We start from the raw sequence: 56,278 nt of genomic DNA, 5'->3' as shown, positions 1-56,278 counted from the left end.
TCAAGAACCTGATCAAGGCGCTCGGCAAGGGCGTGCTCAAGGTGATGTCCAAGATGGGCATCTCCACCGTCGCCTCCTACCGCGGCGCCCAGGTCTTCGAGGCCATCGGCCTCTCCCAGGGCCTGGTCGACGCCTACTTCGCCGGCACCACCAGCAAGCTCGGCGGCATCGGGCTGGAGGAGGTCGCCAAGGAGACCGCCGCCCGGCACGCCAAGGCGTACCCGGCCTCCGGCATCCCGGCCGCGCACCGCGCGCTGGACATCGGCGGCGAGTACCAGTGGCGCCGCGAGGGCGAGCCCCACCTGTTCGACCCGGACACCGTCTTCCGGCTCCAGCACTCCACCCGCAACCGCCGCTACGACATCTTCAAGCAGTACACGGACCGGGTGAACGAGCAGTCCGAGCGGCTGATGACGCTGCGCGGCCTGTTCCAGCTGGACGGCCTCGACCGGGAGCCGATCCCGGTGGAGGAGGTCGAGCCGGTCTCCGAGATCGTCAAGCGCTTCTCCACCGGCGCGATGTCGTACGGCTCCATCTCGCTGGAGGCCCACGAGACCCTCGCCATCGCGATGAACCGCCTCGGCGGCAAGTCCAACACCGGCGAGGGCGGCGAGGACCCGGACCGCCTGTACGACCCCGAGCGCCGCTCGGCGATCAAGCAGGTCGCCTCCGGCCGCTTCGGCGTCACCTCCGAGTACCTGGTCAACGCCGACGACATCCAGATCAAGATGGCCCAGGGCGCCAAGCCCGGCGAGGGCGGCCAGCTGCCCGGCCACAAGGTCTACCCGTGGGTCGCCAGGACCCGGCACTCCACCCCGGGCGTCGGCCTGATCTCGCCGCCGCCGCACCACGACATCTACTCGATCGAGGACCTGGCCCAGCTGATCCACGACCTCAAGAACGCCAACCCGGCGGCCCGCATCCACGTGAAGCTGGTCTCCGAGGTCGGCGTGGGAACGGTCGCGGCCGGCGTCTCCAAGGCGCACGCCGACGTGGTGCTGGTCTCCGGCCACGACGGCGGCACCGGCGCCTCGCCGCTCACCTCGCTCAAGCACGCCGGCGGCCCCTGGGAGCTCGGCCTCGCCGAGACCCAGCAGACGCTGCTGCTGAACGGGCTGCGCGACCGCATCGTCGTCCAGACCGACGGCCAGTTGAAGACCGGCCGCGACGTGGTCATCGCCGCGCTGCTCGGCGCCGAGGAGTTCGGCTTCGCCACCGCCCCGCTGGTCGTCTCCGGCTGCATCATGATGCGCGTCTGCCACCTGGACACCTGCCCGGTCGGCGTCGCCACCCAGAACCCGGTGCTGCGCGAGCGCTTCTCCGGCAAGCCCGAATTCGTGGTCAACTTCTTCGAGTTCATCGCCGAGGAGGTCCGGGAGATCCTGGCCTCGCTGGGCTTCCGCTCGATCGAGGAGGCCGTCGGCCGCGCCGAGCACATCAACGCCCAGGCCGCCGTGGACCACTGGAAGGCCGCCGGGCTCGACCTGGCCCCGCTCTTCCACGTGCCCGAGCTGCCCGAGGGCGCCGCCCGGCACCGCACCACCGAGCAGGACCACGCGCTGGACAAGGCCCTGGACAACCAGCTGATCACGCTGGCCGAGGACGCCCTGGAGCGCGGCGAGTCGGTGCGGATCCAGCTGCCGGTCCGCAACGTCAATCGCACCGTCGGCACCATGCTCGGCCACCAGGTGACCAAGCGGTACCGCGGCGAGGGCCTGCCGGAGGGGACCATCGACGTCACCCTCACCGGCTCCGCCGGACAGTCCTTCGGCGCCTTCGTGCCGAAGGGGATCACCCTGCGGCTGGAGGGCGACGCCAACGACTACGTGGGCAAGGGGCTCTCGGGCGGCGTGGTCGTCGTCCGCCCGGCCCGCGAGGCCGCGGCCATCGGCAACGACGCCCAGAACCACGTCATCGCCGGGAACACCATCGGCTACGGCGCCACCTCCGGCCGGATCCACCTGCGCGGCAAGGCCGGTGAGCGCTTCGCCGTCCGCAACTCCGGCGCCACCCTCGTCGTCGAGGGCGTCGGCGACCACGGCCTGGAGTACATGACCGGCGGCCGGGTCGTCATCCTCGGCGAGACCGGACGCAACCTCGCGGCCGGCATGTCCGGCGGTGTCGCGTACGTCCTGGACCTGCGCCCCGCCAACGTCAACGACGGCATGGTGGGCATCGAGGCCCCGACCGCCGCCGACCGCGAATGGCTGCGCGAGACCGTGCAGCAGCACTACGAGGAGACCGGCTCCACCGTCGCCGCCGAGCTCCTGGCCGACTGGGGCAGCGGGGTCTCCCGCTTCTCCACGATCATGCCGACCGACTACAAGGCAGTGCTCGCCGCCAAGGACGCCGCCGAGCGCGACGGTCTCTCCGAGACCGAGACCACTCGCAAGATGATGGAGGCGGCACATGGCTGACCCCAAGGGCTTCCTGACCACGCCCAAGCAGCTGGCGGAGCGCCGCCCGGTCGACGTGCGGATCAAGGACTGGAACGAGGTCTACGTCGAGCGCAGCCTCCTGCCGATCATCACGAAGCAGGCCGGCCGCTGCATGGACTGCGGCATCCCGTTCTGCCACAACGGCTGCCCGCTCGGGAACCTCATCCCCGAGTGGAACGACCTCGCCTACCGCGAGGACTTCACCGGCGCCATCGAGCGGCTGCACGCCACCAACAACTTCCCGGAGTTCACCGGGCGGCTGTGCCCGGCGCCCTGCGAGTCGGCGTGCGTGCTCGGCATCAACCAGGACGCGGTGACCATCAAGAACGTCGAGGTCACCATCATCGACAAGGCCTGGGACCGCGGCGGGGTCACCCCGCAGGTCCCGGAGCGCCTCTCCGGCAAGACCGTCGCCGTCGTCGGCTCCGGCCCGGCCGGCCTGGCCGCCGCCCAGCAGCTCACCCGGGCCGGGCACACCGTGGTGGTGTACGAGCGCGCCGACCGGATCGGCGGACTGCTGCGCTACGGCATCCCCGAGTTCAAGATGGAGAAGCGCCACATCAACCGCCGCATCGAGCAGATGCGGGCCGAGGGCACCCGCTTCCGCACCGGCGTGCACGTCGGCGAGGACATCACCGGGCAGGACCTGCGGTCGCGCTTCGACGCCGTGGTGATCGCCGCCGGCGCCACCACCGCCCGCGACCTGCCGGTGCCCGGACGCGAGCTCAAGGGCGTCCACCAGGCGATGGAGTACCTGCCGCTGGCCAACAAGGTCCAGGAGGGCGACCTCGTCGACTCCCCGATCAGCGCCAAGGGCAAGCACGTGGTCGTCATCGGCGGCGGCGACACCGGCGCCGACTGCGTCGGCACCGCCCACCGCCAGGGCGCCCTCTCCGTCACCCAGCTGGAGATCATGCCGCGCCCCGGCGAGGAGCGGCCCGGCCACCAGCCCTGGCCCACCATGCCGATGACCTACAAGGTCACCTCCGCGCACGAGGAGGGCGGCGAGCGGATCTACTCCGTCAACACCACCCGCTTCACCGGCGACGAGGACGGCAACGTCCAGGAACTGCACCTGGTCGAGGTCGAGTTCAAGGACGGCCGGTTCGAGCCCGTGCCCGGCACCGAGCGGGCCCTGCCGGCCCAGCTGGTCACCCTGGCCATGGGCTTCACCGGGACGGACGTGAAGAACGGCCTGGTCGAGCAGCTCGGCGTCGACCTCGACACACGCGGTAACATTGGCCGCGACGGCCGGTTCGCCACCAATGTCGATGGCGTGTACGTCTGCGGAGACGCCGGCCGTGGCCAGTCACTGATCGTCTGGGCCATCGCGGAAGGCCGTTCGGCCGCCGCCGCGGTGGACAAGCACCTGGGCGGCAAGACCCCGCTTCCCGCCCCGATCCGGCCCACCGACCGCCCCCTGGTGGTCTGACGGCCGACGGTCCGACCGGCCCACCCCGAACCCCCGGCGCCGCATCGCCGGGAGCTCAACCCGCTGCCCCCGCCAGCGTCGCCGGGCCAACGCGGTCTCCTGGCGCCTGCCCTCTTCCCCGACCAGTTGGAGGGCGGGCGCCGTCGCGTTCCCGAAGGTGCTCCCTTCGCGTTCCCGGAGGCGTTCCTCTTCGCGTCCCCGAACGCGTTCCCGAAGGCGTTCCCGAAGGCGTTCCCGAACGCGTTCCCGGGGGGTCGCCGGGGCTTCCCGGCGGGTTCCGCAGCGCGTTCCCAGGCTCCTCTCACCCGAGCCCCGCCGGGGCTCTCACCCACCCCTTACCAGGGCTCCCACCTGCACTCCCACCCGCACCCGCGTGCGTACACCGACGGTCGCCTCACAGCTTTCTCCCAGGCTTCGCACCGCGACCGGAATGCGACCCGGCACGGGCTGTTGTTCGTCAGTGCCAGGTGGCAGACTGCGGCCGACGGCCGGGGGGCTGCACGAGTGCGGAGGTTGACTTCGATGGGCACGACTCAGGCAGGCGGAGGCGCCACCGTACGGCGCCTGCTGCTCGGCAGCCAGCTGCGCAAGCTCCGCGAGACCAGAGGCGTCAGCCGCGAGGAGGCCGGGTACTCGATCCGCGCCTCCGAGTCCAAGATCAGCCGGATGGAACTCGGCCGGGTCGGCTTCAAGGAACGCGACGTCGCCGACCTGCTCACCCTCTACGGCGTCGACGCCGAACAGGAACGGGCCAACGTCCTCGGCCTCGTCCGGGAGGCCAACGCCACCTCCTGGTGGCACGACTACGGCGACGTGCTGCCCGCCTGGTTCCAGAACTACCTCGGCCTGGAAGAGGCCGCCGCCGAGATCCGCAGCTACGAGGTCCAGTTCGTGCACGGGCTGCTGCAGACCGCCGACTACGCCCGCGCCGTCGTCCACGCCGGCTGCCACGGCCTCCGCGACGACGAGGTCGAACGCCGGGTCGAGGTGCGGCGCAAGCGCCAGGACCTGCTCACCGCCGACCACCCGCCGCACCTGTACGCCGTCCTCGACGAGGCCGCGCTGCGCCGCCCCTGGGGCGGGCCCGAGCTGATGCGCGGCCAGCTCGACACCCTCCTCCAGCTCTCCGAACTGCCCAACGTGCGCCTCCAGGTGCGCCCGCTCGGCGGCGCCGCGCTGAGTGCCGAGAGCGGTGCTTTCAGCGTGCTGGGCTTCGCCGAGGCCGAACTCGCCGACGTCGTCTACCTGGAGCAGTTCACCACCGCCCTCTACGTGGACAAGCCCGCCGAGGTCGCCTCGTACCGGCAGGCCATGGACGGACTGGTCGCCGAGAGCCTCGGACCCGAACGGACCCGCGATCTTCTGCTCTCCGTACGCCAAGAGCTTTGACACATCAGTACGATGAGCTCCCATCAGGTCGGGCACGAGAGGGATCAGATGTCGTACTTCTCCGAGTTGGCGCTGCAGTACATCGACGGCGAATGGTGCAGCGGCAGCGGCTCCTGGGACATCGTCGACGTCGACCCCTACACCGGGGACAAGCTGGCCACCATCACCGTGGCCACCGTCGCCGAGGTCGACCGGGCCTACCGCGCCGCCGAGCGCGCCCAGCGCACCTGGGCCGCCACCAACCCCTACCAGCGCCGCCTGGTCTTCGAGCGGGCGCTGCGGCTGCTGGAGGAGCGCGAGGGCGAGATCGTCCGGGCCGTGATGGCCGAACTCGGCGGCACCGCGCTCAAGGCCGGCTTCGAACTCTCCCTGGTCAAGGACGTGCTGCGGGAGTGCCTGCACCTGTCGGTGGCCACCGAGGGCCGGCTGCTGCCCTCGCCCGCCCCCGGCAAGGAGAACCGCCTCTACCGGCTGCCGGTCGGCGTGGTCGGCGTGATCAGCCCGTTCAACTTCCCGCTGTTCCTCGGCCTCAAGGCGATCGGCCCGGCGCTCGCCCTCGGCAACGGCGTGGTGCTCAAGCCGCACCAGGAGACCCCGATCGTCGGCGGCAGCCTGATCGCCAAGCTCTTCGAGGACGCGGGCCTGCCGCCCGGCCTGCTCAACGTCGTCATCACCGACATCGCGGAGATCGGCGACAGCTTCCTGGAGCACCCGGTGCCCAAGGTGATCTCCTTCACCGGCTCCGACCAGATCGGCCGGCACGTCGCCACCGTCGCCGCCGCGCACTTCAAGCGGACGGTGCTGGAACTCGGCGGCAACAGCGCGCTGATCGTCCTGGACGACGCCGACGTCGACTACGCCGTGGACGCCGCCGTGTTCAGCCGCTTCGTCCACCAGGGCCAGGTCTGCATGGCCGCCAACCGGGTGCTGGTGGACCGGCGGGTGCTCGCCGAGTTCACCGAGAAGTTCGTCGCCAAGATCGCCTCGCTGACCGTCGGCGACCCCCGGGACCCGGCCACCCACATCGGCCCGCTGATCAACGCCGTCCAGGCCGACGCCATCAACGCCCAGGTCGACCAGGCCGTCGCCGGCGGCGCCACCGCGCTGCTCCGCGGGGCCACGGCCGGCAGCCTGATGGCGCCCACCGTGCTCACCGGCCTGGCCGAGGACGCGCCCATCCTGCAGCGCGAACTCTTCGGCCCGGTCGTCCTGCTGGTGCCCTTCGACGGCGAGGAGGAGGCCGTCCGGCTGGCCAACCACACGCCCTTCGGGCTCAGCGGCGCGGTGCACACCGCGGACGTCGAGCGCGGGGTGCGGGTCGCCCAGCGGATCGAGACCGGCATGATCCACGTCAACGGCGGGACCATCGCGGACGAGCCCGGGGTGCCCTTCGGCGGGGAGAAGAACTCCGGCCTCGGGCGGCTCAACGGGGAGTACACGGTGGACGCCTTCACCACGGTGAAGTGGATCTCGGTGCAGCACGGGCGGGCGCAGTTCCCGTTCTAGGCGCTCCCGTTCCGTGCGTTCCCGTTCCGTGCGTTCCCGTTCCGGGAGGTGCGGGCGCTCACGCGGCCCTGGCCTCCCGGCGGTAGCCGCCGGGGGCCAGCCCGAACTCCCGCTTGAACGCCTTCGCGAAGGCGTACTCCGAGCCGTACCCGGTCCTCGCGGCCACCGCCGTCAGCGGCGCCTCCGACTCGCGCAGCAGCCGGGCGGCGGTGGTCATCCGCCAGCGGGTCAGGTACGCCATCGGGGGCTCGCCCACCAGCGAGGTGAAGCGGCGGGCGAAGGCGGCCCGGGACAGGCCCGCCCGCTCCGCCAGGGATTCCACCGTCCACGGGGTCGACGGAGCCTCGTGGATGGCCGCCAGGGCGGGCGCCACCGCGGCGTCCCGCAGCGCGGCCGCCCAGCCCGCGGAGTCCGCGGCGGGGCGGTCCTCGAACCAGGCCCGCAGGATGTACAGCAGCAGCGAGTCGATCAGCGCCGGGACGATGCCGGCCGAGCCGATCCGCGGGTTCTCCAGCTCGGCGCCCAACAGCTGGACGGCGGCCGCCAGTTCGGGGTGCCGACCGTGCCGGGTCGGCAGCTGGATCAGGGCCGGCAGCTGGCGGACCATCGGGTGCGGCCGGGCCTGGTCCAGGTGGTAGTTGCCGCACAGCAGGCTGGTGCGGGCGCCGTCCCCGCCGATCGTCACGGTGCCGATCGGCGAGCCGTCCTCCACCCGGCAGGCCCGGGCGTCCACCGGCGGGGTGTCCGGGCTGTCCGCCAGGACGTGGCCCCGGGCGTCCCGCAGGAACACGACGTCCCCCGGGCTGAGCGGCACCGGGGCGCCCCCGATCTCCGGATCCACCGGGACCAGCCAGCAGGTGCCGTACAGCACCACGTGGAAGCCCGCCCCCACCACCGGGGGCAGCCGCAGCGCCCACGGCGCCCGGCCCTCGGTGCGCACGGACGCGGGGTGCGCCGTGCGCATCGACGCCAGTGCCTCGCTCAGGATGTCCACGACCCGCCCCCGGTGTTGTTCGTCGCCACGCCTCAGTCGACGGTCAGGACGACCTTGCCCCGGACGCTACCGGAGCCGACCAGCTCGTGCGCCCGGGCCGCCTCGTCGAGCGGGAACGACGCGGCGACGTGCGGGCGGATCCGGCCCTCGTCCACCAGCGCGGCGAGCGCCTCCAGGGAGGCGTAGTCGGGCTCGACGGAGACGCCCGCGAAGGTCCGCCCGGCGGCCTCGATCTCGGCGGCCAGCCCCTGGTTCCAGTGCTCCATGATGCTGACCAGCGTGCCGCCCGGCTTGAGCACCGCCAGGGCGCGGGTCCCCTCGGAGGAGGAGTCGAGGACGACGTCGACGTCGGAGACGGCCTCGGTGTAGTCGGTGGTCCGGTAGTCGATCACCTCGTCGGCGCCGAGCTCCCGCAGGAAGGCGTGCTTGGGCTCGCTCGCCAGCGCGATCACGTACGCGCCCCGGGCCTTGGCGATCTGCACGGCGAGGTGGCCGACGCCGCCGGCCGCGCGGTGCACCAGCACCCGGTCGCCCTCGCCGACCCCCGCCCGGTCGACCAGGCCCTGCCAGGCGGTCAGCGCGGCCAGCGGCAGCGCGGCGGCCTCGGCGTGGTCCAGGGAGGCGGGCTTGCGGGCCAGTTGGCGGGACGGCGCGGCCACGTACTCGGCGTACGCGCCGGCGGCCCGGGGGAAGAACGGCATCCCGTACACCTCCTCGCCGACCCGGTAGCGGGCGCCGGGGGCGGCCTCCTCGACCACCCCGGAGACGTCCCAGCCCACCGTGAACGACGGCTCGCCGAGCAGCGGGAGCGCCCCGGAGCGCACCGCCAGGTCCACCGGGTTCACCCCGGCCGCCTTCACCCGCACCAGCACCTCGCCGCTGCGCAGCGTCGGACGCTCCACCTCGGCCACCCGCAGGACCTCCGGGCCGCCGAACTCCTTCTGCACGATCGCACGCATCGCCACTCACCCTCGTCCGGTCCACCACCGGCCCCCCGTGGGGCCGTTCTCGATGTGTTCAACGGTAGGGAGACCGGACGAGCGGATGAATATCCCCAAGTCTTCGCTGGATGTCCGATCGTCTCGCCGGAGGAGCGGATCAGACGGGGTAGCGGACCAGGGCGTCGATCGCCGGGCGGAGTAGTCGAACGGTACGGGCCCCCGCGCCGCCGGTGGCGGTGCGGGGGCCCGATGAGGAGCGGGTGCGACGGGAAGCCGTGACTAGAACACCGGCTGGCCGGCGCGGACGAGGCGCCAGGAGTTGGTGAAGAAGTCGGCGGGGTCGATGACGCCCTTGGCCTTGACCCAGGCGATCATGGTGTTGCGGATCTCGTCGGAGTTCGTCCAGACCACCTTGGCGGTGGCGACGTGCGGGAAGTTGCCGCCGCCGTTGGCGCGGTAGTTGTTGACCGCGAACACGAACTGGGCGGTGGGGTCGATCGGCTTGCCCTGGTAGGACAGGTTGACGATCCGGCTGCCCTTGGGCTGGGCGATGTCGATGTCGTAGCTCAGGCCGTAGACCGAGTCGTAGTTGTAGTCCGGGGTGGTCTCGGCGCCGGTCATGGCGTTCTTGTCGACCGGGGCGCCCGGGGCGAGCTGGTAGTAGTACTTGGCCGAGAACTCCAGGTAGTCCTTGAGCTGGGCGCCCGTCAGGACGCGGGCCTCCAGGGTGTTCTCGTAGATGTACAGGCCGGCCGCGTCGCGCAGCTTGACCTGGCCGGCCGGGATCAGCGCGGTGCGGTTGAACGGGGCGGCCTGGGCCAGGACCGGGAGGTTGGCGTACTGCCCGCCCGCCAGCGCGGCCTTGACGGCGTCGGCCTGGACCTTGCCGATCAGGTCGATGATCGGGGTGGCCTTGAACCGGGCCTCGGCGATCGACAGTTCGATCTTGCTGGTGCCGATGTTCTGGTTGACGTACGCGACGGTCTTCCTGTGCTGCTCGAGGATCGCGTTGCTGATCTCCGGGTTCTCCGGCACGGTGTTGGAGTTCAGCACCCGGGAGGAGACCGAGGCGACCTTCCAGTGGCCGTCGACGAACTCGACCTCGAAGTCGAAGCAGCTCAGGCGCTGGCCCCAGCACAGCGGCTCGGAGAGCACGACCGTCTTGCCGGTCTTCTTGTTGACGAGGAGACGCTGGGCGACCTCCTTGTGGGTGTGGCCCACCAGCACCGCGTCGATGTCCGGGACGGTCTGGGCCATCTCGCCGGAGGCGTCCTCGGGCCAGGGCAGCTGGTCGCCGTAGGTGGTCGGCTCGTCGATGCCGGAGTGGGCGGAGACCACGATGACGTCCGCGCCCGCGGCCTTCATCCGGGGCACGTACTTGGCGGCGGTCTCGACGATGCCCGGGAAGACCATCTGCCCGGCCACGTTGGCCTTGTCCCAGATCGCGATGCCGGGGTTGGTGAGGCCGAGGATGCCGACCTTGATCGGGGTGTCCTCGTCCAGCCACACCTCCTTGATCACGTACGGCTTGAAGGCCGGCTTCTCGTTCTTCGCGTGCAGGGCGTTGGCGCCGAGCAGCGGGAACTCCAGCTGGTCCTCGAAGGCCTTCACGGTGGGGATGCCGTAGTTGAACTCGTGGTTGCCGAGCGCGGCGGCGTCGTAGCCCATGAGGTTCATGGCGACGGCCATCGGGTGGTCCGGCACGTTGTCGCCGTCGGTGGCGATCGGCTCGACCCGGGCGTAGTAGTAGGACAGCTGGGTGCCCTGGATGATGTCACCGGAGTCGATGAGCAGGCAGCGGTCCCAGCCCTTCTCCTCGCGGACCTGGTTGGCCAGGGTGGAGATCTTGGCGAGGCCGACCGCGTTGTGGGCCTGGTCGACGTACTCGGCGTCGGTGAAGTAGTCCCAGTTGAGGACCCGGCCGTGCAGGTCGGTGGTGCCCATGACGGTGAAGGCCTGGCGGCGGGGCTGCTTCTTCTTGCCCTTGGCGGCCGCCGTGTCCGGCTCGGCGGCCGCGGCGGCGGGGGCGGCGGCGACGACGGCTCCGCCGGTCAGGGCGGCGCCGGCGGCGGTGGCGGCGGACCGGGTGACGAAGTCACGGCGGTTCAGCGACATGGACGACTCTCCCGAGTGGGGAACGACGGCGGATGGGCCGTCAAGTGGTGTGCGGATGAGGTGCGTGGCGCGTCCGCGAGAGCGGTGACGCGCGTAGAAGGACGCGCGTAGAAGTGTGCCGTGCGAGCCGGGCCGCTGGATAGCCCTCCGACGTTTCCAACAGGTGAGATCTTGGCGACTCGTTCGTGACCGGGATGGGCGGAGAAAGGGGTGGTACCGGGGCGGGACGGTCGAATTCCGGCCACCCCGTTCCCTGCCGACGGCCACCCCTTTCCCCGCCTCCGGGGTTCGCTGCTCCGCCTCCGGGCCGGCCCGTCGGAGGGTCAGCCCAGTTCGGCGGAGAGCTGCTTCACCTCCCGGCCCAGCTCCGCCGCCGGGTCCGGCGCGTCCGGCTCCGCCCACGGCAGCCAGGCCCGGGCCCGCAGGTAGCCGTCCACCGCGACCGGCAGCCGGTGCCGGACGATCGGGTCGACCACCGCACCGGGCCCCGCCTCGCGCAGCGCCACCAGCAGGGTGTCCACCCCGGCCGAGGCCGGCAGCGGGACGCTCGCCAGGTAGCCGGTCAGCACCTCCAGCTCGGTGTGCACCGGAACGGGCCGCGGCGGGGTGGGCGGCTCAGGCGGTTCCGGCGGTTCGGGCCGCGCCGTCCGGCCGGGCGCCAGCAGCGCGCCCACCCCGTACAGCCCCGCCACCACCCCCGGCCACCACGACCCGCCCAGGCCCGCGAAGTGCAGCCCCAGCCCGACCGCCCCGCCCCCGCAGCCGGCCAGGTTCCTGGTCGACTCCAGGTAGCCCAGCAGCAGCCGGCCCATCCCGGCGCGGTTACTGGTAGCCACGGATCTCCTCGAACACCCCGTCCAGCGAACCCCCGCCGTCGAACAGCTTGCCCCCGCTCACGTCCGCGATCCCCTGCAACTGGCTCACCGCCGCCTCCCCGAACTTGATCGGGAACACCGGGATCGACTTCTCCGCCGACGGCAGCCCGTCGTGGAAGCGCTTGAAGTCCCCGTCCGTCGCGCCCTCGTTGCTCTCCCCGTCCGTCATCAGCACGATCGAGGTGAACCGGTCGTCCCCCGCCGCCTTCTGCTGCGTCTCGATCACCCGGTACGCCTGCTCCAGCGAGTCGTACAGCGCCGTACCGCCCTCGGCCCGCAGCGACTGGACGTCGGCGTTGATCGACGCCAGCTCGGACTCCGGACCGGGCCGGCTCCCCGAAGCCGGGACGACATGGGTCTTCGACCACTTCACCGAGGACGCGAAGGAGATCAGCGTCACCTCCTCGCGGTCCCGGAAGCGGCGCAGCCCCCGGGTGTCGTCCGTGCCGGTCAGCCGGCCCAGCGCCGCCTTGAGCGAGGCCAGCCGCTGGCCGTCCATCGAACCCGAGGTGTCCAGCACGTACACCGTCCGGGACGGGCGGCGCAGTTCGTTCTGGTACGAGGCCAGCAGGCCGTCCGCCACCTCCCGGGTGCCCGGGAACGGCAGCTCGCGGCGGCGGTCGGTGGGCAGCCCAGCCGCCGGGGCCACCCCCGCCGTCACCGGGCGGCGCAGCGTCAGCTCCGAGATGCGCTTCTGCACGTCCTCCTTCAACAGGTAGCCGACCAGCCGCTGGAAGGACTCCCGCTCGCCCTGCCCCGCCGAGGACAGCAGCGACAGCGGGTAGTCCGCCGACACCACGCCGTCCACCGGGCGCACCACCGTCAGCCGCTGGTCCGCCGGCAGGGTCCGGTTCAGCGACAGCAGCACCGACTCGTAGTTCACCAGGGCGCCGACCCGGCCCGGCTCGGCCTTGGCGTAGGCCTGCGCCAGCCAGCCCGAGGAACCCGAGGTCAGCTTCTGGCCGGTGAAGAACTGCTTCAACTGCGGCGTCGCCTTCTGCACGTCCGGCGCGGTCAGCGCCGCGCCCGCCCCGGAGAACGCCGAGGCCACCGCGACCAGCGCGGAGAAGCCGGAGTTGGAGCGCGACGGGTCGGACATCCCGTACGACAGCTTCCCGGCCGCGGCCGCGTCGCCGATCTGCGCCCAGGTGACCTTCGAACCGTCCCCCCAGCCCAGGTCGGCGAGGACCGAGGACCGCACCCCCACGGCCACCGGGGAGACCATCACGGGGGTCTCCGACAGCACCTTGGACCGGCCGGCCGGATCCAGCCGCAGGTACTGGTTCGACGGGAACCAGACCGCGTCGTACTTGCCGTCCGCCCGACCGGCGGAGATGGTGTCCGCGCCGTCCAGCGTGCCGCCGAACGCGAGTTGGACCGTCACCCCGGTCGCCTTCCGGGCGTCGTCCAGGACCGGTTGCAGGTCCTGGAGTTCACTGCCGGCCAGGACCCGCAGCACCCCGGGGCGCGCGGTCCCGGCCAGCGTGCCGGACGGGTCCGGGGGCGGCGTCGGCCCCGGGGCCGGCGAGGAGGTGCAGGCGGCCAGCGCGGCGAGCACCGCCGCCAGCACGGCGGCCAGCCGGGCGGGCCGCTTCGTCCGGAGGTTCACTTCGGGCTCCCCTTCGCCGCCTTGGTCAGCTTGGTCAGGTTGTCCAACGACGGGACGGTCGCCTGCTTCACCTTCGCCGCGTTCAGGTCCTGGGCGAGGACCGGCTGCTTGACGCCCTTCACCCGGTCGGCGAACGCGTCGTGGCCGGCCTGCGGACGGAAGCCGAACCTGATCTCCAGGGCGATCAGCGCCGGGTCGTTCTGCAGCAGCCCGGCCAGCTTCCGGCCGTTCTCGGTGCGGGCGATGATCGTGTGGTCCGAGTACGCCGTGGTGTCCGGGTACATCACCACCATGTCCCCGGTCGGCTGGCCCTGCACCGCCATCGCGGCGACCTGCGACTCGTAGCCGAAGATCAGCGGATTGCCGACCCCCGCCAGGAAGTCCCGGAACGGCTCGTCACTGCTGCTCTTCTGGCCGCCCTGCAACGCCGTCGCCTGGTACAGCACCGGCCGGGCCACCTCCACGCCCTGGTCGTCGGAGACCACCAGGTTGCCGTTCAGGACGTACGACAGCAGCGCGACGTAGAGCGCGCCCGAGGACGAGCTCTCCGGATCGGTGGTGGTGACGAAGATCGGGCCCGACAACTCCGCGTGGCCCTTCGCGCCCGGCAGGTCCTGCCACTTGCTGCCCTTCTTGAGGGCGTTGACGTACTCGTCCATCCTGAACGTCCAGACGCCGCTCGCATCGTCCAGCGCCGCCAGGTTGCTGTCCCGCAGGATCTGCGCGACCGGCGCGTGCGCCACCACCACCAACGGCGAGTAGAACGGCACCAGCGGAGAGTCCTGCAACCCCCAGTTGCGCTGGATCTCGCGGGCCGGAGCCGTGCTCGCCGGAAAGGCGAAGTCCAGCCCGGACGCGCTCCGCGCCTGCTCGCTCATCGTCCAGGAACCGGTCGAATCGGCGTGCACCTCCACGCCCTGCTTCGCCAACTCGGCCTTCACCTCCGGGCTTTCGAAGAACGCCCGCTTCTCCGAACCGATCAGCCCGGTGACCGCGACCGTCCTCACCGGATCGGCCCCCCCGCCGTTCGGGACCAGCGCGTACGTCACCCCGCCCAACAGGGCCAGGGCCGCGATCACCCCCAGAGCGCGTCGTCTCATCGCGCGCGCCTCCCCCCTCATCGCCGCAACACCCCCGGGTGCGACACCCGGGGGTGACGAGCGTCCCGCCGGGCGGGGAGCGCGGACGGAAGGTGCGGTGAACCGGGGGTGAACACCGTTTCACGGAATCGCATCGGCCGGGGCACCCGGGAGACGCCCGGGGACGGCCCTCGCACACCGGTCCGAGGATGTGTCAGATTGTTCAACTCGCCTTACGGCAAAGGTCATCCCGCAGTCCGGACCCGCGTCGAGGTTACGCACCGGTAATGCCTACCCTCAGCAGTATGCGCCGAGCAAAAATCGTCTGCACCCTCGGGCCGGCCACCGACTCGTACGACCAGATCAAGACCCTGGTCGACGCCGGAATGGACATCGCCCGATTCAACCTCAGCCACGGCACCCACGCCGAGCACGAGGAACGCTACCGTCGGGTCCGCAAGGCCGCCGACGAGACCGGCCGGAGCGTCGGCGTCCTCGCCGACCTCCAAGGCCCGAAGATCCGACTCGACACCTTCGCCCACGGGCCCGTACTCCTCGAACGCGGCGACGAGTTCACCATCTCCACCGACAACGGCGTCGTGGGGGACAAGGACATCTGCGGCACCACCTACGCCGGCCTCGCCGGCGACGTCAGCCGCGGCGAACGCATCCTCGTCGACGACGGCCGCGTCACCCTGGAGGTCGTCGCCGTCGACGGACCGCGGGTGCGGTGCCTCGTCATCGAAGGCGGACTCGTCTCCGACCACAAGGGCCTCAACCTCCCCGGCGTCGCCGTCTCCGTCCCCGCACTCAGCGACAAGGACGTCGCCGACCTGCGGTGGGCGCTGCGCACCGGCGCCGACCTGATCGCGCTCTCCTTCGTCCGCAGCGGGCGCGACATCGAGGACGTGCACCGGGTGATGGCCGAGGAGGGACGCCACGTCCCGGTCATCGCCAAGATCGAGAAGCCGCAGGCGGTCGAGAACCTCGACTCCATCGTGGACGCCTTCGACGGCATCATGGTGGCCCGCGGGGACCTGGGCGTGGAGATGCCCCTCGAACAGGTCCCGCTGGTCCAGAAGCGCGCCGTCAAACTGGCCAGGCGCAACGCCAAGCCCGTCATCGTGGCGACCCAGATGCTCGACTCGATGATCAACGCCTCCCGGCCCACCCGCGCCGAGGCCTCCGACGTCGCCAACGCGGTGCTGGACGGCACCGACGCGGTGATGCTCAGCGGCGAGACCTCCGTCGGCAAGTTCCCGGTCGAGACCGTCAAGACCATGGGCCGGATCATCGAAGCCGCCGAGAACGACATCCTGGCCGCGGGCCTGCCCCCGCTGACCACCGGCAGCAAGCCGCGGACCCAGGGCGGCGCCGTCGCCCGCGCGGCCGCCGAGATCGGCGACTTCCTGCACGCCAAGTACCTGATCGCCTTCACCCAGTCCGGCGACACCGCCCGGCGGCTCACCCGCTACCGCTCGCCCATCCCGGTGCTCGCCTTCACCTACGAACCGGCCGTGCGCAGCCAACTCGCCCTCACCTGGGGCGTGGAGACCTTCCTCGGCCCCTTCGCTCCGACCACCGACCAGATGGTCGAACAGGTCGACGCGGCGCTGCTCTCCCTCGGCCGCTGCCAGAAGGGCGACATCGTCGTCATCACCGCCGGCTCCCCGCCCGGCCTGGCCGGCTCCACCAACCTCGTCCGCGTCCACCACGTGGGGACCCTGGACGACTGAGCGGTACTCGAACGGTTGCGCGTGGGCGGCGTCCCCCGTTGGGAGGGATGCCGCCCGTGGGCCGTCGGATCCGCGTGAGAGCGTGCTGGCGTCTCCATAACATCCGTGTTATGACTTGGGGAGAGGTGGAACTCGAACCGGAGGTTCGGGACTGGATCCGCGCACTGAGCCAGGACGATCAGGAGACGGTCGCCTTCTACGTCGAACTGCTCGCCGTCCGCGGGCCCTTGCTGAGCGAGCCGCACAGTCGGCAACTCGACGGCAAACTCCGGGAACTGCGCTTCCACCTGAACGAATCGGACCTGCGGATCACCTACTGGATCGCGTCGGGCAGGAGGATCATCCTGCTGACGGTGTTCCGCAAGACCCGGATGCGGGAGGCCGGCGAGGTCGACCGCGCGAGACGGGCGTTGCGCCGTTGCGTGGCCGAGCAGCACACCGTTGACGAGGACGAGGAGTGGGCGAGATGAGCGAGCGCACGTCCTGGCGCGCCATGCGTGAGGAGATTCTGAACCGTCCCGGCGCCGGCGCGGCGTACGAGGCCGCGCGGATCCGGTTCGAGCTCGGGGAGAAGGTCAGGCTGCGCCGGGAGGCCCTCGGCATGACCCAGGCACAGCTGGCCGCGGCGATCGGCATGCAGCAGCCGGCGGTGGCGCGGTTCGAGGCCGGAGCAACGATGCCCACGATCGTGGTTCTGGAGCGGTTCGCCGAGGCGCTCGGCATGAGGCTCACGGTCGAGCTGGAGCCGCTGGACCGGGCGAGCTGAGACGCGCGGTGAAATAGCAAAGGCAAGGCAGTGGGGAACCCCGGGACAGGACACCGGGAACGGTGGAAAGCAGCCTATAAAGCGGTCTATTGCGAAGTGTGCCGGGTGCGGGATTCGAACCCGCAAGCCCTTTCGGGCAGATGTGTTTGAGACATCCGTGTATGCCGTTCCACCAACCCGGCGGGGTCAGTCCCGACAGAGCATACCGGCTGTGTGCGGTTGGCCGCTGCTAGGTACCCTCAATTACCGCAGGACCCCGCCGGAACTAGGAGCCCCGTGAGCACCGCCGACGAGCAGGCACAGCCGCTTGAGACCGATATGCCCCAGATCACCCGGATCGTGATCGCCGAGGACGAGGCGCTGATCCGTCTCGACCTCAAGGAGATGCTCGAAGAGGAGGGGTACACCGTCGTCGGTGAGGCCGGGGACGGGGAGACGGCGGTGCGGCTGGTGCAGGAGCTCAAGCCGGATCTGGCGATCTTCGACGTGAAGATGCCGATCCTGGACGGGCTGTCGGCCGCCGAGCAGATCCACGAGCAGCACCTGGCGCCGGTGCTGATGCTGACGGCGTTCTCGCAGCGGGAGCTGGTGGACCGGGCGCGGGACGCCGGGGCGATGGCGTACATCGTGAAGCCGTTCTCGAAGTCGGACCTGGTGCCGGCGATCGAGATGGCGGTGTCGCGGTACACCGAGATGCGGGAGCTGGAGAAGGAGATCGGGGATCTCACCCAGCGGCTGGAGACCCGGAAGCTGGTGGACCGCGCCAAGGGTGTGCTGCAGACGAAGTTCGGGCTGAACGAGCCGGCCGCGTTCCGGTGGATCCAGAAGACCTCGATGGACCGGCGGATGACGATGGCGGCGGTGGCCGAGGCGGTCATCGAGGAGGGCGAGGCCCAGGACCGCAAGAAGGCCGACGAGGCCGACAAGCCGGAGTAGAAGAGTGCGGAAGGGCCCGGCGGATCGGATCCGCCGGGCCCTTCGCGTGTGCGGGGTCAGTCCTCGCCGAGGTAGGCCTTGCGGACGGACTCGTCGTGGAGGAGGTCGGCGCCCGTCCCGGAGAGGACGATGCGGCCGGTCTCCATGACGTAGCCGCGGTCGGAGAGCGACAGGGCGGCCTGGGCGTTCTGTTCGACCAGCAGGATGGTCGTGCCGCTGGCCTTGAGCTCGACGATGGTGGACATGATCTTCTGCATCATCAGCGGGGAGAGGCCCATCGAGGGCTCGTCCAGCATGAGCAGCTTGGGCTGGGACATCAGGGCCCGGCCCATGGCGAGCATCTGCTGCTCGCCGCCGGACAGCGTGCCGGCGGCCTGCTTGCGGCGTTCGCCGAGGATCGGGAAGAGGGTGTAGGCCCGTTCCACGTCGGCCTGGATGCCGGCGGTGTCGGTGCGCAGGAAGGCGCCGAGGAGGAGGTTCTCCTCGATGGTCATGCGGGGGAAGATGTGCCGGCCCTCGGGGGAGTGGGCGAGGCCGAGGGCGACGATCTTGTGGGCGGGGACGGTGCTGAGGTCCTGGCCGTCGAAGGTGATCCGGCCGGCGGTGGGCTTGAGGAGGCCGGAGAGGGTGCGCAGGGTGGTGGTCTTGCCGGCGCCGTTGGTGCCGATGAGGGTGGTGACCTCGCCCTGTTCGACGGTGAAGCTGATGCCCTTGACGGCTTCGATCTTGCCGTAGGCGACGCGGAGGTCCTCGACCTCGAGGAGTGCGGTCACTTGGGGTCCTCCGGTGTTGCGGGGGTTTCGAGCGGGGCGCCGAGGTAGGCGGTGATGACGCGTTCGTCGTTCTGGACGGTCTCGCGGTCGCCTTCGACGATCTTCTGGCCCTGGACGAGGACGGCGGTGCGGTCGCAGAGGTTGAAGATGAACCGCATGTCGTGCTCGATGACGAGGATGGAGATGCCGCGGTCGCGGATGGCGAAGACGAGTTCCTCGGCGGCGCGGGTCTCCTGCGGGTTCATGCCCGCGGTGGGTTCGTCGAGGAGCAGCAGGCCGGGGTCGGAGGCGAGGGCGCGGGCGATCTCCAGCTTGCGCTGTTCGCCGTAGGGGAGGTTGCGGGCGAGGTGGTCGGCCTTCTCGGCGAGGCCGGTGAAGGCGAGGAGTTCCATGGCCTTCTCGCGGCTCTCGGCCTCGGCGCGGTGGTAGCGGGGGCCGCGGAGGATGGCGGCGAAGATGCCTTCCTTGGTGCGGCTGTGCCGGCCGACGAGGACGTTCTCCAGGACGGTCATGTTGGCGAAGAGCCGGATGTTCTGGAAGGTGCGGGCGATGCCGGCCTGGGTGACGAGGTGGGGCTTGGGGGGCAGTTGGGTGCCGCGGTAGCGGACGGTGCCCTCGGTGGGGACGTAGAGGCCGGTGAGGCAGTTGAAGAAGGTGGTCTTGCCGGCGCCGTTGGGGCCGATGAGGCCGATGATCTCGCCCTCGCCGACGGTGAGGGAGACGTCGTTGACGGCGGTGAGGCCGCCGAAGCGCATGGTGACGCCGGTGACGTCGAGCAGGGGGGTTGCGGTCGGTGGCGTTGCGGTGGTGGTCATCTGGCGCGTCACGCCCCTGCCTTGGTGAGTGCGCCCGGTTCGCCGGTGGGCTGGGCCGGGATGGCGGCTTCGTGGAACTCGAGTTGGCGGCGCCGGTTGGGGATGAGTCCTTCGGGGCGCACGCGCATCAGGACGATGAGGGCGGCGCCGAAGGCGAGGAGCTGGTAGTCGGAGAGGAATTCCAGCTTCTTGGGGATGAGGAAGAGGAGGGTGGCGCCGGCCAGGGGGCCGCTGATGGTGCCCATGCCGCCGAGGATGACGGCGGCGAGCAGGAAGGCGGAGTTGGGCGGGAGGGCCTCGGCGAAGGTGTACTGGTCGGGGGTGACGGTGTAGCTGACGTGGGCCTGGACGGTGCCGGCCAGGCCGGCGAGGCAGGCGCCGAGGGCGAAGGCGAGGAGCTTGAGGCGGAAGCCGTTGATGCCCATGGCCTCGGCGGCGGTCTCGTCCTCGCGGATGGCGACCCAGGCGCGGCCGATGCGGGAGTTGCCGACGCGGGCGAAGATCAGTACGACGACGGCGGTGACCAGCAGCATCAGCAGGTAGTAGTTGGAGAAGCGGCCGAGTTCGATGCCGGCGACGGTGTGCGGCTTGCCGAGGTCGAAGCCGAAGATCTCCAGGTCGGGGATGCGGGGGATGCCGTTGGAGCCGTTGGTGATCTTGGGGCCGGTGGTGCCGTTGAGGTTGAGCATGGTGATGCGGAAGATCTCGCCGAAGCCGAGGGTGACGATGGCGAGGTAGTCGCCGCGCAGCCGCAGGGTGGGGGCGCCGATCAGGACGCCGAAGACCATGGAGACGGCGGCGCCGGTGAGCATCGCGGCCCAGAACGGGAACTGGACGTGGATGGGCGAGGCGGGGGAGCCGGAGACCAGGGCGGCGGCGTAGGCGCCGACGCCGAGGAAGGCGACGTACCCGAGGTCGAGCAGGCCGGCGAGGCCGACGACGATGTTGAGGCCGAGGGCGACGGTGGCGAAGATCAGGATGTTGGTGGCGACCGAGGTGTACTGGTCGCTGCTCTGGGTGAAGGGGAAGCTGGCGGCGGCGGCGAAGGCGGCGCCGGTGGTGACCGGGCGGTACTTGACGGTCAGGGCGCGCAGCCGGCCGAGCAGTCCGGACTTGGCGAGGGCGGCGATCGAGGGGGCGGCGAGCAGCAGGTAGCAGATGAAGAGTTCGCCGTACTCGGTGTCGATGCCGAAGGTGATTGCGTACAGGCCGAGTCCGAAGGCCAGGACGATGAGCAGGACCTCGGCCCAGGAGGGGAGTTGGCGGGCCGGGGGGAGCGGGCGCTCGACGGTGCCGAGGCGGATCCGGCTGTTGGCGAGGTGGCCGAGCTGGAGCAGCAGGACGACGCCGGCGGCGATGGCGAGGGCGCCGGCGAGGGCGGTCATCACCGGGGCGACGGGCTGGTCGTCGGGGATGGCGTGGGCGGCGAACCAGCCGACGGGCGCGACGGGGACGAGCAGGAAGAGCCGCTTGTCGAGGATGCGCAGCGGGACGGCGGTGCGCCGGTCGAGGGGGAGGCCGAGGGCGCCGGTGATGCCGAGCAGGCCGCCGGCGGCGAGGGCCCAGCCGCCGGGTTCGAGGTTGGCGAGGCCGCCGAGTTCGACGGAGATGGCGGTGACGGAGTAGGCGGCGACGGCGAGGGCGCCGGTGGCGGCGTACAGGACGGCGTTGTTGCTGCGGCTGGGGGCGGCCCAGCGCAGGCCGGGGACGCCCTGGCCGGCGAGCAGCAGGACGAGGGTGAGGACGCCGGCGACGACGGCGAGCCACTGGAGCCCGGCGGGGGAGCCGTAGTAGGTGAGGTCGCCGGGGAAGTCGCTGGTCCAGGTCCATGACATGGCGGCGGAGGCGGCGGTGAGCAGGGCGCCGAGGCCGGTGAGGGCGGTGGCGGCGGTGGCGGGCAGGGGGATGACCGGGGTGGTCTCGGTGCTGGTGGTGGTCATGGTGGTCACGCCCTGTCCGAGACGCGCTCGCCGAGCAGGCCCTGTGGCCGGACGAGGAGTACGAGGATGAGGAGTACGAAGGCCCAGACGTCCTTCCAGGCGCCGCCTCCGAAGAGGTGCATGCCGGGCAGGTGCTGGATGTAGCCGGTGGCGAGGGCTTCGGCGAGGCCGAGGGCGAGGCCGCCGAGCATGGCGCCGTAGATGTTGCCGATGCCGCCGAGGACGGCGGCGGTGAAGGCCTTGAGGCCGAGGATGAAGCCCATCCGGAAGTCGACCTGGCCGCTGCGCAGTCCGTAGGCGACGGCGGCGACGGCGGCGAACGCGGCGCCGATGGCGAAGGCCATGACGATGATGCGGTCGGTGTCGATGCCCATCAGCTTGGCGGTGTCGGGGTCCTGGCTGGTGGCCTGCATGGCGCGGCCGGAGCGGGTGCGGGTGACGAACCAGCCGAGGGCGAGCATGCACAGCGGGGCGGCGATGATCAGGAAGATGTCGCTGCGCTGGATGGTGACGGAGCCGAGGCTGAACGGGTCGCCGGGGAGCTTGGGGAAGACCCTGGCCTTCTTGGCGTCCGGGTAGAAGGAGAAGACGAGCTGCTGGAGGAAGATGGACAGCCCGATCGCGGTGATCAGGGGGGCGAGGCGGGGGGCGTTGCGCAGCGGCCGGTAGGCGAAGCGCTCGGCGGCGACGGCGGTGAGGGTGGAGACCAGGATGCCGGCGATCAGCATGAGGGGTAGGGCCAGCCACAGGGTGGTGCCGCCGGGGAGGGCGAGGTAGGCGGTCAGGGCGCCGAAGCCGCCGACCATGACGATCTCGCCGTGGGCGAAGTTGATGAGCTGGACGATGCCGTAGACCATCGTGTAGCCGATCGCGACGAGCCCGTAGAGGGCGCCGAGGATCAGGCCGTTGGCCAGCTGCTGCGGTAGGTCGTGCACCGCTGGGCCTCCGTAGTGCGTTCGGGGGTGTCCGCGTGGGTGGTGGATGTGGGGGCGCGCGGGGGCACTCGTGGTGCCCCCGCGCGCTGGTGGTTCGGTGGGGCCGGCCGGTGTGTCAGCCGTTGAAGGTGCCGGACTTCTCCACGGCCCACTTGCCGTCCTTGACGGTGTAGACGGTGAGCTGCTTGTTGGTGGTGTCGCCGAACTCGTCGAACGAGACCTTGCCGGTGACGCCGTCGAAGGAGACCTTCTGGACGGCGTCGCGGACGGTCTTGCGCAGGCCGTCGCCGGTGGGGAGCTTGCCGTTGTTGCTGGTCACGACGGACTTGACGGCCTGGATGATGGCCCAGGCGCTGTCGTAGGAGTAGCCGCCGTAGGTCTCGTAGGCGTCCTTGTAGCCGGCGGCCTTGTAGTCGGCGATGTACTTCTTGGCGGTGTCGAGGGACTCGACGGGCAGGCCGACGGCGGTGGCGAAGTCGCCCTGGCTCTTGGGGTTGAGCTTGATGAAGTCGCCGCTCTGGATGCCGTCGCCGCCCATCAGGGGGATGGCGACGCCGGCGTCCTTGAGCTGGAGGGAGAGCGGGCCGGCGGCGGGGTACTCGCCGCCGTAGTAGACGGCGTCGGCGCCGGAGGCCTTGACCTTGGTGACGATGGCGGAGAAGTCGCGGTCGTCGGGGTTGACGTGCTCCTCGCCGGCCAGGGTGCCGCCGAGCTTGGTGAACTCGCCCTTGAAGGTGGAGGCGAGGCCGGCGCCGTAGGTCTTCTGGTCGTCGATCAGGAAGACCTTGGTCTTCTTGGCGTCGTTGTAGAGGAACTGGGCGGCGAAGGGGCCCTGGACGGCGTCGGTGGTGGCGGTGCGGAAGTAGGACTTGAAGGGGCGCTTCTTGTCGCCGCTGGCCCACTTCTCGCCCTGGCTGAGGGCGACGCCGGTGTTGGCGGGGGAGATCTCGGTGAGGCTCGCGTCGTCGAAGATCTGCTGCATGGACTGGGCCACGCTGGAGTTGAGCGGGCCGACGACGCCGAGGACCTTGGGGTCGCCGACGAGCTGGGTGGCGTTCTGCTGGCCGGGGGCGGGCTTGGCGGTGTCGTCGAGGGCCTTGACCTCGAACTTGACGCCGGGGACCTCGTTGGTCGCGTTGGCGTTCTTGACGGCGAGGTCGACGGAGTTGCGGATGCCGAGGCCGAGGGCGGAGAGGTCGCCGGTGAGCGGGGCGTCGACGCCGATGACGACGGTGGTGGAGCCGCTGTCCTTGCCGCCGGCGGTGTCGCCGGACTTCCCGCCGCGGGAGCCGCAGGCGGTGAGGCTGAGGGCGCCGATCACGGCAATGCTCACGACAATTGCGGAACGATGACGCACGAGGGTCCCCATTCGGTTCAGGAGGCGCCCGCGCCTGAGTGGCGGGAGCCGGGATGCGCGGAGGGCCGGGCCCATTCCGGATGGCGCGGTGACTGGCCGTGACTCTAGATGCCCTTGGGCGGCTCGGGCAGTGCTGTGGGCAGGCTGTGATTCTCTTGTTATGAGCACACGGAGCATTTGTCTCAGCATGTGGTCGTTCCGGTTCGACCGATCCTGAACTGCTGGGCGTTTACGCGCTGGTGGAGGGATGTAAGGGCCGGAAATGGGGGTTGCAGCTGGCAGCGTCGATAATCGGACAGGGGTGTCCGGTGTACTGCATTCGACCGTGCACGTCCGCATTTCGGACGACGGGGGTGCGGCGAAGAGGTTCCGCGTCGCGGGGGCCGCGGAACTGTCACCTGCTGGGATTTCCCACCTGTTACGCAGTGTTACAGGTTTGGGGGCGCGCCGAGCGCGTCCGGACATGCCGGCGCCCCCTCGTTCAGACCAACGCCTGCCCAGGGTGGCGGAAGGTCAAACAAGGGGGCGGGAAAGAGACTTGATGTCCTAGGTGGTGAACTGCTGCTGCCCGGAGGCCCGTTGTCCCCTCCGGGGAGGCCGTCGCGCTTCCCGGGGGCCCGTTACAGGTCGCGCAGCATGCAGGTCAGCCGGCAGCTGGTGATCCGCTTGCCGGTGTCGTCGGTGATCGCGATCTCGTACGTCGCGGCGGTGCGGCCCTTGAACACCGCCGTCGCCACGCCGGTGACCAGGCCGGAGGTGGCCGAGCGGTGGTGGGTGGCGTTGAGGTCCACGCCCACCGCGTACCGGCCCGGGCCGGCGTGCAGCATCGCGCCGATCGAGCCGAGGGTCTCCGCCAGCGCCGCCGAGGCGCCGCCGTGCAGCAGCCCGTACGGCTGCTGGTTGCCCTCCACCGGCATGGTGCCGACGACCCGGTCGCCGGAGGCCTCGACGATCCGGATGCCGAGCTTCTCGCCGAGGTGGCCGCCGGAGAAGGTCTCCGGGTTCACCCCGAGCTTGGCGAAGTGGTCCAGCACGTCCTGCGGGACGTTCAGGACGGGGGCCGGGGTGCCGTCGGTGGCGGTGCCGGGGGCGGTGTCGGGGGCCGCGTCGGTCATCGGGGGAACTCCTGCCGCTCTGGGGTGACGTCGTCGTGCTGCCTGTGATCGTACGACCGTCCTACTCACTGGTACCGGGCCAGGACCGACCGGCGCGGCGCCCCTTTTGTCGGTGCCGGGCCATAGGATCGGGGACCGGTAGTGGAATCGGCAGGAACGGACGTTGACGTGGCTACGCAGAGTACGGACAAGGGCGCGACGGGTGGCGGCGGGGCCGGCCCGCGACCCCGGCTGATGCTGCTCGACGGGCACTCGATGGCCTACCGGGCCTTCTACGCCCTGCCCGTGGAGAACTTCAACACCTCCACCGGACAGCCCACCAACGCGGTCTACGGCTTCGCCTCGATGCTCGCCAACACCGTCCGGGACGAACGGCCCACCCACCTCGCCGTCGCCTTCGACCTCTCCCGGCAGACCTTCCGCTCCGCCGAGTTCCCCGACTACAAGGCCAACCGGGCCAAGACGCCGGACGAGTTCAAGAGCCAGATCGGCCTGATCGGCGAACTCCTCGACGCCATGCACGTCCCCCGGATGACGGTCGAGGGCTTCGAGGCCGACGACATCATCGCCACCCTCGCCACCGCCGCCGAAGCGGCCGGCTACGACGTCGACATCGTCACCGGCGACCGCGACTCCCTCCAACTCGTCACCGACCACGTCACCGTGCTCTACCCGACCAAGGGCGTCTCCGAGCTCACCCGCTTCACCCCGGAGAAGGTCACCGAGAAGTACGGCGTCACCCCGCGCCAGTACCCCGACCTCGCCGCCCTGCGCGGCGACCCGTCCGACAACCTGCCGGGCATCCCCGGCGTCGGCGAGAAGACCGCCGCCAAGTGGGTCAACCAGTTCGGCTCCTTCGACGAACTCGTCGCCCGCGCCGACGAGGTGAAGGGCAAGATCGGCGAGAAGCTGCGCGACCACCTCGACTCGGTCAAGCGCAACCGGGTGCTCACCGAGCTGGTCCGCGACGTCGAACTCCCGCTGGGCGTCCCCGACCTGGCCCGGCAGTCCTTCGACCGGGACGCCGTCGGCACCCTGATGGAGTCGCTCGAGTTCCGCAACGCCAACTTCCGCGACCGGGTGTTCGGGATCGACCCGGCCGGCGCCGCCGAGGCCGCCGAGGCCGAACTCGCCCCCGGCGTCGAGGTCGACGGCGAACTCCTCACCGACCCGGGCACGCTCGCCGCCTGGCTGCGCGAGCGCGCCTCCGACGACAAGGCCCCGGTGGCGCTGGCCGCCGTCTACCAGTGGGCCCTCGGCACCGGCGAGGTCACCGAAGTCGCCCTCGCCGTCGGGGATTCCGCCGCCTGGTTCGACCCGGCGCAGCTCGCCGAGGAGGACGAGCGGGCCTTCGCCGACTGGCTCGCCGACCCGGCCGCCCCCAAGGCCCTGCACATCGCCAAGCAGGTCATGCGGGCCTTCGCCGAACGCGGCTGGACGATCGCCGGGGTCGTCGCCGACACCGCGCTCGCCGCCTACCTGGAGAAGCCCGGCCGCCGCACCTTCACCCTGGAGGTGCTCGCCGAGGAGTACCTGGCCCGCTCGCTCACCCCGGCCGCCCCCGCCGCCGAGAGCGGCCAACTCGCCTTCGACGCACCCGAGGACGACGGCGTCGACGCCGAGGCCGCGCGCGCCCAGGCGCTCATGCTCCAGGCCCGCGCCGTGCTCGACCTCGCCGCGCTCTTCGACACCCGCCTCGCCGAGGTCGGCGCCGCCGGGCTGCTGCACGACATGGAACTGCCCATCGCCGCCCTCCTCGCCCGGATGGAGCGCCACGGCATCGCCGCCGACCGCGACTGGCTCACCCGGCTCGAAGCCCAGTTCGCGGCCGAGATCCAGCGCTGCGTCGAGGAGGCCCACGCCGCCGCCGGGCGCGAGTTCAACCTCGGCTCGCCCAAGCAGCTGCAGGAGATCCTGTTCGGCGAACTCGCCCTCCCCAAGACCAAGAAGATCAAGACCGGCTACACCACCGACGCCGACGCGCTCACCTGGCTCGCCACCCAGACCGACAACGAACTGCCGGTCATCCTGCTGCGCCACCGCGACCAGGCCAAGCTGCGCACCACCGTCGAGGGCCTGCTCAAGACCGTCTCCCCGCAGGGCCGGATCCACACCACCTTCAACCAGATGGTCGCCGCCACCGGCCGGCTCTCCTCGCAGGACCCGAACCTGCAGAACATCCCGGTCCGCACCGAGGAGGGGCGCGCCATCCGCCGCGCCTTCGTCGTCGGGGCCGGCTACGAGTCGCTGCTCACCGCCGACTACTCGCAGATCGAACTGCGGATCATGGCCCACCTCTCCGAGGACGAGGCCCTGATCGAGGCCTTCGCCTCCGGCGAGGACCTCCACACCACCGTCGCCTCCCAGGTCTTCGAGGTCCCGGGCGCGGCGGTCGACGCCGAGATGCGGCGCAAGATCAAGGCGATGTCCTACGGCCTCGCGTACGGGCTCTCCGCGTACGGGCTCTCGCAGCAGCTCAACATCAAGCCCGCCGAGGCCCAGGGCCTGATGGACACCTACTTCGAGCGCTTCGGCGGCGTGCGCGACTACCTGCACCGGGTCGTCGAGGAGGCGCGGGCGACGGGCTACACCGAGACTCTCCTCGGCCGCCGCCGCTACCTGCCCGACCTCAACAGCGACAACCGCCAGCGCCGCGAGATGGCCGAGCGGATGGCCCTCAACGCCCCGATCCAGGGCTCGGCCGCCGACATCGTCAAGATCGCCATGCTGCGGGTCGACGAGGCCCTGCGCGCCGCCGGGCTGACGTCCCGGATGCTGCTCCAGGTGCACGACGAAATCGTGCTGGAACTCGCCCCGGGCGAGCGCGAGTCGGTCGAGGCCGTCGTCCGCGAGCAGATGGCCGGCGCCTACCCGCTGCGCGCCCCGCTTGACGTCTCCGTCGGTGTCGGCGCCGACTGGGAGGCCGCCGCGCACTGACGCGCTGCGCTGCGGTCGTCGGCGGCGGGCCCGGACACGGTGGGTGTCCGGGCCCGCCGCCCGTCGTTCCCGTCCGTCGTTCCGCCCGTCGCTCCCGGGTTCAGCTCCTGCGGTCCGTGACCGTCCAGGCGGCGCCCAGGTCGTGGCGCAGTGCCGCCAGGGCGGCGTCGGCGGCGGTGCGGAACGACTCCCACCGCTCCGGGGTCCAGGGGGAGGGGCCGCCCGGGTCGTCCCGGTCGAGGGAGGGCTGGTATCGGTCGGAGAGCCGCCTCAGTTCGTCCCGGGTGGCCGGGGCCGGGGGGTCGGTTCGTCGAGTGTGCCCACCCACCCTGCCTCACCCCGGTCCGAGCGCGAGCATCGCCCCGGTCACCTCGCCGACCGCCGCGTCGGGGATCGCGGTGGCGGCCTCCGGGAGGACGAGCAGCCGGGCCCCGGGGATCTCGCGGGCGAGCGCCTCGCCGTTGCCGAGGGGGAAGAACGGGTCGCGGCGGCCGTGGACGACGAGCGTGGGAACCCGGATCCCGGGCAGGCGCTCGCGCCAGCGGGGTGCGCAGTCGAGCGAGGCGAACACCAGGCCCAGCTGGTTGGCCAGTTGGACCGGGGGAGCGGTGCCGGGCGTACGGTCCCAGATGCGCGCGGCGGTCGCGCGGGCGGTGCCGGGGTCGTTGCCGAGGATCTCCGCGCCGGCGGCGGCGAACTCCGCCACCGCCGTGCGGCTGCTCCAGTCCGGCGCGGGACGGGCGAACAGTCGGCTCATCGTCGCCGGGTCGTGGTCGGGGAGGTCGTCGTCGGGCGGGCCGGGGGCGACCGCGCGGGTGCCGACCAGGGTGAGGGCGCAGAACGCCCCCGGGTGGTCGAGCGCGGCCACCTGGGCGACCATGCCGCCGACGCCGATCCCCGCGAGGTGCGCGGGCCTTCCGCCGCCGCCGAGCGCGCCGCCGAGCGCGCCGGCCAGGGCGGCGGCGTCGGCGGCGAGGTCGCGCAGGGTGTAGCCGGGCGCCTGCGGGTCCACCGTCGTCGACGCCCCGCTGTCGCGCAGGTCGTAGCGCACCACCCGGCGCCCGCCGGCGGCGAGGCGTTCGCAGAGGGCGTCGGGCCAGGACAGCATCGTCGGCCCGCCCACGAGCAGGACGAGCGGCGCGTCGTCGGCACCGAACGACTCGGTGCCCGAGACGACCCCGTTGGCGTGGACGGCGGCGCGCACGGCGGTGTGGGCGGCGGTCATCGGGTCACCGGGCCCCGTCGTCCCCGAGACCGCGGTCGGGCAGGCTCATGTCGCCCGTCCTGGGCGTGCCCTCGGCGAGCCCGTACCGCAGGTAGACGGTGCCCTGGGGGCCGGCCACCGGGGGTTCGAGGAGCGTGAGGTTCGTGGGCACCGCGCCCTCCTCGAAGACCTTCTTCCCGACGCCGAGCACGATCGGGTGCACCCAGAGGTCGAGGCGGTCGAAGAGCCTCTCGCGCAGGAGGGTCTGCACCAGGTTCAGGCTCCCGACGACCTTCACGTGCTCGTGCCGGTCGCGGATCTCGCGCACCGCGCCGGCCAGGTCGGGGCCCAGCCGGGTGGAGCCGGCCCACGGGAGCCCGGTCGTGCCCCGGGAGGCCACGTACTTCGGGACGCGGTTGAACAACTCGGCGATCTCGCCCTCCTTCTGCTGCGGCCAGTAGGCGGCGAAGAGGTCGTACGTGCGCCGGCCGAGCAGCAGCGCGTCCGTGCCCTCGTACGCGGCGAGGATCTGCGCCCCCGTGGCCTCGTTCAGCAGCGGCGCCTGCCAGCCGCCGTACGGGAACCCCTCCGGGTCCTCGTCGGGCCCGCCGGGCGCCTGGCCGACGAGGTCGAGGGTCGCGAACATCTCGATGTGGATGAGGCCCATGGCTGTACTCCTGGTGAGGTCGGTCGGTCCCGTCGAGATGTAGACCGGTCGGGGCCGGAAAACTCATCGCCACGCCGACACCCGGTTTCACCATCGAGCAGGCCGGACACGGACGGCCCCGCGCGGGAAGTCGGCGGGGCCGACTTCCCGTGCCGGGCCGTCCTCGCGGGGTCGGGTGGTCAGGGGGCGGAGTCGATGCGGACGGAGCCGATCGAGGTCGGCGGGTTGAAGAACAGGGGGCTCCGGCCCTGCCGGATGACGGTGCCGGTGCAGTTGCGGGACTGGAAGACGGTGGCGCTGCCGCTGCCCGCCCGGTTCCCCACGGCGATGCTCTGGATGTGGGTGGTCAGCGAGGGGTTGACGCACTGCCCGACCGTGACCTGCCGGGAGCTGACGGTGGTGCCGTCGTCGATCTGCAAGGACGTGGGGCCGGCGGAGGCCGCCGTGGCGGCGGTCGCGAGGACGGTCGCCAGGGCGATCGATCCGATGGTGCCGCCGGTGCGGACGAGCCGGGACGGGGAGACGCGCATGGGGGTGCCCTTCCTCCGAGGGATCAGGCGGGCCCGGGGAGGGCCCGGTGCCACCTTGACCGGGGGCGGTCACGGCTGTCCCGAGGTCGGCCCGGAGTTCCCCCGAAAGAGCGGTCGGCCCTGCGGAGTTGTGGCCGCGGAGCGGGAAGTCGACCGGGCCGACGTCCGGTGCGCACGGGTGGGAAAAGGGGTTGAGGGATGATCGCCCGGGCTGGTAGCTTCCGGGTGACCGTGCAACCGCCCGAGGAGGTGAGACCCATGAACGCTGGACCCATATGGGTGCTCCCCCGCTCGTCACGGTCGGGCGATTGACGTAGGTGTCGCCGGGAGCGCTTCGACAGCCAGGCACTCCCGAAAGGCAACACCTCGTGCACTCTCCGCACTTCACCGCGCAGTCGTCCTCGAACGGCGTCCTTGAGCGCGACTTCACCCTGGGCGAAGTCCCCGGTGTCCTCTGGTCGCCGGCCTCCGGCGCGGCCGACCGCGCGCCCCTGGTCCTGATGGCCCACGGCGGCGGCAACCACAAGAAGCACCCGGCGATGTCCGGCCGGGCCCGACTCCTGGTGGCCGGCTGCGGCTTCCACGTCGCCGTCGTCGACGCACCCGGTCACGGCGACCGGCCGCGCACGGCGCACGACGAGGCGGAGATCGCCGCCCTGTACGCGGCCCGGGCGGCGGGCGAGCCGGAGGGCCCGATCGTCGTGCGCTACAACGACCACCTGGCGGAGCAGGCCGTGCCCGAGTACCGGGCGCTGCTGGACGCCCTCCAGGAGCTCCCGGAGATCGGCGCCGACGGGCCGGTCGGCTTCTGGGGCATCAACATGGGCACCGCGATCGGGATCCCCTTCGTGGCGGGCGAACCCAGGGTCTCCGCCGCCGTCTTCGGCCAGCACTGGCCCGACACCCTGGCCGAGCAGGCGAAGCGGATCACCGTCCCGATCGAGTTCGACCTCCAGTGGGACGACGAGCACATCACGCGCGAGGAGGGCCTCGCGCTGTTCGACGCCTTCGCCTCGACGGAGAAGTCCCTGCACGTGAACGCGGGCAGGCACAAGGACCTCCCCCGGTTCGAGGCGGACAGCGCGGCCCGCTTCTTCGCCCGGCACCTCGGCCGCCCGGCCGCCCCGTCGGCCTGACCCGTACGGTCCCGGCGCGGGACGCCCGGCGCGGGAAGTCGGCCCCGTCGACCTCCCGCGCCGGTTCAGCCCGCGAGGTGTTCCAGGAGCAGCGGTACGACCTGGTCGGCGTTGGCTTCCGGCAGCCAGTGGGTGGCGCCCTCCAGGGCCACGAACCGGTACGGGGCGCTCACGTGCGCGGCCGTCAGGTCCGCGGCGTCGCGGCCCAGGGCCCGGTCCTCGGTGCCCCAGACGTAGAGCGTGCGGACGGTGATCTCGCCGGCCGGGATCCGGAGCTCCTCGTTGACGGCCCGGTACCAGTTGAGCCCGGCCGTCAGCACTCCGGGCTCGGTCAGCCGTCGGACGTTGGACTCGGCCAGCTCCGCCGGCAGTACGTCCCGGTAGATCGCCCGCAGCCGGGCCGCGTCGTCGGCCAGCACGGCTTGCTCGGCCGCGTGCTCCGGCAGGCGGAACTCCCTTATGTACTGCGAGCGTTCGCGCTGGTCGCCGCCGTTGTTCAGGGCCGCGTAGAGCGCCTCGGGGTGCGGGGTGGAGAGCACGGTCAGGCTGTGCAGCCGCTCGGGGTGGGTGGAGGCCAGCGCCCAGGCGACGAGGCCGCCCCAGTCGTGGGCGACCAGGTGGAAGCGTGGTGCGTCCAGGGCGTCGGCGAAGCCGAGGGCGTCCGCGACCAGCAGTTCGACGGCGTAGTCCGCGATGTCCGCGGGGCGGGCGTCGGGGGAGTAGCCGCGCTGGTCCACGGCCACCGCGCGGTAGCCGGCCGCGGCCAGGGCGGTCAGCTCGGCGCTCCAGCAGTCGGCGAACTCGGGGAACCCGTGCAGCAGCAGGACGAGTTCGCCGTCGGCGGGCCCGGCGGCCAGCCCGTCGAAGGTGTGCCGGCCGACGCTCAGGCGTACGGCGGTGGGGAGGGGTGAGGACACGGGTCAGCTCCTGTCGGTAGCACGTCAACAAGATGATCAGACCACGCGGCCGGGTCGGGCGACGGCGGATCCCCGGATCCCGGGTGGTCCACCCCGGGCGGGACGGGCCAGGGGGCGCGGCGGCTCCTACGGGCGCCGGTGTCATCCCGGCGCGCGCCTTCCGGGCACGGCGGAGCGCCGATCGGTCCCTAGGCTGGGTGCCGGCCCGCCAGCCCCGTCGAAGGACCGCGTATGCGCCGCTCCCGTCTGCTGCTGTCCCTGGCCCTGTCCGCCGTGACCGCCGGTGCCCTCGCCGCCGCCGATGCCGTACCGGACGCACCGGACGCACCGGACGCACCGGGCGGGCCGGGCCGGCCGGTCCGCTCGGTGAGCCTGCCGGTGCTGCGTGATCCGCAGGCCCAGCAGAAGCTCCACCGGATGACGGACCCGGTGCAGGACTGGGTGGAGTCCGGCGCCCCGGCGGCGGACGGCTATGCCGGGACGGTGATCGACGCGTCGGACCAGCACGCCGACCTCTACTGGAAGGGCGAGGCCCCGGCCGAGGTCCGGAGGCTGCTCGACGCGCACGCCGACCCCGGCTACACCGTGGACGTGCACTACAGCCCGTACTCCCGGGCGGAGATGCGCGCCGCGATCGACCGGTTCACCGCCGCCGTGGCGCCCGGGGCCTGGACGTCGATCGGCCCGCAGGAGGACGGCGCCGCCATCGCGATCACGTACGCGCCGACGGCGGCCGCGCGGCTGACCGGGGGCGACGCGAGCGAGCGGGCGTACTCCCGGCGGGCCGCCGAGCTCGCCGGGATGCCGGTGACGGCCGCCGTCGGGGGCGCCCCGGCGGCGCTGTCCGGCAGCCGGCACTCCGACGGCGCGCCGTACTACGCGGGCGCCGAGGTCAACACCGGGAAGTCCGCGTTCTGCTCGACCGCGTTCAGCGGGTGGAAGGGCCGGACCAAGGTGCTGCTGACCGCCGCGCACTGCGGCAACGGCCGGTACTACAACGGCACCGGCGCGTACATCGGCGACCTGTCCGCGATCGGCGACGGGCTGGACGTCGGCACGGTCGCGATCAACGGCGACGGCGCCGGCCGGTTCTACGACGGCGCCTGGTCGGACCGCGGCGGTTCCTCACGGCACACCTACGGGGCCGGGCGCAACAACGTGGGGGACCTCGTCTGCCTGAGCGGCGCCCAGTCGGGGTGGACGTGCGACGTGCAGGTCAAGAAGGTCGACGTCGAGACGACGAACGACGAGGGGACGAGGATCAAGCCGGTGGACGTCGCGGAGTCGAAGGGCGGAGACCGGCGCGCGATCGGCGCGAAGGGCGACAGCGGCGGCCCGGTGCTGGCCAACCCGTCCGGTGCGAACGGCGACATGGAGGCGCGCGGCGTGATCGTGGCCGGAGGGTCGGAGGTCGGCTGCCCGGCCGGATCGACGGCGCACCCGACGACCTGCTTCGCCCAGGTGCTGTACGTGCCGATGACGCCGGTGGTGAACCAGCTGGGCTTCTCGCTCTCCTGACGTCACTTCCGGGTGTTGGCGCGGCGGGTGGGTTCGGCCGTGGTCGGGTCCTCGGGCCAGGGGTGGCGGGGGTAGCGGCCCCGTAGTTCGGCGCGGACGGCTCGGTAGCCCTCGCGCCAGAACGACGCCAGGTCGCCGGTGACGGCGGCGGGGCGGCCCGCCGGGGAGAGCAGGTGGATGGTCAGCGGCACGCGGCCGGCGGCCACGGCGGGGGTCGTGGTCCAGCCGAAGAGTTCCTGCAACTTGACGGCCAGGACCGGGCGTTCGGTGCCGTAGTCGACCCGTATCTTCGAGCCGGACGGCACGGTGATGCGTTCGGGGGCCAGTTCGTCGAGGCGGCCCGCTTCGCCGGTGGCCCAGGGGAGGAGGCGCTGGAGGGCGGCCGTGGTGTCGATCCTCGCGAGGTCGGCGCGGCGGCGGGCGCGGGACAGTTCGGGCTCCAGCCATTCGTCGGCGCGCTCCAGCAGGGCCTCGTCGGAGACGTCGGGCCAGGGGTCGCCGAGGGCGGTGCGGAGGAAGGCGAGGCGTTCGCGGAGGCCGGAGGTGAAGGTCAGCAGCTCGCTGACGCCCTCGCGGGCGAGGCCGTCCAGGAGGGCGCCCCGGACGAGGGCCGGGTCGGGGCGCGTGAGGGGCTTCTCGGTGAGTTCGACGGCGCCGAGGGATTCGACCCGGCGGGAGGTGACCTCGCCCCGGCGGGTGTCCCAGTGGACTTCCTCGCGGGCGGTGACGAGCGGGGCGCCGGCCTGGAGGGCGGTGGACTCCTCCAGCGCCGCGGCGTGCAGGATGCGGGCCGAGTGCGAGCCGGCCGGGCGGTCGGCGGCGGCGACGGCGAGCCAGGGGAGGGCGCCCAGGGCCGTGCCGGGCGCGAGTTCGGCGGCCGTGCCGGAGGCCATCAGGTACGGGCTGCGCTCGCCGGGGGCGGGCCGCTCGACCCGGGCGCGGGCGATGCGTTCGGGGAAGGCGAGGGCGACGACGAGGCCGACGGCGGTGGCGTCGGGCAGGGCGGTCGTGCCTTCGTCGGAGGTGGCGCGCCGCAACCGGCGGACTTCGTCGCGCCAGCGGCCCGCGTACGGGTCCCGGGAGTCCTGCACCGCCCGCCAGACCGCGCCGAGGTCGTCGCCGAGGGCGCGCGGCGGTTCTTCGGAGAGCAGGGCGACCACCTCGGCGGCCCGGCGGGCACCGACGGCCGCGGCTCCGTCGACCAGGGCGCGGCCCAACCGGGGGTGCAGCCCCGTACGGGCGAGCCGGACGCCGCGGGCCGTGGCCCGGCCGTCGCCGTCCACCGCGCCGAGGGCGGTCAGGGCCTGCCGGGCGGCGGCCATCGCCCCGGCGGGCGGGGCGTCGGGCAGGGCGAGCCCGGTGGCGTCCGGGTCGCCCCAGCAGGCGGTCTGGAGGGCGAAGGAGGTGAGGTCGGCGAGGGCGATCTCGGGGGTGGGGAAGCGGGCGGCGAGGGCGTCCTCGGCCTCGTTCCAGCAGCGGTAGACGGTGCCGGGGGCCTCGCGCCCGGCCCGCCCGGCGCGCTGGCGGGCCGCGGCGAGCGAGGCCCGTACGGTGACCAGTCCGGCCAGCCCCCGGGCGTGGTCGGTGCGCGGCTCGCGGGCGAGTCCGGCGTCGACGACGACCCGCACGCCGGGCACGGTGAGCGAGGACTCGGCGACGGCGGTGGCGAGGACGACCCGGCGCCCCTGGGCCGGGGTGAGCGCGGCGTCCTGGACGGTCTGCGGGGCGCGGCCGTGGAGTTGGAGCACCTCGGCCGGGGCGCCGCTCAACTGCCCCGCCACCCGGGCGATCTCGCCGACCCCGGGCAGGAAGCAGAGCACGTCCCCGTCCTGCTCGCCCAGCGCCCGCCGCACCACGGCCGCGACGTGGTCGAGCAGCGCCGGATCGACCCTGGTCCCGTGCGCGGGCCGGACGGCGCGCGGCGGCGGCGCCCACACCACGTCGACCGGGTGGGACACCCCGTGCGCCGCCACCACCGGTGCGCCGCCGAGGAGTTCGGCCCAGGCCCCGGTGTCGGAGGTGGCCGAGGCGCAGACCAGCCCCAGTTCGGGCCGCAGCGCCGCCCGGACGTCGAGCAGGAAGGCGAGCGCGGTGTCGGCGTCCAGGTGCCGTTCGTGGCACTCGTCCAGGACGACCACGTCCACCCCGGGCAACTCCTGGTCGCGCTGGAGGCGTTGCAGCAGCACCCCGGTGGTGACCACCTCGACCACGGTGTCGGGGCCGACGCGCCGCTCCCCGCGCACGGTGTAGCCGACCTCGCGCCCCACGGACGAGCCGAGCAGCCAGGCCATCCGCCGGGCGGCGGCCCGGACGGCGAGCCGGCGCGGTTCGGCGACCAGCACCCGGCGCACCGGCCGGCCGTCGGCGAGCAGCCCCGCCAGGGCGAGCGGCACCAGTGTCGTCTTGCCGGTGCCGGGCGGGGCGGCGAGGACGGCCGTGCCGCCCCCGTCCAGGGCCTCGTGCAGCGCGGGGAGGGCGGTACGGACCGGGAGTTCGCGCCACGCGGGGTTCAAGGGGCTCAGCCCCGCTCGGTGACGAAGATCGCCGTGCCGGGGATCAGCCGCCCGCGCAGCGGGGACCAGCCGCCCCACTCCTGCTCCAGCCCGGCCGGCCACTCGGGCTCGACCAGGTCGACCAACCGGAAGCCGGCGGCGACGAGTTCGCGGACCCGGTCGCCCACGGTGCGGTGGTGCTCGACGTAGGTGGCATGGCCGTTCTCGTCCTGCTCGACGTACGGGGTGCGGTCGAAGTAGGAGGACATCGCGGTCAGGCCCTCGACGCCGGGCTCGTCGGGGAAGGCCCAGCGGATCGGGTGGGTCACCGAGAACACCCAGCGCCCGCCGGGCCGCAGCACCCGGTGCACCTCGCGCATCAGCCGCTCGGTGTCGGCACTGAACGGCACGGCGCCGTAGGCGGAGCAGGCGAGGTCGAAGGAGGCGTCCGCGAAGGGCAGGACGGCCGCGTCGGCCTGGACGACGGCGACGGGCTCCACGCCCCGGCCGAGGTCGATCCGGCGGGAGTGCTGGAGCTGGCGGTAGGAGATGTCGAGGGCGACGGGGCGGGCGCCGCGGGCGGCGAGCCAGCGGGAGCACTGGGCGGCGCCGGCGCCGATCTCCAGCACGTCCCGGCCCGCCACGTCGCCGAGCAGGCGGGCGTCGGCCTCGTCCAGGCCCTCGGGGCACCAGGTGAAGCGGTCGTCGCCGAGGAACTCGCCGTGCTCGTCCTGGTACTCGTCGGCGTTGCGGTCCCACCAGTGCCGGCTGGCCCGGCTGCTCTCGCCGAGCCCGGCCTCGCGCCGGACCGCGTCGTCGCCGTCCTCCTCCTCCAACTCGTCGGATCCGTCGGCCCCTGCGGGAGAGGTGTCAAGATCGTGAAGGGCGGACTGGGGGGTGGTGGCCACGGTGACAATGCCCATCGCGTAGGGTATGGAGTGCGGAAGCGCCGCTGCCGCGAAACGGCCCCGACCGGGGCCGGATCCTGGCGGTGGCATCCGGGGAAGGGCCCCTTCGGGCGCCACCGCGAGGTGCGCAACCGGAGGATATGGCCTGATCCGTACCAGGCTCCACCGTCTTGCCTCTTCTGGCGTTGACCGTGCCTGGCCGTCCCCGTATGCTACAAGTTGCGCTGCGGGCCTGCGCGCCTCGGACGGAGCAGGTCGCGCTCGCATCTGTCGAAGACCCCACGGTCGCAAGACGGACGCCGATTTCTCGTTGTTCACGGGATTTCCGGTGTGCCGTGTTCTTGGCTGTCCGGCTTTCGGTGGGAGCGATACGGGCCCTCCGCGTGGCATTACCTACGACTTTCATGTCCGTACCGGAGCCCTTTTCCTAATGACGAGCCCCACCGACTCCTCCCTCAGCACCACCCCGCAGGTCGCGGTCAACGACATCGGCGACGCGGAGGCCTTCCTCGCCGCCATCGACGAGACCATCAAGTACTTCAACGATGGCGACATCGTCGAGGGCGTCATCGTGAAGGTCGACCGTGACGAGGTCCTCCTCGACATCGGTTACAAGACCGAGGGCGTCATCCCGTCCCGCGAGCTCTCGATCAAGCACGACGTTGACCCGCACGAGGTCGTCGCCGTCGGTGACAACATCGAGGCCCTGGTTCTCCAGAAGGAGGACAAGGAGGGTCGTCTCATCCTGTCCAAGAAGCGCGCTCAGTACGAGCGTGCCTGGGGCACGATCGAGAAGATCAAGGAAGAGGACGGGATCGTCACCGGTACCGTCATCGAGGTCGTCAAGGGTGGTCTCATCCTCGACATCGGCCTCCGGGGCTTCCTCCCCGCCTCGCTGGTCGAGATGCGCCGCGTCCGCGACCTCCAGCCCTACGTGGGCAAGGAGCTCGAGGCCAAGATCATCGAGCTGGACAAGAACCGCAACAACGTGGTCCTGTCCCGCCGTGCCTGGCTGGAGCAGACCCAGAGCGAGGTCCGCCAGACCTTCCTCACCACCCTCCAGAAGGGTCAGGTGCGCTCCGGCGTCGTCTCCTCGATCGTCAACTTCGGTGCCTTCGTGGACCTGGGTGGCGTCGACGGCCTGGTGCACGTCTCCGAGCTGTCCTGGAAGCACATCGACCACCCGTCCGAGGTTGTCGAGGTCGGCCAGGAGGTCACCGTCGAGGTTCTCGACGTTGACATGGACCGCGAGCGCGTCTCCCTGTCGCTGAAGGCGACCCAGGAGGACCCGTGGCAGCAGTTCGCCCGTACCCACCAGATCGGCCAGGTCGTTCCGGGTAAGGTCACCAAGCTGGTTCCGTTCGGTGCGTTCGTCCGCGTGGACGAGGGCATCGAGGGTCTGGTCCACATCTCCGAGCTGGCCGAGCGCCACGTCGAGATCCCGGAGCAGGTCGTCCAGGTCGGCGACGAGATCTTCGTCAAGGTCATCGACATCGACCTCGAGCGTCGTCGCATCAGCCTGTCGCTCAAGCAGGCCAACGAGGCCCTGGGTGCCAACCCGGCCGAGGTCGAGTTCGACCCGACCCTGTACGGCATGGCCGCCTCGTACGACGACCAGGGCAACTACATCTACCCGGAGGGCTTCGACCCCGAGGCGAACGACTGGCTGCCCGGCTTCGAGAAGCAGCGTGAGGAGTGGGAGCGCCAGTACGCCGAGGCGCAGACCCGCTTCGAGCAGCACCAGGCCCAGGTCATCAAGAGCCGCGAGGCCGACGCCGAGGCCGCTGCCGAGGGTGGCGACGCCGTCGCCGCCGCTGCCGGTGGTTCCTACTCGTCCAGCAGCGACGAGGGCTCGGGCGCCCTGGCCTCCGACGAGGCCCTGGCCGCCCTGCGCGAGAAGCTGGCCGGCGGCCAGAGCTGAGGCTCGCCCCCCGCTAGCTGACAGCTAGGGAACGGGCCCCATCCGGATCACTCCGGGTGGGGCCCGTTTCGCGTTCTCCGACCGTTTCGCGCGCCCCTCACGCTTTCGTTTCACGCCGTCGTTCACACCTTCGATTCACGCCTTCGTTTTCCGGTTTGACTTATGTGTGGTTTATGTGAAGGGAAATGTGAGATGAGGCTCATTGCCCTGCTATAGGCCGGACTTCGGGTTGCACCTACATTGAGTGGAGCTGCCCGAAAGGCTCCTTCATGCGCATGCGCAACCCCTCCTCCGCCGTCCCCGCCGCCGTGGTCGGTGGCCGGCTCGCCGCGATCGGCCGGTTCTGTTTCCGCCACCGTCGCTGGGTGCTCGGCTTCTGGGCCGCGGTCCTCGTCGTCGGGGTGCTGATCGGCGGCCGGGTGTTCGAGGGTTCGGTGGCCGGGGCCTCCTCCGCGACCGCCGAGGCGGACCGGGGCAGTGCGGTGGTCGCCGCGGCCGACCCGGTCAAGGGGACGCTGACCGCGGTGGTGGACGGCAGGCCGGTGGACGACCCGGCCGTACGGGCCGCCGTGCAGAAGGCCACCGCCGAGATCGCGGCGCTGCCCGGGGTCGCCGGCACCCAGGACCCGTACGGCTCCGGCCCGGGTGCGGCCGCGTTGCGGGCCGCCGACGGCAGGGCCGGCCTGGTCAGCGTACGGATGGCCGACACCGCGACCTCCGCGCAGACCGACGCGGCCACCCACCGGCTGGCCGCCCTGAACGGCGCGGGCGGGGCGCACGTGACCGTCGGCGGGGACCTCGTCCTCCAGCAGGAGGTCAAGAAGCAGACCGAGCAGGACACCCGCTTCGGCGAGATGGTGACCCTGCCGCTCACCCTGGTCGTCATGGTGCTGGTGTTCGGCGGCCTGGCCGCCGCCGCACTGCCGGTGATCGGCGCCGTCGCCTCGGTGGGCGGGGCGCTGCTGGCCATGTTCGGGTTCAGCCGGATCATGGACATCGACACCAGCGTGCTGCCGATCGCCACCGTGCTGGGGCTCGGGCTCTCGATCGACTACGCCCTGCTGATGGTGAATCGTTTCCGCGAGGAGCGCGGCCACGGCGCGGGCATCGCCGCCGCGGTCGAACGCACCGCCGCGACCGCCGGACGCACCGTCGCCTTCTCCGGACTGACCGTGGCCGTGGCGCTGTCCGGACTGTTCGTCTTCACCAGCCCGGTGCTGGGCGCGGTCGCCGCCGCCGGGGTGAGCGTGGTGGTGATCGCGGTCGCCGCCGCGCTCACCCTGATCCCCGCGCTGCTCGGCTTCGCCGGCGGCCGGATCAGGACACCGAGCGCGCCCGTCCCCGACGAGGGCTTCTTCAGCCGTACCGTGCGCCGGGTCCGCAAGCGGGCGGTGCTCGTGACCCTCGCCTGCGTGGGCGTGCTGATGGCGGCCGGGGCGCCGTTCCTGCACGCCGACATGCGCAGTTCCGGCGCCGCCGTGCTGCCCGCCTCCTCGGCCGGGCGGCAGGTCGCGGAGGCGATCGACCAGCGCTTCCCGCAGATCGCGGCCGCGCCGATCACCGTCGTGGTCGAGGGCGGGGCGCCGGTGGCCCAGGCGTACGCGGACGAGGTGGTGGCCAAGCTGCCGGGCGTCAGCGCGGTCCGGGCCGTGACACCGGTGAGCGGGGCGGTGTCGACGGTCGACGTGCTGGTGCACGGGGACCCGCAGGGCGCCACGGCCAAGCAGGTGGTGGACGAGCTGCGGGCCGACCGGGGCGGGTTGAAGACCTACGTCACCGGCGGCGCGGCCTCGGTGGTGGACTTCCAGGACGAGCTGCTGGCGCGCGGGCCGTGGGCGCTGGGCCTGGTCGCGGCCGGGACGCTGGTGCTGCTGTTCCTGATGACCGGCTCGGTGGTGATGCCGGTCAAGGCGCTGCTGATGAACGTGCTGTCACTGGGCGCCTCGCTCGGCGCGCTGACCCTGGTGTTCCAGGACGGCTGGCTGAGCGGGCTGCTCGGGTTCAGCTCGACGGGCGGGCTGGAGACCTTCATCCCGGTGCTGGTCTTCGCCTTCGCCTTCGGGCTCTCCATGGACTACGAGGTGTTCCTGCTCGCCCGGATCAAGGAGCTGACCGACCGCGGGTACGGCTGCGTCCGGGCGGTGGAGCTGGGCGTCCAGCGCAGCGGTCGGATCATCACCTCGGCGGCGCTGCTGATGGTGATCGTCTTCGCGGGCTTCGCGCTCGGGGACATGCTCATGGTCAAGCAGATGGGCATCGCGCTGGCGGTGGCCGTCGCGGTGGACGCCACCCTGGTGCGCTGCCTGCTGGTGCCGGCCGCGATGAGCCTGTTCGGCGAGTTCAACTGGTGGGCGCCCGCACCGCTGCGACGGCTGCACCGGCGGTTCGGGCTGAGCGAGCACGTGGACCTGCCGGAGATCGAGCCGGCGGTGCTCCCGGCGCAGCGGCCGGCGGCCAAGGACCTGGTCGAGGCGTAGCAGGACCGGGCGGCGGCTGCCCTGCCGGAGCGACGGCGGTTCACGCGAGGCGGTTCAGCAGGCCGACGGCGGTGCGCAGTTGCTCGCGCTCGGTGGTGCTGAGGCGGGACTCGATGGCGGTGGCGATGTGGTGCTCGCGGCGGGCGCGCTGGTCGAGCAGGGCCAGCCGCCCCGCTTCGGTGGTGGCGATCAGCTGCTTGCGGCCGTCGGTGGGGTGGGGCTGCTGGGCGACCAGGCCGGCCTCGGACATCAGGGCGACGGTGCGGGCCATCGACTGGTGGCGCACCCGGCGGAGGTCGGCGAGCTCGGCGACGGTGTAGGAGCGTTCGTCGCGGACCAGCAGACCGAGCACCGCGGCCTGGTTGGGCGGCAGGTCGTCGCTGTCGCGCAGGGTGCGGACCAGGCTGCCGAGGGCGGAGCGCAGGTCGGCGGCGAGATCCAGGGTGTCCGGGTGCGGGGCGTTGCTGGGCATGGGAGAAGTGTATCGGGAATTTGTTCAGCAAGACTGTACAGCTGTGCTGTATGGTTTCCTCCATGCGAATCACGAAGTTCGGACACGCCTGCGTACGCGTCGAGCACGCCGGAACCACGCTCGTCATCGACCCCGGAGCCTTCACCGACCCCGCCGCCCTGGCCGGGGTCGACGCCGTCCTGATCACCCACGAGCACATGGACCACTTCGAGCCGTCCCGGCTGCGCGCCGCGCTGGAGGCCGACCCGGCACTGCGGGTGTGGACCAACGGCGAGGTCGCCGCCCAGCTGGACGGCGACGGGCAGCGGATCACCGTCGTCGGCGAGGGCGACGCCTTCGAGATCGGCGGGGTCGGGGTCTCCGTCCACGGCGAGTGGCACGCCGAGATCCACCGGGACATCCCGCTGGTGAAGAACATCGGCTTCCTCCTCGACGGCCGGCTGTTCCACCCCGGCGACGCCTTCACCGTGCCGCCGCACGCCGTGGACACCCTGCTGCTGCCCCTCGCGGCGCCGTGGAGCAAGGCCGGCGAGGTGGTCGACTACGTCCGGGAGTCGGGTCCGCGGGTGGCGGTGCCGGTGCACGAGGCGACGCTCAGCCCGATCGGGCACATGATCGCCACCCGGCTGCTCGGGCCGGACGGGCCGGGGACCGGATCGGAACTGACCGTGCTGGGCGACGGCGAGAGCCTGGAACTGGGCTGAGCCGGGCCGGGCTGACGCGTCCGTCGCCGCGCCGGTAGCCTGACGCCATGCTGAAGATCGGACTGACCGGCGGGATCGGCGCGGGCAAGAGCGAGGTGTCCCGGCTGTTCGCCGCGCACGGCGCGGTGATCGTGGACTCCGACCTGATCGCCCGTGAGGTGGTCGCCCCCGGGACGGACGGCCTGGCGGCCGTGGTCGCCGAGTTCGGCCCGCAGGTGCTGCGCGAGGACGGCGCGCTGGACCGGCCGGCCCTCGGGGCGGTCGTGTTCGCCGACCCGGAGAAGCTCCGGGCGCTGAACGCGATCGTCCACCCGCTGGTGCGGGCCCGCTCCGCCGAACTGGAGGCGGCGGCCGCGCCGGACGCGGTCGTCGTGCACGACGTGCCGCTGCTCGCCGAGAACGGGCTGGCACCGCTGTTCGACCTGGTCGTGGTGATCGACGCGGACGACGAGGTCCGGCTGGACCGGCTGGTGCGGCTGCGCGGGATGGCCGAGACGGAGGCCCGGGCCCGGATGGCCGCGCAGGCCTCGCGGGCGGACCGGCTGGCGGTCGCCGACCTGGTGATCGACAATGGCGGGCCGCTGGACGCGCTGTCTGCGCGGGTCGACGAGGTGTGGGCGCAGCTGGTCGAGCGGGCCGCCGTCTAGGACCTTCCCCGGCCTTTCCTCCCCTGGGGACGACCGTCGGATCATGTGACCGATCCGGTGGTCCGGAGGGGACTCGGACGCCGTTCCGTGGGGAAGGGAGCATGGAGTGATGGATGATCGTTTTTCCCCTGAACCGCTGAACGTCGAGCGCTTGGAGAGCTACTCCCGCGCCGAACAGGACCAGATCCTCGGCCCCGGCGAGGACCCGTACGGCGTCGCCTACACCGGGCTCGCCTTCCGGCCCAAGGACGTGCACTTCGGCATCCGGGCCGCCGACGGCCGGCTCGTCGCCCACACCGGGCTGCTCCCGGTCCCGCTCACCGTCGGCGGCACCGACCTGGACGCGATCGGCGTCGGCGGTGTCTGCGTCGCCGCCGAACGGCGCGGCGAGGGGTTGGCACACGCCGTGGTCGGCAGCGCCGTGGACCACGGGCGCGCGCTCGGCTTCCGGTACGCACTGCTGTTCTGCCGCCCGCCGCTGGCGGCGTTCTACCGGGGGCTCGGCTTCCGGGAGGTGGCCGAGGAGGTGACGGTCGAGCAGCCGGAGGGGCGGCTCGCGGTCATGCCGCTGCGCACCATGTGGCGGCCGCTGGCGGAGGGCGCCGGGTGGCCGGAGGGGCCGGTGCGGCTGCGCTCGCTGCCGATGTGAGGGTCGATCGGCTGCCGGCCGGCTGAGGCTCAGGCCGCCCTGGCCCAGCCGGTGTCCGCGTGGGCGACGGCGGCCTCCGCCAGGGCGCGGATCATCGGGTGGGCCCGGGTGCCGTCGCCGGACAGCTCCGGCTGGAACAGCGAGGCCAGGAAGAACGGGTGCCCCGGCAGTTCGAGGATGCGGACCTCGCCGGACGGGTCCGCGCCGCTGAAACGCAGCCCGTGGGCGTGCAGCCGGTCCAGGTAGTCGGCGTTGAGGCCGTAGTTGCAGCGGTAGCGCTCCTGGGTGGCGGTGGCACCCAGGGTGCGCTCGGCCAGGCTGCCGGGAGTGATCGCGACGGCGCCCTCGTGGCCGACCAGGGAGCAGCTGAGCGGGACGATCACCTGCTCGTCGAGGTCCGGCTCCTGCTCGCCGTTGACGGCGTTGGTGATGCCGCAGACGTTCCGGGCGAACTCCAGTGCCGCGTGCTGGAACCCGGCGCAGGTGCCGAGGAAGGGGATGCCGTTCTCGCGGGCGGTCCGGATCGCGGCCAGGGCGCCCTGCTCGCTGCGGTACGGGCTGCCGGGCAGCAGCCAGACGGCGTCGAAGCCGTCGAGCGCGCCCGGGGCCCCGGCGTCCTCGGTGGGGATCCAGTAGGCGTCCAGGACCAGTTGCTCGCGCTCGGCGAGGGAGGCGAGCAGGCCGGGGACGCGGGCGTGCGAGCGGACGGCGGGGGAGCGGTCGCCGACCAGGGCGATCCGGGGGGTCAGATAGGTCATGGGGCTATCCTGACCCCGCATCCGAGATCAGCGCCAACGATGATTTCTTACACCTCGATCAGATCGGTTGATGGCCGCCGTGGATCCGCAGCAGCTCCGCACCTTTGTCACCGTCACCCGGCTCGCCTCCTTCTCCGAGGCGGCCCGGGACCTCGGCTACACCCAGTCCGCGGTGTCCCAGCAGATCGCCGCGCTGGAGGCCGACCTCGGCACCGCCCTGCTGGGCCGCCGCCCGGTCGCCCCCACCGCGGCCGGACGGCGACTGCTGGAGCACGCCGCCCCGCTGCTGGTCCGCTTGGAGGCGGCGCGCGCCGACGTCGCACGCCTGGCCGGCGCCCCGAGCGCCCGGCTGGTGCTCGGCGCCACCCCGCTGGCGGTCGGAGCGGCCCTGGGGCACGCACTCGGCGAAGTGCGCCGGGTGTTCCCGCAGGTGGAACCCGTCGTCCAGGTGCTCGCCCAGGGGGTGCTGCCCGCCCAGGTCGCCACCGGCGAGGTCGACCTCGCGCTGATCGACGGCCTGGCCGCGCCCAGCGACCCGCTGCCGCTGCCCGAGGTCGGCCCGCTGACCACCGTCGCCGTCGGCGAACAGCCGCTCGCCGTCGCCCTGCCGCTCGGACACCCGCTGGCCGGCCGCCCCGGCCTCGCCCTCGCCGACCTGTCCGCCGCCCGCTGGCTGGACGCCCCCGACCTCACCCCCACCGCGGACCGGCTGCGCGCCGCCACCGGTACCGACGGCTTCCGGCCCGCCACCCGCTACCGCGGCACCGACCTGCACGGGCTGCTCACGCTGGTCGCCGCCGGACACGGACTCACCCTGCTGCCCGCCCCCGTCCTCGCCCGGGCGCCCGGCATCGCGTCCGCCCCGATCGCCGCACCCCGACTGGTGCACCGCACCGAACTCCTCCACGGCAGCCTGCCGGAGGGGCCGGCGGCGCTGCTGGCGCGGCTGCTGGCGGGGTGAGGGGGCGGTCGGTATTTCACTTGGCGGGTTGACCGGCACCTGGCAGAGTCGGCGCATGACGCGCGACGACCTCGTCGGGATGCTGGCCGGGCAGACACCGGCCTGCGGCCCCGCACGCGAAGCCCTGCTCGCCGGGGCGACTTTCGAGGTCGGGAGCAACCTGATCCCCGCCCGACAGCACTTCGGCGTCTTCCGGCGCCGACTCGAACGCACCCGGCGGCTCGGGTTCGAGGTGCCCGGCCTCGCCGAGAGCGTCGCGGTCTTCGAAGCGGCGGGGGAGCAGGGCCTGCGCCTCGGCGTGATCAAGGCGCCCGACCTGATCTTCTGGGTCTACCTCGACGCCACCGACACGACGGTCCTGGCCTGCATCGGCGGCCGTTGGGAGGGGAAGGGCTGACGGCGAGCCGAACGGCACCTTGCCGCGCCGGTCAGACTGCGGCCCGGGCGGCGTTGCGGGTGAGGAAGTCCGCGACCGTGCCGGTGAGTGCCGCGGGGTCGTCCAGCCAGGGGTAGTGGCCCGCGCCCGGCTGGACGGTGAGGGTGACGTCGGGGAAGAGTGACGCCGCCGCGGTGGCGGAGGCCGCGGTGGGCCAGAGGTCGACCTCCCCGGCGAGCAGCAGGACCGGGCAGGTGAGCGTGGCCAGTCGGCGGCGCAGAGCCTCGGTGTCGGGGGTGTAGTCGGCGTAGTAGTGCTCGCTGACCGGCAGGGAGCGCTGGGCCGGGTCGGCGGCGGCGTGGGCGCGGGCCGCGGCGTCCCAGCGGCCGTACATCAGCGGCTCGAAGGCGAAGCGGTGCCGGGCGGCCTCGGCGAAGCTGGTCGCGGACCGCATCCCGTCGTACCCGAGGACGGCCTCGGCGTGCCAGGGCTCGCCCGCCCGGGCGGCGATCACCTCCCGCGCGCCGGTGTCGGAGGGCAGTCCGACGGCGGCGAAGGAGGGGGTGAGCAGGGTGAGGCTGGTCAGGCGGTCGGGGTGGGCGGCCGCGTAGAGCATGGCGAGGGCGCCGCCGGCGGAGTGGCCGAGCAGGTCGATCCGGTCCAGGCCGAGGTGGCGGCGCAGTGCCTCGACGTCGGCGACCAGGCGGTCGACCCGGTAGCTCGCCGGGTCGGCGGGCGTCCCGGAGGCGCCGGTGCCCCGGGTGTCGGGCAGGATCAGGGTGCGGTGGGCGCCCAGGCCGCCGAGGTCGCCGAGGTACTCGGCGGCGCGGCCGGGGCCGCCGGGGAGGCAGAGCAGCGGCGGGCCGTCGCCGAGGGTGCGGAAGGCCAGGTCGGTGCCGTCGTACGAGGTGAGGAACTCCATGGCGGACAGCCTGGGGGGCCGGCGCGGGTACGGCTATCGTTCAGCCAGGACTGAATGATCGAGGGGCGGTGGCCGCGTGGCGGTGGAGATCCGGTTGTCGGCGGCCGAGGTCGCCCGGGTGCGGTTCGCGGTCTCGCCGCTGGCCGAGACGGTGCTCGGGCTGCGGCCGGCGCTCGGGGTCGGTGGGCACGACGTGCACCGGGCGTGGGTGCGCGGGGCCCGGTCGGTGCTCGCCCGTGAGCCCGAACTCCCCCTGCTGCGCGCCCTGTTGACGGGCTGCCTGCCGTCCTTCCTGTTCCCGGTGCCGGAGCTGCGGCTGCCCTCCTTCGAGGCCGAACTGGCCGGGCTGCGGGTGACCGACCCGGCGTACGTGGCGGCCGAGTGCACCGCCGCGCTGGGCGCCGCCCGGGCGCGTCGACTGCCGGACGCTGCCGAGCTGTTGGGGCGGGTCGCCGATGCGCTGGAGCGCCTCCACGGCGAGCTGGTCGCCCCGCACTGGGGGCGGATGCGGGCCCTGCTGGAGGCGGACCTGGGCCGCCGGGCGGTGACCCTGGTGGACCGCGGGGTGGAGGGGCTGTTCGCCGAGCTGCACGGTGATGTCGTCTGGCGGGAGGGCGAGTTGGTGGTGCACGGCCGTCGTCGTACCGGGTCGGTGTGGACGGTCGAGGCGGGCGGGCACGGTCTGGCGCTGATGCCGTCGGTCTTCGGCTGGCCGGACGTGATCGTCGACCACTCCCCGCGCGCCGCCGCCTCGATCCGCTACCCGGCGGCCGGGGTCGGGCTGTTGTGGGAGGAGCCCCGGCCGTCCTCCGCCGGGCTGGCCGCCGTGCTGGGGCGCACCCGCGCGGAGCTGCTCGCCGTGCTCGGCGAGCCGTTGAGCACCCCGCAGCTCGCCGAGCGGCTCGGCGTCACCCCGAGCGCCGTCTCCCAGCACCTCGGCGCGCTGCGCGGCGCTGGGCTGGTGGCCACCCGGCGGAGCGGGCGCAACGCGCTGCACCTGCGGACGGCGGTGGGGGCGGTGCTGGTGGGGGAGGCCGGCGCCGTGCAGCCGGGGGCTGAGGGCTGAGGGCCGAGGGCTGGAGTCCCGGGGGAGGGCGGATGTGGAGGGGGTGAACACCACTCGTTCACGTCCTGGACCTGACGATCGTCGCGCGGGCGGTGCTGTCATGGGCACAGTCGCCCGGCGAACGGCCGGGCCGGACCGGGAGAGCTTCCCTCATGATGCTCCGTCAGCGTTCCACCGTCATCGTCGCGGTGGCCGCCCTCGCCGCCGCCGGATTCGCCACCGGTACCGCGCAGGCCGCCACGGCCGCGCACAAGCCGGGCAAGTCCGGTGCCACGAGCGCCAGTTGTTCGCAGGCGTACCTGCCGCTGCCCGACCCGTCCTGCACCCCCGGCGCGTACAACCCGGCGGTCACCCAGGCCACCATCGGCCAGACCATCTGCGTCTCCGGCTGGACCGCCACCGTGCGCCCGCCGACCAGCTACACCAACGCGTTGAAGACCCAGCAGATCGCCCAGTACGGCTACGCGGACACCAACCCCGCGGACTACGAGGAGGACCACTTCGTCCCGCTGGAGCTCGGCGGCGCGCCGCGCGACCCGCACAACCTGTGGCCCGAGCCGCGCTACGGCAACGAGCCCGCGCAGAGCAAGGACTCGGTCGAGACCAGATTGAAGAACGCGGTGTGCGGCCACAAGGTGACCCTGGACGCGGCCCGCAGCGCGATCGCCAGTGACTGGACCACGGCGCTCAGCCGCCTGGGGCTGTGACCCCGCGGGGTTGAAAGGAAGCCGCCAGGTCCGTCCGTTCCCCTGTGCCGGACGGGCCTGGCGGCGGTCTGTCGGTACGTCAGCGGCAGCCGGGGAAGGCCTCGCAGAGCGGGGCCGTCATGCCGGTGGCGACGTACTTGTCCTCGGGAGCCTTCCAGGCGTCCTTGGGCTGGGCGCCGGCCTTGGCCGTCGCCCAGACGGCCAGCTCGGTGACCGCCCCGCCGCCCAGCACCACGTACTCGTGCAGGGTGGCGGTGGAACCGTCGGGCTGCGGGGCCGTCACGGTGGCGGCGAAGTAGGGCGCGTCGGCCGCGCTGGTCACCTTGACCGTGGCGCCCGGCGCGGTCCTGGCGCAGTTCGTCACGGCCTCGGTGATGCCCCGCTCGATCGCGTAGGCGGTCTGGGCGTTGCCGCTGCTGTGGGTCGGGTCGCCCCAGAAGTCCACGGTCTGCTGGGCCGTCCAGCGGTCCCCGCCGAAGCCGACGGCGGCCTTGGCCCGCGCCGCGCCGTCGGTGTACATGTACTCGTCGCCCTTGGGCGGCGCGGCGTGGCACAGCTCCATGCCCTTGAAGCCGATCGGCCCGGTGACCGGCTTGGCGTTGGCCGCCAGTGGGGCGAAGTGGTAGGTCTCGTCCATCGGGATGCTCTTGGTGTCCGCCCAGGCCTTGGCCGGGACGGCCTTGCCCTGGTCGGCCCCGGTGGTGGGCCCGGCGCCTCCGTCGGTGGGCTTGGCGCCTCCGCCGGTGGGCCCGGCCGTGCCGCCGGCCGGCGCCGCGGTGGTCGGCGCCGCCGGGGCGGCGCTCTTGCCGCCGTCCTGGCCGCTGTCGTCCGGTCCGCAGGCGCTCAGGGCGCCCGCGCAGAGCAGGGCGGCGGCGGTGACGGTGATCAGGCGGGTGCTGCTGCGCACGTGACGATTCCTCGGGTGTCCGGTGTCGTGGGGCGGGGCCGGGGCCGGTGGCGCGCCGGCCACCCGGCCCCGCCGCCCGGCCGACCCGTGACTGCGGGCACTCGGCATGGCTGTTCCCCCCGTTGCTGCTGCCGTCAGGCCCCCCTGGCTCCGCAGCTCACCGCAGGTCTGAGGAACGGTCAGAGCGGGTGCTGCGTCGACGGCGGACGAAACCTATGACACGGCGGCGCCGGTCGCAAAGCGGGATTCCGCCGGGTGCGCGGGCGAATGCGAGGGTTGCAGCGGGTTGGTGGTGAACATGTGTGCGGCCGCAGCGGAACCGATGTCCGGCGGGGGAGTGCCGTCCGGCCGGTCCGTGGGCGGACGGATCCCTTGCCGGGCACCGGATCCAGGCCCCCGGGGGCGGGAACCGGCGGTGGGTCGTGCCCGTTCGGGGCGGCGTCGGCCCGCCCCGGCCGGGGTGCCGATGCCAAGGCTTCCTCCCGGCCGCGGGACGGATGTGATCCCACCCACGGTCCGGGTCGGGGCAGGTCGCGCGGGGTGTCCGCCCGGTTACGGCTCGGGGTGTCCGCCTCGTTGCGGCTGGGGGCGTCCGGCCCGCTACGGCTGCGGGTGGGTGCCCGGGACGCCGAGTTGGGCGGCGAGCCAGGGGAGGGCCTGGGTGAAGGTGGCGGAGCCGGTCTGCCAGGTGTGCTTGCCGGAGCCGACGGCGGCGGTGGTGCGGATGCCGTCCTTCTTGGCGGCCGCCTCCAGGAGCTTGGCGGACTCGATCTGGCCGTGTTCCTCGTCGCCCTGCCCGAAGTAGCCGGACACGCCCTGGTACTTGGGGTGGTGGGCGAGCACCGTCAGCGGGTCGTGGGCGGCCCAGGCCGCCGCGTCGCCGCCGTACAGCTCCTGGATCGTGTGGTCCTTGTCGCCGATGTACGGGCCCTTGTCGCCGGAGAAGTCGCCGAAGTGGGTGAAGACGTTGGGGTGCTCGACGACCAGGTCGACGGCGCAGGTGCCGCCCATCGACCAGCCGGCCACGCCCCACTTGTGCGGGTCGGTGGCGGCGTTGAAGGTCTTCTGGACGTACGGGGGGACGTCCTTGAGCAGGTGGCTCTCGGAGTTGCCGTGCGGGCCGTCCACGCACTCGGTGTCCACCCGGAAGCCGCCGGTGGCGTCCACGAAGACCAGGATCGGGGCGAAGCCGTTGTGCTTCGCGGCGAACTCGTCGGCGGTCCGCACCGCGTTGCCCGACCGGATCCAGTTGTCGGGCGCCGCGAACTCGCCGCCGATCATCTCCAGCACCGGCAGCTTCGGCCGGGCCTTGCTGCGGAACCAGGCCGGCGGCAGGTAGACCAGCTCCTGGCGGTGGGTGAAGCCGCTCGCGGTGTCCGGGATGTCGACCTGGACGATGCGGCCGGTCGTGGTCTTCCCGTGGATCGAGGAGACCTCGGCCAGGGTGATCTGGTCCGGCAGCGGCTGCCCGCTGAGCTCGCCGATCGCGTCGTCGACCGTCGGGTAGTAGCCGGTGGCCATGTTCACGCTGTTCGCGGCGCAGAACAGCGCCAGCAGGACGGTCGGCGCCACCAGCGCCCGCCGCCACCAGCGCGCGCCGCGCCAGCCGAAGCCCAGCACGGCGAGCGCGGCGACCGCCACCCCGCTCCACAGCCACACCCCGAACGGGATCGGGTCGGTGATCCCGGCCAGGGTGAGGACTCCCACCGCGAGGACCGCGGTGAGCAGCAGCGCCGTACCCAGCGCGATCGGCCCCCACTTGCGCTGCCAGGACCGGTCCCGCAGGCCCACCGCGGTCAGGAACAGGGCGAGGGCGGCGGCCTGGACGGTCCAGGGGAACCAGCCGTCGAGCAGCGAGACGTTCATGCGCGGAGGCTAGGGGCGGTGGATGAGAGAGGGCTTAGAGGCTGACCGTTCACTGGTGACGTCCTGGGAGCGGGCTGGGAGCGCGTTGGGAGCGCGTGGGGAGGCCGGGGCGTGGCCGCCTTCGCCACCGTCGCGGCAGCACCCGCCCGCGGTCGGGCGCCGGTCCGAACGGGACGGCTCTCAGCCGACCGGACAGGCGTCGATCAGCGCACCGACCACCACACCGATCGAGGGACGCGCGGTCGAGGTGGAACGCCAGACGGCGAAGACCCGGCGCCGTGGGGCGTCCACCAGGGGCACGAACCGTACTGGAGCGGCGGCCGGTTCACGTCCCAGGCGCGGGATGATGGCGATTCCCAGTCCTGCCGCGACCAGCGCCAACTGCGTGGGGTGTTCCGAGGCGGTGTGGGCGATGCGAGCACGCTTGATGTTGCGCACCAGCCATTCGTGGCACAGCTGCCCGTCGCTCGAGGTGATCCAGTGCTCATCACCGAGGTCGGCCAGGCTCAGCGTCGGGCGGCCGGCGAGCCGATGGTCCGGGGGCAGGGCGATGTCGTAGGTGTCGTCGAGGAGGGCGCGGTGGTCCAGTCCCTGGGGCAGGGCGAGCGGATCCCCGGCCCAGTCCTCGACGACGGCCAGGTCGAGCAGCCCGCGCCGCACCGCCGGGACGGCTTCGTACGGTTCCTGCTCCCGCGCCGACACCGTCAGGTCCGGGTACCGGGCCCGCAGGGCCCGCAGAGCCGATGGGAGCAGCGCGCGGGCGGCGGTGGGGAAGGCCGCGATCGTGAGGTCGCCGGTCACCAGTCCGTGGTGCTGCGCCATCGTCGCCATGACGCGTTCCATGTGCGCGAGCAGTTCCGCGGCCTCCCCGGCGAGCAGGGTGCCGGCCTCGGTCAGGCGAATGCCCCGGCCTTGACGTTCCGCCAGGTGAGTGCCGGTCTCCTGCTCCAGTCGCGCCATCTGCTGCGAGACCGCCGACGTGGTGACGTGCAGGAGTCGGGCCGCGCCCACGACGGATCCGGTCGTCGCCACCGCGTGCAGTACCCGCAAGCGTTCGAGGTTCAACATCTCAGTGATGCTACGAGATGCAGTCAAGAAACATTCACTTGTGCTTTCCGGTGATCGAACCCAGAGTGGGCGCGGCGCAACAGGCCATCACGAATGGCGACGGGGGTATGCCGAGTGACGTCTCGGCGTGCACGTCATTCGGCCTTCTCTACGCGTCCGGCCGATGCCGCTCCTGCCTCAGCCGCCGACCCGTCAGTCGGCGGGTGAGGCAGGGCGGGCACCCTTGACGTCGCGCATCCTCGGGTGGACGGCCCGGGCGGCGACGGGGAGCGGGTTCGTGGTCAGACCGTGTAGTCGGCGTGCGGGGTGCCGCGCTCCCAGACCGTCTCGAAGGCGCCGGAGACCAGCTCCACCACGGCCGGGTCCTCGCAGTACCGGTGCCCGGCCCAGGCGCCGTCGCCGCTGAACCAGTGGAACAGCACCAGGCGGTCGTCGATCAGCCACAGGTCGTTGCCGGGCAGCGGGATGTCCGAGGCCAGCCGCCGGGGCAGCCAGCGCACCTGCTCGCCCGCGGCGAGGTTCACCGTGGTGAGTGCGTGCTCCCAGCGGATGTAGTCGGTGACCGGCTCGGAGACGATCCGCGCCCGGCGCAGCCGGACGCCCCGGCCGACGGTCTCGCGCACCAGCGGCACCCAGCCGGCCCACCACGGGGAGTCCGGGTCGGTGTCGACCGCGCCGGAGCGCTTGAACTCCTCGAAGGCGGCGGCCTCGTCGGCGACGCCGTAGGCGTCCCGCATCTCCAGGTGGACGGCCGTCCGGCGGGCGCCCCTGAGCAGGGCGGTGAAGTCGGGCAGGGGCTCGGTCATCGCGGGCCTTCCGGGGGTGGGTGCGGGGATGGGTGCGGGGATGGGTGGGTGTCGGATGCGGGCGTCGGTTACGGGCGGGTGCGGGCGTCGGCGGTGAGGCGGCGGAGGGCGGCACGGGCGGGCGGGCCCCAGGTGGTCTTGCCGCCGGGGCGGCCGAGGCGGCCGGCCTCGCCGATGTGGATGCCGCCGAGGGCGCGCATGACGGCCCAGCCGCGGGCGCGGCGCAGTGTCGCCCGGTCCGGGGCCGGTCGGTAGGCCCGGTGGAAGAGCTCGGCGCCGCCGTCCGGGAGGAGGGACCAGGCGGCCGCGAGGTCGCTCGCCGGGTCGCCCGCGCAGAGTTCGCCGAAGTCGACGACGCCGCAGAGGGTGCCGTCGGCGGTGAGGACGTTGGCCGGGTGGAGGTCGCCGTGGATCCACAGGGCCGGGCCGGTCCAGTCGGGTGCGCTGACGGCGTCCTCCCAGACGGCGCGGATGGCGCGGACGGCGTCCGGGTCGGGGAGCAGCCCCATGGCGGCGGCCGAGGCCAGCCCCTGGGTGACGTGCTCGGCCTGGGCGGCCAGCGGCTCGCCGCGGGCGCCGGTGGGCGCGGTGGCGGGGGCGGGCCGGTGCAGGGCGGTCAGGAAGGCGGCCAGGGTCCCGGCCGCGGCGGCGGCGCGGGTGACGGGAGCGTGGTCGGCCGGGGTGCCCGGGACCCAGGTGGTGACCAGCCAGGGGTGGGGGAAGCGCTCGGAGGGCTCGCCGAGGCGCCGGGGCGCCGGGATCGGCAGGGGAAGCGGCGAGGGGAGGGCGGGTAGCCACGCATGTTCCTTGCGCAGCAGGGCACTTGCGTCCTCCGTCACCCAGGGCAGCCGGACGGCGAGGTCCTCGCCGAGCCGCCACATCTGGTTGGACCAGCCGCGTGCACCGAGCCGCAGGGGGAGTTCGGCCAGGTCGGGGTGCTGGTCGCGCAGGAGCTGCCGGACCAGGTCCTCGGTGATCTCGATCGCGGTACGGGGCATGGGGGAAGGGTAGTTGGGTGCCCGGGTGCCCGGGTGTCTGGGCCTAGGGAGTCGGAACCGTGGGTGCCGTCCAGCTGGCCAGGACCCGGAGGGACTGCGCGGTGGGGGAGTTCGGCTCCACGTTGTAGACGCACAGCGTCTGCTCCGCGTCGCCCGGCACCTGGAAGGACTCGTAGGAGAAGTGCAGTTCCCCGACCAGGGGGTGGTGGTAGTGCTTGGCGCCGTGGGTGCGGCGCAGCACCCGGTGGTCGTTCCACCAGCCGGTGAACTCCGGCACCTGGAGGGTGAGTTCGCCGACCAGGTCGGCGAGCCGGCGGTCCTGGGGGTAGCGGCCCGCCTCGAACCGGAGCATGGCCACCGTCTCGGCGGCGAGCCGCTCCCAATCACCCACCGTCTCCCGGGCCTTGGGGTCCAGCAGGTAGTAGCGCGCCATGTTGCGGCGGTTGGCGGGCAGGGCGTCGAAGTCGGTGAGGACCTCCCGGGCGAGCCGGTTGGAGGCCAGGACGTCGGTGCGCCGGCCGAGGATGAAGGCGGGCACGTGGTCGAGCGTCTCCAGCATCAAGTACAGCCCCGGGCGCACCCGTTGGGCCGCCGCCGGGGTGCGGCGGGCGGCCGGGCGGGAGTCGGACCGGAGCAGGTCGGCGAAGTGCTCGCGCTCGGTGTCGTCCAGGCGCAGGGCGCGGGTGATCGCCTCGACGACCTCGTCGGAGGGGTGGAGGGCCCGCCCCTGCTCCAGCCGGGTGTAGTACTCCGTGCTGACCCCGGCCAGCCGGGCCACCTCGTCCCGGCGCAGGCCCGGGACGCGGCGGACCCGCCCGTCGGCGGGCAGCCCGGCGTCCTCGGGGGTGACCCGGGCGCGGCGCGAGCGGAGGAACCCGGCGATCTCCTTGGTGCGGTCCATGGCTCCATTGTCGGCGGTGTCGCGGCGCGGCGGGCGGTCCTGGGTGGTCCTGCCGGTACCTGTCAGGGCAGGGCCAGGTATGGCGTCCCGGGGGGCTCCGCCCGGGGCTGTACTGGATCTGCGGCCGACGGAGAGCGGCCGATCGAATCCCGACGCCCCTGGAGGGTAAGAAACATGTCCACGAACACCACCTCCCTTCCGCTCGCCGGCCGCGTCGCCGTCGTCACCGGCGCTTCGAGCGGCATCGGCGCGGCCTCGGCCGAGAAGCTGGCGGCGCTGGGCGCCCGGGTCGTCGTGCTGGCCCGCCGGGCGGAGCGGCTGGCCGAGCTGGTCGAGCGGATCGAGAAGAACGGCGGCAGCGCGGTCGCCATCGCCGCCGACGTGACGGACGTCGAGGCGATGCGGGCCGCCGCGGCGCGGGTGGAGACCGAGTTCGGCGGCGCCGACCTGCTGCTGAACAACGCCGGCGTCATGCTGCCCGCCCCGATCGAGGAGCTGGCGACCGCGCAGTGGAAGCAGCAGATCGACCTCAACATCACCGGCCTGATGAACGCGATCGGCGTGTTCACCCCGCAGCTGGTGAAGGCGGCCGCCGAGCGCGGCGTGGCGGACCTGATCAACACCTCGTCCATCGCGGCGCAGAACATCTTCCCGACCTTCGCGGTGTACTCCGGCACGAAGGCGTACGTCAGCCAGCTGTCGCGGACCCTGCGGGCCGAGCTGGGGGCGAAGAAGGTCCGGGTGTCGGCGGTCGAGCCCGGCATCGTCGGGACGGAGCTGCAGAGCCACGTCACCGACCAGGGCGCGCTGGACTGGCTGGAGGGCGCGAAGGCCGCCATGGAGTGGCTCACCCCGGAGGACGTCGCGGAGACCATCGGCTTCATCGCCACCCTGCCGCCCCGGGTCAACCTCCAGCAGGTCACGGTCATGCCCACCGGCCAGGCCAGCTGAGCCGCACCCCCCACCCCGGGGGGGGCCCCCCCCCCCCCCCCCGGCGCCCCCCGGGGGGGGT

At 72.6% G+C, this 56,278-nt stretch carries 49 protein-coding genes and 1 tRNA gene (1 of these 50 cut by a window edge); 21 read left to right on the top strand and 29 right to left on the bottom strand.

The genetic code is table 11. The features are described from left to right. The 4 genes from gltB to ACFY2K_RS35770 form a co-directional block, all read left to right on the top strand. On the top strand, positions 1-2,417 hold the 3' portion of the coding sequence (gene gltB, locus ACFY2K_RS35785; protein ID WP_375893444.1) for a glutamate synthase large subunit. It extends 2,170 nt beyond the left edge of the window; only the last 2,417 of its 4,587 coding nucleotides appear in the window; the start codon falls outside the window, past its left edge; its stop codon occupies positions 2,415-2,417. Beyond that, the gene (locus tag ACFY2K_RS35780; RefSeq protein WP_375893370.1) at positions 2,410-3,870 is read left to right on the top strand and encodes a glutamate synthase subunit beta; all 1,461 of its coding nucleotides are present in this window, start codon (positions 2,410-2,412) and stop codon (positions 3,868-3,870) included. Before gltB ends, ACFY2K_RS35780 begins: the two co-directional genes overlap by 8 nt. A gap of 522 nt (positions 3,871-4,392) precedes the next feature. Beyond that, positions 4,393-5,259, top strand: coding sequence for a helix-turn-helix domain-containing protein (locus ACFY2K_RS35775; RefSeq protein WP_375893372.1), 867 nt, complete (start codon positions 4,393-4,395; stop codon positions 5,257-5,259). A gap of 48 nt (positions 5,260-5,307) precedes the next feature. Next, complete coding sequence (locus ACFY2K_RS35770; protein ID WP_375893446.1) at positions 5,308-6,765, top strand: aldehyde dehydrogenase family protein; 1,458 nt, start codon at positions 5,308-5,310, stop codon at positions 6,763-6,765. Between the two features lie 58 nt (positions 6,766-6,823). Here the strand turns inward: ACFY2K_RS35770 and ACFY2K_RS35765 are convergent, their stop codons facing one another. The 6 genes from ACFY2K_RS35765 to ACFY2K_RS35740 all read right to left on the bottom strand — a co-directional run bounded on the left by ACFY2K_RS35765 (position 6,824) and on the right by ACFY2K_RS35740 (position 14,399). Beyond that, complete coding sequence (locus ACFY2K_RS35765) at positions 6,824-7,759, bottom strand: AraC family transcriptional regulator (protein ID WP_375893374.1); 936 nt, start codon at positions 7,757-7,759, stop codon at positions 6,824-6,826. A 32-nt stretch (positions 7,760-7,791) separates the two neighbouring features. Then, entirely contained in the window at positions 7,792-8,718 is a 927-nt protein-coding gene (locus ACFY2K_RS35760; RefSeq protein WP_375893376.1) for an NADP-dependent oxidoreductase, read from the bottom strand. Positions 8,719-8,979: 261 nt separating this feature from the next. Continuing rightward, positions 8,980-10,815, bottom strand: a complete 1,836-nt coding sequence (locus ACFY2K_RS35755) for a bifunctional metallophosphatase/5'-nucleotidase (RefSeq protein ID WP_380593757.1) — start codon at positions 10,813-10,815, stop codon at positions 8,980-8,982. A 323-nt stretch (positions 10,816-11,138) separates the two neighbouring features. Next, positions 11,139-11,651, bottom strand: a complete 513-nt coding sequence (locus tag ACFY2K_RS35750; RefSeq protein ID WP_387716838.1) for a hypothetical protein — start codon at positions 11,649-11,651, stop codon at positions 11,139-11,141. Continuing rightward, positions 11,638-13,299, bottom strand: coding sequence for a VWA domain-containing protein (locus ACFY2K_RS35745; protein ID WP_380527030.1), 1,662 nt, complete (start codon positions 13,297-13,299; stop codon positions 11,638-11,640). Before ACFY2K_RS35745 ends, ACFY2K_RS35750 begins: the two co-directional genes overlap by 14 nt. After that, complete coding sequence (locus ACFY2K_RS35740) at positions 13,296-14,399, bottom strand: hypothetical protein (RefSeq protein WP_387716836.1); 1,104 nt, start codon at positions 14,397-14,399, stop codon at positions 13,296-13,298. Before ACFY2K_RS35740 ends, ACFY2K_RS35745 begins: the two co-directional genes overlap by 4 nt. Positions 14,400-14,683: 284 nt before the next feature. Between ACFY2K_RS35740 and pyk the strand changes: the two genes are divergently transcribed. The 3 genes from pyk to ACFY2K_RS35725 all read left to right on the top strand — a co-directional run bounded on the left by pyk (position 14,684) and on the right by ACFY2K_RS35725 (position 16,880). Next, on the top strand, positions 14,684-16,114 hold the full coding sequence (gene pyk / locus ACFY2K_RS35735; RefSeq protein WP_375893388.1) for a pyruvate kinase: 1,431 nt from the start codon (positions 14,684-14,686) through the stop codon (positions 16,112-16,114). Between the two features lie 110 nt (positions 16,115-16,224). Next, entirely contained in the window at positions 16,225-16,584 is a 360-nt protein-coding gene (locus ACFY2K_RS35730; protein ID WP_380593761.1) for a type II toxin-antitoxin system RelE/ParE family toxin, read from the top strand. Then, positions 16,581-16,880: a multiprotein-bridging factor 1 family protein gene (locus ACFY2K_RS35725; RefSeq protein ID WP_375893392.1), complete on the top strand. Its 300-nt coding sequence runs from the start codon at positions 16,581-16,583 to the stop codon at positions 16,878-16,880. Before ACFY2K_RS35730 ends, ACFY2K_RS35725 begins: the two co-directional genes overlap by 4 nt. 99 nt (positions 16,881-16,979) lie before the next feature. Here ACFY2K_RS35725 and ACFY2K_RS35720 read toward each other — a convergent pair. Beyond that, positions 16,980-17,062 (bottom strand) — tRNA-Leu (locus tag ACFY2K_RS35720). A 136-nt stretch (positions 17,063-17,198) separates the two neighbouring features. Between ACFY2K_RS35720 and ACFY2K_RS35715 the strand changes: the two genes are divergently transcribed. Beyond that, positions 17,199-17,816 (top strand): ANTAR domain-containing response regulator, encoded by a 618-nt coding sequence (locus ACFY2K_RS35715; protein ID WP_375893448.1) that lies wholly within the window; start codon positions 17,199-17,201, stop codon positions 17,814-17,816. A gap of 56 nt (positions 17,817-17,872) precedes the next feature. Here the strand turns inward: ACFY2K_RS35715 and ACFY2K_RS35710 are convergent, their stop codons facing one another. The 6 genes from ACFY2K_RS35710 to ACFY2K_RS35685 all read right to left on the bottom strand — a co-directional run bounded on the left by ACFY2K_RS35710 (position 17,873) and on the right by ACFY2K_RS35685 (position 24,751). Then, positions 17,873-18,589, bottom strand: a complete 717-nt coding sequence (locus tag ACFY2K_RS35710; RefSeq protein WP_380642790.1) for an ABC transporter ATP-binding protein — start codon at positions 18,587-18,589, stop codon at positions 17,873-17,875. Next, complete coding sequence (locus tag ACFY2K_RS35705; RefSeq protein WP_375893394.1) at positions 18,586-19,404, bottom strand: ABC transporter ATP-binding protein; 819 nt, start codon at positions 19,402-19,404, stop codon at positions 18,586-18,588. Before ACFY2K_RS35705 ends, ACFY2K_RS35710 begins: the two co-directional genes overlap by 4 nt. Before the next feature lie 8 nt (positions 19,405-19,412). Beyond that, entirely contained in the window at positions 19,413-21,344 is a 1,932-nt protein-coding gene (locus ACFY2K_RS35700) for a branched-chain amino acid ABC transporter permease (RefSeq protein ID WP_387716833.1), read from the bottom strand. 5 nt (positions 21,345-21,349) lie between these two features. Then, complete coding sequence (locus ACFY2K_RS35695; RefSeq protein WP_375893396.1) at positions 21,350-22,279, bottom strand: branched-chain amino acid ABC transporter permease; 930 nt, start codon at positions 22,277-22,279, stop codon at positions 21,350-21,352. Positions 22,280-22,394: 115 nt separating this feature from the next. After that, on the bottom strand, positions 22,395-23,636 hold the full coding sequence (locus ACFY2K_RS35690; protein ID WP_380407947.1) for an ABC transporter substrate-binding protein: 1,242 nt from the start codon (positions 23,634-23,636) through the stop codon (positions 22,395-22,397). Between the two features lie 620 nt (positions 23,637-24,256). Then, complete coding sequence (locus ACFY2K_RS35685; RefSeq protein ID WP_387716831.1) at positions 24,257-24,751, bottom strand: PaaI family thioesterase; 495 nt, start codon at positions 24,749-24,751, stop codon at positions 24,257-24,259. A 234-nt stretch (positions 24,752-24,985) separates the two neighbouring features. On the opposite strand from ACFY2K_RS35685, the gene polA reads away from it, so the two are divergent. Next, entirely contained in the window at positions 24,986-27,688 is a 2,703-nt protein-coding gene (gene polA, locus ACFY2K_RS35680) for a DNA polymerase I (RefSeq protein WP_375893451.1), read from the top strand. Positions 27,689-27,788: 100 nt separating this feature from the next. Here the strand turns inward: polA and ACFY2K_RS35675 are convergent, their stop codons facing one another. The 4 genes from ACFY2K_RS35675 to ACFY2K_RS35660 all read right to left on the bottom strand — a co-directional run bounded on the left by ACFY2K_RS35675 (position 27,789) and on the right by ACFY2K_RS35660 (position 30,089). Continuing rightward, positions 27,789-28,016: a hypothetical protein gene (locus ACFY2K_RS35675; RefSeq protein ID WP_387716830.1), complete on the bottom strand. Its 228-nt coding sequence runs from the start codon at positions 28,014-28,016 to the stop codon at positions 27,789-27,791. A gap of 6 nt (positions 28,017-28,022) precedes the next feature. Beyond that, complete coding sequence (locus ACFY2K_RS35670; RefSeq protein ID WP_387716828.1) at positions 28,023-28,913, bottom strand: alpha/beta fold hydrolase; 891 nt, start codon at positions 28,911-28,913, stop codon at positions 28,023-28,025. Between the two features lie 4 nt (positions 28,914-28,917). Next, positions 28,918-29,559 (bottom strand): dihydrofolate reductase family protein, encoded by a 642-nt coding sequence (locus ACFY2K_RS35665; RefSeq protein WP_375893403.1) that lies wholly within the window; start codon positions 29,557-29,559, stop codon positions 28,918-28,920. Positions 29,560-29,738: 179 nt separating this feature from the next. Beyond that, a complete protein-coding gene (locus ACFY2K_RS35660; protein ID WP_380593874.1) occupies positions 29,739-30,089 on the bottom strand; it encodes a hypothetical protein in 351 nt (116 codons plus the stop codon). A 368-nt stretch (positions 30,090-30,457) separates the two neighbouring features. On the opposite strand from ACFY2K_RS35660, the gene ACFY2K_RS35655 reads away from it, so the two are divergent. Further along, a complete protein-coding gene (locus tag ACFY2K_RS35655; RefSeq protein WP_387716825.1) occupies positions 30,458-31,225 on the top strand; it encodes an alpha/beta hydrolase in 768 nt (255 codons plus the stop codon). A 65-nt stretch (positions 31,226-31,290) separates the two neighbouring features. On the opposite strand, the gene ACFY2K_RS35650 is transcribed toward ACFY2K_RS35655, so the two are convergent. Beyond that, complete coding sequence (locus ACFY2K_RS35650; protein WP_380528462.1) at positions 31,291-32,142, bottom strand: alpha/beta fold hydrolase; 852 nt, start codon at positions 32,140-32,142, stop codon at positions 31,291-31,293. Between the two features lie 231 nt (positions 32,143-32,373). Here ACFY2K_RS35650 and ACFY2K_RS35645 point away from each other — a divergent pair, with 231 nt between their 5' ends. Then, entirely contained in the window at positions 32,374-33,660 is a 1,287-nt protein-coding gene (locus ACFY2K_RS35645; protein ID WP_387716823.1) for a hypothetical protein, read from the top strand. Between the two features lie 2 nt (positions 33,661-33,662). On the opposite strand, the gene hrpB is transcribed toward ACFY2K_RS35645, so the two are convergent. After that, positions 33,663-36,173: an ATP-dependent helicase HrpB gene (hrpB, locus tag ACFY2K_RS35640; RefSeq protein WP_380528466.1), complete on the bottom strand. Its 2,511-nt coding sequence runs from the start codon at positions 36,171-36,173 to the stop codon at positions 33,663-33,665. A 5-nt stretch (positions 36,174-36,178) separates the two neighbouring features. After that, entirely contained in the window at positions 36,179-37,075 is an 897-nt protein-coding gene (locus ACFY2K_RS35635) for a class I SAM-dependent methyltransferase (protein WP_375893411.1), read from the bottom strand. 415 nt (positions 37,076-37,490) lie between these two features. Between ACFY2K_RS35635 and rpsA the strand changes: the two genes are divergently transcribed. Continuing rightward, positions 37,491-38,981, top strand: coding sequence for a 30S ribosomal protein S1 (gene rpsA / locus ACFY2K_RS35630; protein ID WP_329928268.1), 1,491 nt, complete (start codon positions 37,491-37,493; stop codon positions 38,979-38,981). 269 nt (positions 38,982-39,250) lie between these two features. Continuing rightward, positions 39,251-41,458, top strand: a complete 2,208-nt coding sequence (locus ACFY2K_RS35625; RefSeq protein ID WP_380528468.1) for an MMPL family transporter — start codon at positions 39,251-39,253, stop codon at positions 41,456-41,458. Positions 41,459-41,498: 40 nt separating this feature from the next. Here the strand turns inward: ACFY2K_RS35625 and ACFY2K_RS35620 are convergent, their stop codons facing one another. Next, positions 41,499-41,930 carry a MarR family winged helix-turn-helix transcriptional regulator gene (locus ACFY2K_RS35620; RefSeq protein ID WP_380407917.1) on the bottom strand — a complete coding sequence of 144 codons (432 nt, stop codon included), beginning with the start codon at positions 41,928-41,930 and terminating at the stop codon, positions 41,499-41,501. Between the two features lie 62 nt (positions 41,931-41,992). Here ACFY2K_RS35620 and ACFY2K_RS35615 point away from each other — a divergent pair, with 62 nt between their 5' ends. The 3 genes from ACFY2K_RS35615 to ACFY2K_RS35605 all read left to right on the top strand — a co-directional run bounded on the left by ACFY2K_RS35615 (position 41,993) and on the right by ACFY2K_RS35605 (position 43,930). Beyond that, positions 41,993-42,634 (top strand): MBL fold metallo-hydrolase, encoded by a 642-nt coding sequence (locus tag ACFY2K_RS35615; protein ID WP_387716820.1) that lies wholly within the window; start codon positions 41,993-41,995, stop codon positions 42,632-42,634. A gap of 47 nt (positions 42,635-42,681) precedes the next feature. After that, positions 42,682-43,281, top strand: coding sequence for a dephospho-CoA kinase (coaE, locus tag ACFY2K_RS35610; protein ID WP_375893420.1), 600 nt, complete (start codon positions 42,682-42,684; stop codon positions 43,279-43,281). A gap of 109 nt (positions 43,282-43,390) precedes the next feature. Next, a complete protein-coding gene (locus tag ACFY2K_RS35605; RefSeq protein WP_380528473.1) occupies positions 43,391-43,930 on the top strand; it encodes a GNAT family N-acetyltransferase in 540 nt (179 codons plus the stop codon). A gap of 29 nt (positions 43,931-43,959) precedes the next feature. On the opposite strand, the gene ACFY2K_RS35600 is transcribed toward ACFY2K_RS35605, so the two are convergent. Continuing rightward, positions 43,960-44,688 (bottom strand): hypothetical protein, encoded by a 729-nt coding sequence (locus tag ACFY2K_RS35600; protein WP_380593866.1) that lies wholly within the window; start codon positions 44,686-44,688, stop codon positions 43,960-43,962. A 70-nt stretch (positions 44,689-44,758) separates the two neighbouring features. Between ACFY2K_RS35600 and ACFY2K_RS35595 the strand changes: the two genes are divergently transcribed. Then, complete coding sequence (locus tag ACFY2K_RS35595; protein WP_380593864.1) at positions 44,759-45,649, top strand: LysR family transcriptional regulator; 891 nt, start codon at positions 44,759-44,761, stop codon at positions 45,647-45,649. Positions 45,650-45,704: 55 nt separating this feature from the next. Continuing rightward, positions 45,705-46,046: a hypothetical protein gene (locus tag ACFY2K_RS35590; protein ID WP_380528477.1), complete on the top strand. Its 342-nt coding sequence runs from the start codon at positions 45,705-45,707 to the stop codon at positions 46,044-46,046. Between the two features lie 31 nt (positions 46,047-46,077). Here ACFY2K_RS35590 and ACFY2K_RS35585 read toward each other — a convergent pair whose 3' ends face one another. Continuing rightward, positions 46,078-46,947, bottom strand: coding sequence for an alpha/beta fold hydrolase (locus tag ACFY2K_RS35585; RefSeq protein ID WP_380528479.1), 870 nt, complete (start codon positions 46,945-46,947; stop codon positions 46,078-46,080). A gap of 76 nt (positions 46,948-47,023) precedes the next feature. Between ACFY2K_RS35585 and ACFY2K_RS35580 the strand changes: the two genes are divergently transcribed. Both ACFY2K_RS35580 and ACFY2K_RS35575 read left to right on the top strand, forming a co-directional pair. Beyond that, positions 47,024-48,013 carry a DUF5937 family protein gene (locus ACFY2K_RS35580; protein WP_380593860.1) on the top strand — a complete coding sequence of 330 codons (990 nt, stop codon included), beginning with the start codon at positions 47,024-47,026 and terminating at the stop codon, positions 48,011-48,013. Between the two features lie 152 nt (positions 48,014-48,165). After that, positions 48,166-48,720 carry a hypothetical protein gene (locus ACFY2K_RS35575; RefSeq protein WP_375893434.1) on the top strand — a complete coding sequence of 185 codons (555 nt, stop codon included), beginning with the start codon at positions 48,166-48,168 and terminating at the stop codon, positions 48,718-48,720. A gap of 79 nt (positions 48,721-48,799) precedes the next feature. Here the strand turns inward: ACFY2K_RS35575 and ACFY2K_RS35570 are convergent, their stop codons facing one another. From ACFY2K_RS35570 to ACFY2K_RS35545, 6 genes are all read right to left on the bottom strand, one after another. Next, positions 48,800-49,627, bottom strand: a complete 828-nt coding sequence (locus tag ACFY2K_RS35570; RefSeq protein WP_380593858.1) for a hypothetical protein — start codon at positions 49,625-49,627, stop codon at positions 48,800-48,802. Positions 49,628-50,227: 600 nt separating this feature from the next. Further along, positions 50,228-51,493 (bottom strand): alpha/beta hydrolase, encoded by a 1,266-nt coding sequence (locus ACFY2K_RS35565; RefSeq protein ID WP_380528484.1) that lies wholly within the window; start codon positions 51,491-51,493, stop codon positions 50,228-50,230. A 180-nt stretch (positions 51,494-51,673) separates the two neighbouring features. After that, the gene (locus ACFY2K_RS35560; RefSeq protein ID WP_380528486.1) at positions 51,674-52,561 is read right to left on the bottom strand and encodes a LysR family transcriptional regulator; all 888 of its coding nucleotides are present in this window, start codon (positions 52,559-52,561) and stop codon (positions 51,674-51,676) included. A gap of 281 nt (positions 52,562-52,842) precedes the next feature. Beyond that, entirely contained in the window at positions 52,843-53,367 is a 525-nt protein-coding gene (locus ACFY2K_RS35555) for a DUF6879 family protein (RefSeq protein ID WP_380593856.1), read from the bottom strand. A 68-nt stretch (positions 53,368-53,435) separates the two neighbouring features. After that, positions 53,436-54,365: an aminoglycoside phosphotransferase family protein gene (locus ACFY2K_RS35550; RefSeq protein WP_380642820.1), complete on the bottom strand. Its 930-nt coding sequence runs from the start codon at positions 54,363-54,365 to the stop codon at positions 53,436-53,438. 43 nt (positions 54,366-54,408) lie between these two features. Beyond that, entirely contained in the window at positions 54,409-55,266 is an 858-nt protein-coding gene (locus tag ACFY2K_RS35545; RefSeq protein WP_380528492.1) for a helix-turn-helix transcriptional regulator, read from the bottom strand. 174 nt (positions 55,267-55,440) lie between these two features. On the opposite strand from ACFY2K_RS35545, the gene ACFY2K_RS35540 reads away from it, so the two are divergent. Next, the gene (locus ACFY2K_RS35540; protein ID WP_387716815.1) at positions 55,441-56,217 is read left to right on the top strand and encodes an SDR family oxidoreductase; all 777 of its coding nucleotides are present in this window, start codon (positions 55,441-55,443) and stop codon (positions 56,215-56,217) included. The last annotated feature ends 61 nt before the right edge of the window (positions 56,218-56,278 follow it).

The organism is Kitasatospora sp. NPDC001309 (genome assembly GCF_042896295.1).
Lineage (GTDB): Bacteria > Actinomycetota > Actinomycetes > Streptomycetales > Streptomycetaceae > Kitasatospora.
Note: the sequence above shows the minus strand (reverse complement) of the source record. Positions and strands in the feature narration are given on the sequence as shown.

Coding starts and splice junctions, on each gene's coding strand:
- ACFY2K_RS35770 (WP_375893446.1), top strand. CDS start 5,308: ATGTCGTACTTCTCCGAGTTGGCGCTGCAGTACATCGACGGCGAATGG.
- ACFY2K_RS35715 (WP_375893448.1), top strand. CDS start 17,199: ATGCCCCAGATCACCCGGATCGTGATCGCCGAGGACGAGGCGCTGATC.
- ACFY2K_RS35635 (WP_375893411.1), bottom strand. CDS start 37,075: ATGGGCATTGTCACCGTGGCCACCACCCCCCAGTCCGCCCTTCACGAT.
- ACFY2K_RS35545 (WP_380528492.1), bottom strand. CDS start 55,266: ATGGACCGCACCAAGGAGATCGCCGGGTTCCTCCGCTCGCGCCGCGCC.
- polA (WP_375893451.1), top strand. CDS start 24,986: ATGCTGCTCGACGGGCACTCGATGGCCTACCGGGCCTTCTACGCCCTG.
- ACFY2K_RS35600 (WP_380593866.1), bottom strand. CDS start 44,688: ATGACCTATCTGACCCCCCGGATCGCCCTGGTCGGCGACCGCTCCCCC.
- ACFY2K_RS35670 (WP_387716828.1), bottom strand. CDS start 28,913: ATGACCGCCGCCCACACCGCCGTGCGCGCCGCCGTCCACGCCAACGGG.
- ACFY2K_RS35575 (WP_375893434.1), top strand. CDS start 48,166: ATGATGCTCCGTCAGCGTTCCACCGTCATCGTCGCGGTGGCCGCCCTC.
- ACFY2K_RS35760 (WP_375893376.1), bottom strand. CDS start 8,718: ATGCGTGCGATCGTGCAGAAGGAGTTCGGCGGCCCGGAGGTCCTGCGG.
- ACFY2K_RS35615 (WP_387716820.1), top strand. CDS start 41,993: ATGCGAATCACGAAGTTCGGACACGCCTGCGTACGCGTCGAGCACGCC.
- ACFY2K_RS35550 (WP_380642820.1), bottom strand. CDS start 54,365: ATGCCCCGTACCGCGATCGAGATCACCGAGGACCTGGTCCGGCAGCTC.
- rpsA (WP_329928268.1), top strand. CDS start 37,491: ATGACGAGCCCCACCGACTCCTCCCTCAGCACCACCCCGCAGGTCGCG.
- ACFY2K_RS35730 (WP_380593761.1), top strand. CDS start 16,225: ATGACTTGGGGAGAGGTGGAACTCGAACCGGAGGTTCGGGACTGGATC.
- ACFY2K_RS35660 (WP_380593874.1), bottom strand. CDS start 30,089: ATGCGCGTCTCCCCGTCCCGGCTCGTCCGCACCGGCGGCACCATCGGA.
- ACFY2K_RS35595 (WP_380593864.1), top strand. CDS start 44,759: ATGGCCGCCGTGGATCCGCAGCAGCTCCGCACCTTTGTCACCGTCACC.
- ACFY2K_RS35685 (WP_387716831.1), bottom strand. CDS start 24,751: ATGACCGACGCGGCCCCCGACACCGCCCCCGGCACCGCCACCGACGGC.
- ACFY2K_RS35625 (WP_380528468.1), top strand. CDS start 39,251: ATGCGCATGCGCAACCCCTCCTCCGCCGTCCCCGCCGCCGTGGTCGGT.
- ACFY2K_RS35755 (WP_380593757.1), bottom strand. CDS start 10,815: ATGTCGCTGAACCGCCGTGACTTCGTCACCCGGTCCGCCGCCACCGCC.
- ACFY2K_RS35590 (WP_380528477.1), top strand. CDS start 45,705: ATGACGCGCGACGACCTCGTCGGGATGCTGGCCGGGCAGACACCGGCC.
- ACFY2K_RS35585 (WP_380528479.1), bottom strand. CDS start 46,947: ATGGAGTTCCTCACCTCGTACGACGGCACCGACCTGGCCTTCCGCACC.
- ACFY2K_RS35725 (WP_375893392.1), top strand. CDS start 16,581: ATGAGCGAGCGCACGTCCTGGCGCGCCATGCGTGAGGAGATTCTGAAC.
- ACFY2K_RS35645 (WP_387716823.1), top strand. CDS start 32,374: ATGCGCCGCTCCCGTCTGCTGCTGTCCCTGGCCCTGTCCGCCGTGACC.
- ACFY2K_RS35705 (WP_375893394.1), bottom strand. CDS start 19,404: ATGACCACCACCGCAACGCCACCGACCGCAACCCCCCTGCTCGACGTC.
- ACFY2K_RS35620 (WP_380407917.1), bottom strand. CDS start 41,930: ATGCCCAGCAACGCCCCGCACCCGGACACCCTGGATCTCGCCGCCGAC.
- ACFY2K_RS35665 (WP_375893403.1), bottom strand. CDS start 29,559: ATGGGCCTCATCCACATCGAGATGTTCGCGACCCTCGACCTCGTCGGC.
- ACFY2K_RS35700 (WP_387716833.1), bottom strand. CDS start 21,344: ATGACCACCACCAGCACCGAGACCACCCCGGTCATCCCCCTGCCCGCC.
- ACFY2K_RS35775 (WP_375893372.1), top strand. CDS start 4,393: ATGGGCACGACTCAGGCAGGCGGAGGCGCCACCGTACGGCGCCTGCTG.
- pyk (WP_375893388.1), top strand. CDS start 14,684: ATGCGCCGAGCAAAAATCGTCTGCACCCTCGGGCCGGCCACCGACTCG.
- ACFY2K_RS35740 (WP_387716836.1), bottom strand. CDS start 14,399: ATGAGACGACGCGCTCTGGGGGTGATCGCGGCCCTGGCCCTGTTGGGC.
- ACFY2K_RS35560 (WP_380528486.1), bottom strand. CDS start 52,561: ATGTTGAACCTCGAACGCTTGCGGGTACTGCACGCGGTGGCGACGACC.
- ACFY2K_RS35565 (WP_380528484.1), bottom strand. CDS start 51,493: ATGAACGTCTCGCTGCTCGACGGCTGGTTCCCCTGGACCGTCCAGGCC.
- ACFY2K_RS35780 (WP_375893370.1), top strand. CDS start 2,410: ATGGCTGACCCCAAGGGCTTCCTGACCACGCCCAAGCAGCTGGCGGAG.
- coaE (WP_375893420.1), top strand. CDS start 42,682: ATGCTGAAGATCGGACTGACCGGCGGGATCGGCGCGGGCAAGAGCGAG.
- ACFY2K_RS35540 (WP_387716815.1), top strand. CDS start 55,441: ATGTCCACGAACACCACCTCCCTTCCGCTCGCCGGCCGCGTCGCCGTC.
- ACFY2K_RS35605 (WP_380528473.1), top strand. CDS start 43,391: ATGGATGATCGTTTTTCCCCTGAACCGCTGAACGTCGAGCGCTTGGAG.
- ACFY2K_RS35555 (WP_380593856.1), bottom strand. CDS start 53,367: ATGACCGAGCCCCTGCCCGACTTCACCGCCCTGCTCAGGGGCGCCCGC.